The 57671-nt window shown below is 63.5% G+C and carries 50 protein-coding genes (1 of these 50 running past the window's edge); 15 read left to right on the top strand and 35 right to left on the bottom strand.

Annotated elements, in window-relative coordinates; genetic code table 11:
• On the bottom strand, nt 1-609 hold the start of the coding sequence (locus tag ACSQ84_RS34505) for a primary-amine oxidase (protein ID WP_436216220.1). 1368 nt of this gene lie to the left of the window's left edge; only the first 609 of its 1977 coding nucleotides appear in the window; its start codon is at nt 607-609; its stop codon lies off the left edge, out of view.
• A 140-nt stretch (nt 610-749) separates the two neighbouring features.
• Between ACSQ84_RS34505 and ACSQ84_RS34500 the strand changes: the two genes are divergently transcribed.
• Nucleotides 750-1703, top strand: coding sequence for an AraC family transcriptional regulator (locus ACSQ84_RS34500; protein ID WP_436216219.1), 954 nt, complete (start codon nt 750-752; stop codon nt 1701-1703).
• On the opposite strand, the gene ACSQ84_RS34495 is transcribed toward ACSQ84_RS34500, so the two are convergent.
• Genes ACSQ84_RS34495 through ACSQ84_RS34470 form a run of 6 tightly spaced genes read right to left on the bottom strand, consistent with a single transcriptional unit; the run spans nt 1691 to nt 7708 of the window.
• Nucleotides 1691-3142: an aldehyde dehydrogenase gene (locus ACSQ84_RS34495; RefSeq protein WP_436216218.1), complete on the bottom strand. Its 1452-nt coding sequence runs from the start codon at nt 3140-3142 to the stop codon at nt 1691-1693. The two genes, ACSQ84_RS34500 and ACSQ84_RS34495, sit on opposite strands and share 13 nt — an antisense overlap.
• A 38-nt stretch (nt 3143-3180) precedes the next feature.
• Complete coding sequence (locus ACSQ84_RS34490; RefSeq protein WP_436216217.1) at nt 3181-3906, bottom strand: ABC transporter ATP-binding protein; 726 nt, start codon at nt 3904-3906, stop codon at nt 3181-3183.
• Entirely contained in the window at nt 3899-4642 is a 744-nt protein-coding gene (locus ACSQ84_RS34485) for an ABC transporter ATP-binding protein (protein ID WP_436216216.1), read from the bottom strand. Before ACSQ84_RS34485 ends, ACSQ84_RS34490 begins: the two co-directional genes overlap by 8 nt.
• Nucleotides 4639-5586 (bottom strand): branched-chain amino acid ABC transporter permease, encoded by a 948-nt coding sequence (locus ACSQ84_RS34480; protein WP_436216215.1) that lies wholly within the window; start codon nt 5584-5586, stop codon nt 4639-4641. Before ACSQ84_RS34480 ends, ACSQ84_RS34485 begins: the two co-directional genes overlap by 4 nt.
• Nucleotides 5583-6452, bottom strand: coding sequence for a branched-chain amino acid ABC transporter permease (locus ACSQ84_RS34475; RefSeq protein WP_436216214.1), 870 nt, complete (start codon nt 6450-6452; stop codon nt 5583-5585). The genes ACSQ84_RS34480 and ACSQ84_RS34475 overlap by 4 nt, the downstream gene beginning before the upstream one ends.
• Before the next feature lie 29 nt (nt 6453-6481).
• Nucleotides 6482-7708, bottom strand: a complete 1227-nt coding sequence (locus tag ACSQ84_RS34470; protein WP_436216213.1) for an amino acid ABC transporter substrate-binding protein — start codon at nt 7706-7708, stop codon at nt 6482-6484.
• Between the two features lie 166 nt (nt 7709-7874).
• Here ACSQ84_RS34470 and ACSQ84_RS34465 point away from each other — a divergent pair, with 166 nt between their 5' ends.
• Nucleotides 7875-8786 (top strand): helix-turn-helix domain-containing protein, encoded by a 912-nt coding sequence (locus ACSQ84_RS34465; RefSeq protein WP_436216212.1) that lies wholly within the window; start codon nt 7875-7877, stop codon nt 8784-8786.
• A gap of 10 nt (nt 8787-8796) precedes the next feature.
• Here the strand turns inward: ACSQ84_RS34465 and ACSQ84_RS34460 are convergent, their stop codons facing one another.
• The 5 genes from ACSQ84_RS34460 to ACSQ84_RS34440 form a co-directional block, all read right to left on the bottom strand.
• The gene (locus ACSQ84_RS34460) at nt 8797-8949 is read right to left on the bottom strand and encodes a hypothetical protein (protein WP_436216211.1); all 153 of its coding nucleotides are present in this window, start codon (nt 8947-8949) and stop codon (nt 8797-8799) included.
• 213 nt (nt 8950-9162) lie between these two features.
• Nucleotides 9163-10752 carry a sulfite reductase subunit alpha gene (locus ACSQ84_RS34455; RefSeq protein ID WP_436216210.1) on the bottom strand — a complete coding sequence of 530 codons (1590 nt, stop codon included), beginning with the start codon at nt 10750-10752 and terminating at the stop codon, nt 9163-9165.
• Complete coding sequence (locus ACSQ84_RS34450) at nt 10749-12533, bottom strand: NirA family protein (protein WP_436216209.1); 1785 nt, start codon at nt 12531-12533, stop codon at nt 10749-10751. Before ACSQ84_RS34450 ends, ACSQ84_RS34455 begins: the two co-directional genes overlap by 4 nt.
• A gap of 353 nt (nt 12534-12886) precedes the next feature.
• The gene (locus ACSQ84_RS34445) at nt 12887-14053 is read right to left on the bottom strand and encodes a CmpA/NrtA family ABC transporter substrate-binding protein (protein ID WP_436216208.1); all 1167 of its coding nucleotides are present in this window, start codon (nt 14051-14053) and stop codon (nt 12887-12889) included.
• Nucleotides 14050-14640: an ANTAR domain-containing response regulator gene (locus ACSQ84_RS34440; RefSeq protein WP_436216207.1), complete on the bottom strand. Its 591-nt coding sequence runs from the start codon at nt 14638-14640 to the stop codon at nt 14050-14052. The genes ACSQ84_RS34445 and ACSQ84_RS34440 overlap by 4 nt, the downstream gene beginning before the upstream one ends.
• A gap of 113 nt (nt 14641-14753) precedes the next feature.
• Here ACSQ84_RS34440 and rimO point away from each other — a divergent pair, with 113 nt between their 5' ends.
• Nucleotides 14754-16079 (top strand): 30S ribosomal protein S12 methylthiotransferase RimO, encoded by a 1326-nt coding sequence (gene rimO / locus ACSQ84_RS34435; RefSeq protein WP_436216206.1) that lies wholly within the window; start codon nt 14754-14756, stop codon nt 16077-16079.
• A gap of 7 nt (nt 16080-16086) precedes the next feature.
• Here rimO and ACSQ84_RS34430 read toward each other — a convergent pair whose 3' ends face one another.
• Nucleotides 16087-17037 (bottom strand): hypothetical protein, encoded by a 951-nt coding sequence (locus ACSQ84_RS34430; protein ID WP_436216205.1) that lies wholly within the window; start codon nt 17035-17037, stop codon nt 16087-16089.
• A gap of 89 nt (nt 17038-17126) precedes the next feature.
• The gene (locus tag ACSQ84_RS34425) at nt 17127-18086 is read right to left on the bottom strand and encodes a hypothetical protein (protein ID WP_436216204.1); all 960 of its coding nucleotides are present in this window, start codon (nt 18084-18086) and stop codon (nt 17127-17129) included.
• Nucleotides 18087-18234: 148 nt separating this feature from the next.
• On the opposite strand from ACSQ84_RS34425, the gene ACSQ84_RS34420 reads away from it, so the two are divergent.
• Together ACSQ84_RS34420 and ACSQ84_RS34415 are read left to right on the top strand one after the other, a co-directional pair.
• Complete coding sequence (locus tag ACSQ84_RS34420) at nt 18235-19506, top strand: tetratricopeptide repeat protein (protein WP_436216203.1); 1272 nt, start codon at nt 18235-18237, stop codon at nt 19504-19506.
• Between the two features lie 246 nt (nt 19507-19752).
• Nucleotides 19753-20949 carry an acetylornithine transaminase gene (locus ACSQ84_RS34415; protein WP_436216202.1) on the top strand — a complete coding sequence of 399 codons (1197 nt, stop codon included), beginning with the start codon at nt 19753-19755 and terminating at the stop codon, nt 20947-20949.
• A 173-nt stretch (nt 20950-21122) separates the two neighbouring features.
• Here ACSQ84_RS34415 and ACSQ84_RS34410 read toward each other — a convergent pair whose 3' ends face one another.
• The 3 genes from ACSQ84_RS34410 to pcsA all read right to left on the bottom strand — a co-directional run bounded on the left by ACSQ84_RS34410 (nt 21123) and on the right by pcsA (nt 23661).
• Nucleotides 21123-22097 carry a quinone oxidoreductase family protein gene (locus ACSQ84_RS34410; RefSeq protein WP_436216201.1) on the bottom strand — a complete coding sequence of 325 codons (975 nt, stop codon included), beginning with the start codon at nt 22095-22097 and terminating at the stop codon, nt 21123-21125.
• A 98-nt stretch (nt 22098-22195) separates the two neighbouring features.
• On the bottom strand, nt 22196-22930 hold the full coding sequence (locus ACSQ84_RS34405) for a TerC family protein (RefSeq protein ID WP_436216200.1): 735 nt from the start codon (nt 22928-22930) through the stop codon (nt 22196-22198).
• Nucleotides 22927-23661 (bottom strand): phosphatidylcholine synthase, encoded by a 735-nt coding sequence (gene pcsA, locus ACSQ84_RS34400; protein ID WP_436216199.1) that lies wholly within the window; start codon nt 23659-23661, stop codon nt 22927-22929. Before pcsA ends, ACSQ84_RS34405 begins: the two co-directional genes overlap by 4 nt.
• Nucleotides 23662-23795: 134 nt before the next feature.
• Here pcsA and ACSQ84_RS34395 point away from each other — a divergent pair, with 134 nt between their 5' ends.
• The gene (locus tag ACSQ84_RS34395; protein ID WP_436216198.1) at nt 23796-24986 is read left to right on the top strand and encodes a UbiH/UbiF family hydroxylase; all 1191 of its coding nucleotides are present in this window, start codon (nt 23796-23798) and stop codon (nt 24984-24986) included.
• A 52-nt stretch (nt 24987-25038) separates the two neighbouring features.
• On the opposite strand, the gene ACSQ84_RS34390 is transcribed toward ACSQ84_RS34395, so the two are convergent.
• The 3 genes from ACSQ84_RS34390 to ACSQ84_RS34380 are packed head-to-tail and all read right to left on the bottom strand — an operon-like array spanning nt 25039 to nt 29260.
• Complete coding sequence (locus tag ACSQ84_RS34390) at nt 25039-26289, bottom strand: adenylate/guanylate cyclase domain-containing protein (RefSeq protein WP_436216197.1); 1251 nt, start codon at nt 26287-26289, stop codon at nt 25039-25041.
• Nucleotides 26286-26675: a response regulator gene (locus ACSQ84_RS34385; protein WP_436216196.1), complete on the bottom strand. Its 390-nt coding sequence runs from the start codon at nt 26673-26675 to the stop codon at nt 26286-26288. The genes ACSQ84_RS34390 and ACSQ84_RS34385 overlap by 4 nt, the downstream gene beginning before the upstream one ends.
• Nucleotides 26672-29260, bottom strand: a complete 2589-nt coding sequence (locus tag ACSQ84_RS34380; RefSeq protein WP_436216195.1) for an ATP-binding protein — start codon at nt 29258-29260, stop codon at nt 26672-26674. Before ACSQ84_RS34380 ends, ACSQ84_RS34385 begins: the two co-directional genes overlap by 4 nt.
• Before the next feature lie 29 nt (nt 29261-29289).
• On the opposite strand from ACSQ84_RS34380, the gene ACSQ84_RS34375 reads away from it, so the two are divergent.
• Entirely contained in the window at nt 29290-29532 is a 243-nt protein-coding gene (locus ACSQ84_RS34375; protein ID WP_436216194.1) for a hypothetical protein, read from the top strand.
• Here the strand turns inward: ACSQ84_RS34375 and ACSQ84_RS34370 are convergent.
• The 9 genes from ACSQ84_RS34370 to ACSQ84_RS34330 form a co-directional block, all read right to left on the bottom strand.
• Nucleotides 29497-30477, bottom strand: coding sequence for an ABC transporter substrate-binding protein (locus ACSQ84_RS34370; protein ID WP_436216193.1), 981 nt, complete (start codon nt 30475-30477; stop codon nt 29497-29499). The genes ACSQ84_RS34375 and ACSQ84_RS34370 overlap by 36 nt on opposite strands.
• Nucleotides 30478-30565: 88 nt before the next feature.
• Nucleotides 30566-30712, bottom strand: a complete 147-nt coding sequence (locus ACSQ84_RS34365; protein ID WP_436216192.1) for a hypothetical protein — start codon at nt 30710-30712, stop codon at nt 30566-30568.
• A gap of 77 nt (nt 30713-30789) precedes the next feature.
• Nucleotides 30790-31779, bottom strand: a complete 990-nt coding sequence (locus ACSQ84_RS34360) for an ABC transporter substrate-binding protein (protein ID WP_436216191.1) — start codon at nt 31777-31779, stop codon at nt 30790-30792.
• Nucleotides 31780-31825: 46 nt separating this feature from the next.
• On the bottom strand, nt 31826-32899 hold the full coding sequence (locus tag ACSQ84_RS34355; RefSeq protein WP_436216190.1) for an ABC transporter substrate-binding protein: 1074 nt from the start codon (nt 32897-32899) through the stop codon (nt 31826-31828).
• Nucleotides 32899-33600, bottom strand: coding sequence for an ABC transporter substrate-binding protein (locus ACSQ84_RS34350; protein WP_436216189.1), 702 nt, complete (start codon nt 33598-33600; stop codon nt 32899-32901). The genes ACSQ84_RS34355 and ACSQ84_RS34350 overlap by 1 nt, the downstream gene beginning before the upstream one ends.
• Before the next feature lie 197 nt (nt 33601-33797).
• Nucleotides 33798-34775: an ABC transporter substrate-binding protein gene (locus ACSQ84_RS34345; protein WP_436216188.1), complete on the bottom strand. Its 978-nt coding sequence runs from the start codon at nt 34773-34775 to the stop codon at nt 33798-33800.
• Between the two features lie 213 nt (nt 34776-34988).
• The gene (locus ACSQ84_RS34340) at nt 34989-35963 is read right to left on the bottom strand and encodes an ABC transporter substrate-binding protein (RefSeq protein ID WP_436216187.1); all 975 of its coding nucleotides are present in this window, start codon (nt 35961-35963) and stop codon (nt 34989-34991) included.
• A 100-nt stretch (nt 35964-36063) separates the two neighbouring features.
• Nucleotides 36064-36966: an ABC transporter substrate-binding protein gene (locus tag ACSQ84_RS34335; RefSeq protein ID WP_436216186.1), complete on the bottom strand. Its 903-nt coding sequence runs from the start codon at nt 36964-36966 to the stop codon at nt 36064-36066.
• Between the two features lie 274 nt (nt 36967-37240).
• Nucleotides 37241-38194 carry an AEC family transporter gene (locus tag ACSQ84_RS34330; RefSeq protein WP_436216185.1) on the bottom strand — a complete coding sequence of 318 codons (954 nt, stop codon included), beginning with the start codon at nt 38192-38194 and terminating at the stop codon, nt 37241-37243.
• Between the two features lie 123 nt (nt 38195-38317).
• On the opposite strand from ACSQ84_RS34330, the gene hspQ reads away from it, so the two are divergent.
• On the top strand, nt 38318-38650 hold the full coding sequence (gene hspQ / locus ACSQ84_RS34325) for a heat shock protein HspQ (protein ID WP_436216184.1): 333 nt from the start codon (nt 38318-38320) through the stop codon (nt 38648-38650).
• 73 nt (nt 38651-38723) lie between these two features.
• Here the strand turns inward: hspQ and ACSQ84_RS34320 are convergent, their stop codons facing one another.
• Nucleotides 38724-39569 (bottom strand): invasion associated locus B family protein, encoded by an 846-nt coding sequence (locus ACSQ84_RS34320; RefSeq protein WP_436216183.1) that lies wholly within the window; start codon nt 39567-39569, stop codon nt 38724-38726.
• A gap of 280 nt (nt 39570-39849) precedes the next feature.
• Here ACSQ84_RS34320 and ACSQ84_RS34315 point away from each other — a divergent pair, with 280 nt between their 5' ends.
• The 4 genes from ACSQ84_RS34315 (at nt 39850) to ACSQ84_RS34300 (ending at nt 45415) form a co-directional block, all read left to right on the top strand.
• Nucleotides 39850-41682, top strand: coding sequence for an extracellular solute-binding protein (locus tag ACSQ84_RS34315; protein WP_436216182.1), 1833 nt, complete (start codon nt 39850-39852; stop codon nt 41680-41682).
• A 31-nt stretch (nt 41683-41713) separates the two neighbouring features.
• Complete coding sequence (locus ACSQ84_RS34310; RefSeq protein ID WP_436216181.1) at nt 41714-43219, top strand: AMP-binding protein; 1506 nt, start codon at nt 41714-41716, stop codon at nt 43217-43219.
• Nucleotides 43220-43308: 89 nt separating this feature from the next.
• Nucleotides 43309-44535 carry a GGDEF domain-containing protein gene (locus tag ACSQ84_RS34305; protein WP_436216180.1) on the top strand — a complete coding sequence of 409 codons (1227 nt, stop codon included), beginning with the start codon at nt 43309-43311 and terminating at the stop codon, nt 44533-44535.
• 298 nt (nt 44536-44833) lie between these two features.
• Complete coding sequence (locus tag ACSQ84_RS34300) at nt 44834-45415, top strand: hypothetical protein (protein ID WP_436216179.1); 582 nt, start codon at nt 44834-44836, stop codon at nt 45413-45415.
• Nucleotides 45416-45521: 106 nt separating this feature from the next.
• On the opposite strand, the gene mfd is transcribed toward ACSQ84_RS34300, so the two are convergent.
• Nucleotides 45522-49040 carry a transcription-repair coupling factor gene (gene mfd / locus ACSQ84_RS34295; protein WP_436216178.1) on the bottom strand — a complete coding sequence of 1173 codons (3519 nt, stop codon included), beginning with the start codon at nt 49038-49040 and terminating at the stop codon, nt 45522-45524.
• A complete protein-coding gene (locus ACSQ84_RS34290; protein ID WP_436216177.1) occupies nt 49037-49327 on the bottom strand; it encodes a succinate dehydrogenase assembly factor 2 in 291 nt (96 codons plus the stop codon). Before ACSQ84_RS34290 ends, mfd begins: the two co-directional genes overlap by 4 nt.
• A gap of 401 nt (nt 49328-49728) precedes the next feature.
• Between ACSQ84_RS34290 and ACSQ84_RS34285 the strand changes: the two genes are divergently transcribed.
• The 3 genes from ACSQ84_RS34285 (at nt 49729) to recG (ending at nt 53725) form a co-directional block, all read left to right on the top strand.
• Entirely contained in the window at nt 49729-50919 is a 1191-nt protein-coding gene (locus ACSQ84_RS34285) for an RNA ligase RtcB family protein (protein WP_436216176.1), read from the top strand.
• The gene (gene prfH / locus ACSQ84_RS34280; protein ID WP_436216175.1) at nt 50916-51551 is read left to right on the top strand and encodes a peptide chain release factor H; all 636 of its coding nucleotides are present in this window, start codon (nt 50916-50918) and stop codon (nt 51549-51551) included. Before ACSQ84_RS34285 ends, prfH begins: the two co-directional genes overlap by 4 nt.
• A gap of 65 nt (nt 51552-51616) precedes the next feature.
• On the top strand, nt 51617-53725 hold the full coding sequence (gene recG / locus ACSQ84_RS34275; RefSeq protein WP_436216174.1) for an ATP-dependent DNA helicase RecG: 2109 nt from the start codon (nt 51617-51619) through the stop codon (nt 53723-53725).
• A gap of 70 nt (nt 53726-53795) precedes the next feature.
• Here recG and ACSQ84_RS34270 read toward each other — a convergent pair whose 3' ends face one another.
• The 3 genes from ACSQ84_RS34270 to ACSQ84_RS34260 all read right to left on the bottom strand — a co-directional run.
• The gene (locus tag ACSQ84_RS34270) at nt 53796-54581 is read right to left on the bottom strand and encodes a DUF502 domain-containing protein (protein ID WP_436216173.1); all 786 of its coding nucleotides are present in this window, start codon (nt 54579-54581) and stop codon (nt 53796-53798) included.
• A gap of 98 nt (nt 54582-54679) precedes the next feature.
• Nucleotides 54680-56506, bottom strand: coding sequence for a glutamine--fructose-6-phosphate transaminase (isomerizing) (gene glmS, locus ACSQ84_RS34265; RefSeq protein WP_436216172.1), 1827 nt, complete (start codon nt 56504-56506; stop codon nt 54680-54682).
• A gap of 528 nt (nt 56507-57034) precedes the next feature.
• A partial coding sequence (locus ACSQ84_RS34260; protein ID WP_436216171.1) for an autotransporter outer membrane beta-barrel domain-containing protein occupies nt 57035-57671 on the bottom strand: 637 nt, incomplete at its 5' end.

Here is a 57671-nt window from a genome sequence, read left to right as displayed (position 1 = left end):
GAGCTGGACGACCTTGTCCTCGATCAGATCAACCAGGGCGACCACGCCCTCGATCGGGTGGGCATAGCCATTGTCCTTGATATCCCGGCGCCAATAGGAAACCGCGCTGACGAGCCGACGACCCTTCTCGACCTCGCGGTCGAAATAACCGGCGGAGAACGGGTCGACCTGGACCAGTTCGATGTCGGCATCATTGAGCCCGCGCCGCATCATCGCCTGCCGCCATCCGGCATCGCGCTTGACGATATCGCCGACCTTGAACACCTCCTCGATCGTGACCGGCGGCTGGCCGTAGGGATGCGCCCTCGTCGAATACTCCTGCCAGGCCGTCACCTGCCGCGATTTGAGGTCGACGGTCGCGACATGCGTCGCCCCCGTCTTGCAATCGAACAGCGTCACGGCCGCCTGACGAGAAAGCCTCGTGCCGGGCGTCCATCCCAGAATGTCGGCTTTGGCCGGTTCCTCGAGCTGGACGTGGGAAAAGCGGGTATGCGGACCGAGCTGTTTGATGGTCCGTAGCAGATCGCACGCCAGCGCCACCTCAGCCTCGCTGAGCGGGTCGAGGGGATGCGTGACAGTCGTGCCGGCCGGTTCTCTCGTCAGGTCCATATTCGCACCCTGCAACATTGGACCGCACGTTAGGGTACCCAGAGTGCACCGTCTTGAATGAACCTGCCAGCTTTTCGACCTTGCCAGCCGGACCGAATGTGGGCGACGGTGAGCGCTCACTTTGTGGAACCGCATCCGCGATGCCGACCAGCGTCTCGACAGACCAAATCCACCCCGCCGAGCGCCAGGCGTTCTGGACCGAGTCGATCTGCCGATCATTCGCCCATGTCGAAACCAGGCCGATCGGTCCGACGCGGGTCAGCGGTCGCTTCGAGTTCGTGGAAGTCGGCAGGGTCAAGCTCGTGCGTTTCGACAGCAGCCCGCAATGCTACCGCCGCGACGCAAAGCTGGTGAGCAAGGCGGGCTCGGACGAATTCATGTTCGATTTCCAGCGTCGCGGCCGAAGCTCGATGGTGCAGGCCGGTAACGAGGGCACGATCGAGCCGGGATACGGCGTGCTCTATGACGCGCGACGACCGTTCGAGGACCGGCTCGATGGTCCCGAGCAGCGCTCCGAAGTGCTGATCGCAGCGGTCCCCGCCGCGACGCTACTGCGGAAGTTCCCGCAAGCCGAGCGGCTATGCGCGAGACCCGTTCCGCTGTCCGGCGCCATCGCGCGCTCGATCGCCGCGTTCATTCGTGCGGCCATCCAGCTGTCGGACGCGCGGCAAGGCCAGGACGAAACCGATATCGTGGCTTATCTGTCGACCTTGCTTCGTCTCGCATCTGGTGACGATCACGGGCTTACCCGCACCGAGCTGTTCGGCCTGATCGACACCTATCTGAAGGGAAACATCGCGGCGATCCGGCCGGCCCCGGCGATTGCGGCCGCCTTCGGCATTTCGGAACGAACCTTCCATCGCGTATTCGCCGACCACCAGACGACGTTTGAACGCCACGTGCTCCAGCTGCGCGTCGAGCACTTCCGAACCCTGCTCCAGCAACCAACGCTGTCGGAGCTCTCAATTGCCGCACTTGCAATGCAATGTGGATTTGCCGACGCCGCGCACGCCACACGAACGTTTCGGAGCTTCTTTGGCGTCACGCCGCGGGATTTCCGCGGCGCGATCCCCGCCCGGATTCAGATCGGATAATGCTGCGGACCGGTCTCGATGGTGATCCAGCGCAGTTCGGTGAACTCGGCGATGCCGGCCTTGCCGCCGAAACGTCCATAACCGGACGCTTTGGTGCCGCCGAACGGCATTTGTGCTTCGTCGTGTACCGTCGGGCCGTTGACATGACAGATACCCGACTCGATGCGCTTGGCGACGTCCATCGCGCGCGCGATATCGCGCCCGAACACCGCCGCTGACAATCCATACTCGGTGTCGTTCGCGACCCGCACGGCCTCATCCACGCCGTTGACGCGCACGATGCCGACGACCGGACCGAACGATTCCTCGCCGTAGATCCGCATCACCGAGGTGACGTGATCGAGCACGGTGGCCGACATCAGGGTACCTTCCGACCGACCGCCGGCCACGACCCGCGCGCCCTTGCTCACCGCGTCCTTGACGAGGCCCTGGATGCGATCGACGGCATCCGCGCCGATCAGCGATCCCAGCGGCGTGCCGCCCTTGCGCGGATCGCCCGCCACCAGCGAGTCGGCCTTGGTTGCAAGCTTGGCAACGAAGGCGTCGGCGACCTTGTTGTCGAGCACGATCCGTTCCGTCGACATGCAGATCTGTCCCTGGTTCATGAACGCGCCGAAAGCGGCGGCTGCGACCGCGGCATCGATATCCGCGTCGTCGAGCACGATCAGCGGCGCCTTGCCGCCGAGTTCGAGCAGTGCCGGCTTGAGGTATTTTGCCGCCGTCTGGGCGATGATGCGGCCGACTCGGGTGGAACCGGTGAAGTTGATACGGCGCACCGCCGGATGGGCAATCAAGGCTTCGATCAGGTCAGGCGCATCTTCCGGCGCGTTGGTGATGACGTTGACGACGCCGGGCGGCAATCCCGCATCGCGCAGACATTCCGCGATCAAACGGTGGGTGCCGGGGCAAATTTCGGAGGCCTTCAGAATAACGGTATTGCCGCACGCCAGCGGCAGCGCTACCGCGCGCACACCGAGGATGACAGGCGCGTTCCACGGCGCGATGCTGAGCACAACGCCGGCCGGCTGCCGAACCGCCATTGCGATACAGCCCGGCTTGTCCGACGGGATCACCTCGCCTGAAATCTGCGTCGTCATCGCAGCGGCTTCGCGCAGCATCCCCGCGGCAAGCATCACATTGAATCCGGCCCAACCGGCCGTCGCGCCGGTTTCGGTCGCCATCAGTTCGATGAATTGCGCGGTTTTGGCTTCGAGTGCGTCGGCGGCCTTGAGCAATATCTTCCGGCGCAGACCCGGTCCGGTTGACGACCAGGCCGGAAACGCCGCAGCGGCGGCATCGGCGGCGCGCTTGGCATCGGATATCTGCGCGGCCGAAGCGCGGGTCGCGACTTCGCCCGTGATTGGGTTGAGGCGGTCGAACGTGACGCCGTCAACGGCCTGTACGTCCTGGTTTTCGAGCAGCAGACTGATCTGGTTCATGGCGTGATCCTCCGTGTTTCAATTTACGTTTCTGAATTTCAAACCGCGCTTGCGACGATGCCGCCGAGATAGGCACGCTGTACGGCATCGTTGGAGATCAGCTCCGCGCCCGTGCCGCTGCCGGTGATCTTGCCGTTCTCGATGAGATAGCCGCGATCGGTGATAGCGAGGCTTTCGCGCGCGTTCTGTTCGACCAGCAGCAGACCGACGCCGCTCTCGCGGACCTTGCGAAGGCTTGCGAACAGTTCGCGCACCAACAGCGGCGACAACCCGAGCGAAGGCTCATCGAGCAGGAGAATATCTGGATTGGACATCAGCGCGCGGCCAATCGCGACCATCTGCTGCTCGCCGCCGCTCATGGTCCGCACCGTCTGTCCGAGCCGTTCGCCGAGACGCGGAAATAATGACAGCACCCGCTCCCGCCGCGCCGCCTCGCCGTCACGGGCGCGCTTCGGGTTGGCGCCCAGCAACAGGTTTTCGGCGACCGTTAAATCCGCAAAGATGCCGCGGCCTTCCGGCACGAGCGCCAGACCGGCTTCGACGATCCCGTGCGCTGGAAGAGCGGAGATATCGCGTCCCGAAAGTTGGACGCGCTTGCCGGGAAGGCAGGCCACGATGCCCGCGATGGCCTTGAGGAGAGAAGTCTTCCCCGCGCCGTTGGCGCCGAGGATGACGACGATTTCGCCGCGACCCACGCTCAGGCTTGCATCCGTCAGCGCGCGATGCTGGCCGTAGACGACGCTGATGTCCGTGACCTCAAGCATCGGCTGGCGCTCCCAGATAAGCTTCGATGACGGCAGGATCTGACAACACCTTGTCCGGTGTGCCCTCGGCAATCTTGCGGCCGCTGTTCATGACGACGCAGCGATCGCAAAGCGAACGGATCGCGTCCATGACGTGTTCGACCAGCAGGATCGACAAGCCCTCGTCCTTCAAGGAGCGGATCAGCGCGATCCCGATCAACAACTCGGACGGATTGAGGCCGGCCAGCCACTCATCGAGCAGAAGCAGCCGTGGCTGCAGCGCCAGCGCGCGCGCCAGTTCAAGACGCTTGCGGTCGATATAGGTCAGCTCGGTCGCCAAGCGCTGATCAGAATTTTTCAACCCGACCCGCTCCAGCAACCGGATGGCGGCGGCATCCATTTCGCCGCGTGCGAGGCGTGCCGGATGAAAGGCAAGGCCGGCTCGCACATTCTCGGCGCAGTTCATGCCGTCGAGCACGCGGACCAATTGAAAGGTTCGACCGAGGCCAAGGCGCGCAATGCGGTGCGTGGCCATGCCTGCAATGTCGTGCCCGGCAAAATGGATCGCGCCGGAATCCGGACGCAGCACGCCCGAGACGAGGTTGAGCGCGGTCGTCTTGCCCGATCCGTTCGGGCCCAGCAATCCAACGATTTCGCCGGAGGCTACTGTCATATCCAGCGCATTGACGGCAACGAGGCCGCCGAACGCCCGCTTCAAACCCCTGATCTCCAGAATGGTTGAGCCTGCGGCCGTCATGCGTTGGCCCCCCGCTCGACGCGCCGTGGCCGCCATTGCCGCCTGAAATTATCCCACAGACCGACGACGCCGGCGGGCAGCGCGTACACGATCAACAGGAAGATCACGCCCATGATCAGCGTCGAGGCGGTCGGAAACCGCGCCGCCAGAAATTCGAACAGCAACGTCAGCGGTATGGCGCCGAGCGCCGGCCCCCAGAGCCGGTGCGCGCCGCCGAGCAGCGCCATGATCACGACTTCAAAGGAAATCGTGGCGTTGAACGCGATCGACGGCTCGATGTAGGTCCAGCGCGGCGCCATGATCGCGCCGACCAGCGTCATGAAGACCGCGCTGATCGTAAACAGCGTTACCTTGGCGATGGTGACGTTGATCCCGCAATGTTTGGCGACCGTTTCGTCCTCGCCGATGATGCGCAGCGCAAAGCCGAGACGCGAGCGCGCGATCAGCCAGCCGATCACGAACACCGCCACCGCAAGCACGAGGAGCTGCCAGTAGATATCCTTTTGGGTGATATCGACGAACACGTAGCGGCCGAGCACGCGGGACTTGTTGACCTCGTACCAGATCACGAGCTGGCGAATGAGTTCGGCTAATCCAAACGTGAAGATCACGAAATGCAGGCCGCTGAGCCGCAACGTCGAAAGCCCGACGATAACAGCCATCAGCACGCCGATCGCAGTTGCGATCAGCAGAACCAGCGGCCAGGACAGCAGTTCGCCGAGCACGGCGACCGTATAGGCGCCGACGCCGAAAAACGCCGTCGTCGCCAGCGACACATAACGCGTCGGCCCTGAGAACAGGCCCCATGCGGTCGCCAGCACGGTGAATTGCAAAAGACCGATCGCGAGCGAGAGATAATAGGCATCGACGTACATTGGAACCAGCGCCAGCACGGCGAGGCCAGCGCAGGTCGCGAGCGCGGCGGCAAGGCGCATGACGCTCATCGCTGCGCCCTCCCGAACAGTCCCGCCGGCTTGACCAGCAGCACGCCGAGGAACAGCGCGAAATTCACCGCCAGCGTCAGGCCCGGATCGACGTAGGTCGCGACCAGCGATTCACTCAAGCCCAGCGCCAGTCCGGCGACGAGACAGCCGAGCAGATTGCCGACCCCGCCCATGACAACCACGATCAGCGCCTTCATGGTGAAGACCACGCCCGACGCGGCGCTGAAGGTCAGGAACATGCTGATCAGGACGCCGGCCGCCGCTACCAGCGCGCCGCCAAGCGCGAAGGCAAATGCGGATGTCCTGACCACGTCGATCGCCACCAGCTGCGCGGCCATGGGATCGACCGCGACCGCGCGGATCGAGGTACCGAGCCGGGTGCGGGTCAGCGCCAGATATAGCGCAAGCCCGACCGCGACTGCGAGGCCGAACGCGATCAGCCGGTTCAAGGCGAGGATTTCGCCGAACAGGCTGACCGGGATCGCGAGGAAGGAGTAGCTGAAGTAAGCGCCGCCAAACATCGAGAGCATGATGCCCTGGACGATGAACATCATGCCGAAGGTCGCCAAAATGCTGTCGACTTCGAGCGCGTCCCGCGTCCGCGCCCGGCGCACCAGCGGCGTGAGCAGGACGCGGTAAAGCATCAGGCTCACGCCGAAGCCGGCGGGAATGACGAGCGCCAGTCCAAGCAACGGGTTCAACGCCCATCCCGTGAACAGCCAGTAGGACGCAAAGGCTGCCGCGACGAGAAACTCGCCGTAGGACAGGTTCATGATCCGCGCCACGCCATATTGGAGCGTCAACCCCATGGCGATCAGCGCGTACATGCCCCCCAGCATCAGGCCGGTGAAGATGGCGTTCGTCATTACTCAGCGCCGCCTGGACCAAGCGCCGATCACGGCGCCTTCCAAACCGGCTTCGGAACAACAGGCGTGCGCGCGCCTTCGTTGGAGGCCGGACCGACGCCGTAGAATTCGCCGTCCTGCCACTGCCCGACCCACCAGTATTTGGTCGGCAGATTGTTTTCGAATTTAACCTTGCCGATGACCGTATCGAACGTTCCGGTCTGCAGATCCTTGATGACGGCCTCGCGGTCGATCTTGCCGACGCGCTCGATCGCCTGCTGCAGCATCTGCAGGCTGGCATAGGTCACCGCACTGGCCCAGCGATCCGGCTCCGCGCCATTTGCGGAGGCCGCCTTGTGGCGCGCCAGGTAATCCTTGATCGGGGCGCTGTCGCCGCTCCAGCCGCCGATCCCCATCACGCCCTGCGCATTGGGGCCGAACTTCTGCTTGAACAGCGGGAAAGCAGTGCCGACGCCGGTATAGAAGATTTTTGGATTGAAGCTTGCGATCCGCGCCTGCTCGGTGATCCCGAGCGTATCCGGCGGATAGCTGAAGGCGATGAAGACGTCGGGATTGAGCGCCTTCACCTCGTTGACGATCGGGCTGAGATCCTGCGTCCCAACCGGATAGGTCTTGTCATAGGCCAGCTTGAAATTGGCCTTTGCCAGTGCAGGACGCGCGGCGCCCGACAGGTCGATGCCAAAACCGTCGGCGACGCTGACCATGGCAACCGTGTCGCCGATCTTGCCTTCGGTGCGCAGCTTGACCAAGAGATCCACGAGTGTGTTGGCGGCGCCGGCGCTGGTGCCGAGCAGCCAGAAGCTGTTGGGCCAGCGCTTTGCCAGTTCAGGCGCGCGATCGGTCACCGCCGTGGACGCGAGATGCGGGTAGCCGGCCTTGTTCAGGATCGGCCCGACCGCGAGATTGAGGCCGGTGCCCCACGGCGGCAGGATGAAGTCGACCTTGTCCTGGGTGATCAGCCGCTCGAGCGCCCGCGCCGCTTCTTCGGCGCTGGAGCGATCGTCATACTGCACGATCTCGATCGGCACGCGCTTGTCACCGAGCTTCAAGCCGCCCGCGGCGTTCACTTCCTTCACCCACATTTCATAGTTCGGCAGCGTGGTGACGGCCGCACCGCCAGCGTTCGGGCCGGTGCGCGAAAGTGCGTAGCCGATCTTGACCGGGCTTTGTGCCAGCGCCGGTCGGTCGGCTGCGAAAATGGCAGCCGCGGTGACGGCGAGTAATCCCGCTGCGAAGCGGATGACTGATGACCCCATGTTCTCCTCCCAGAGACGTATCCGTCCATCGCCTTGAAGCGGCGTTCGACGGAATGCAGCCTATGGGAGCGCCCGGGGCATAGAATTGGACGCATCCGGGGATTGATTGTACTATTTCGTCAAATTGGGCACGCGACGAGCGGTAGATTGTCACGTGGGGGAAATCATGCAGTTGGGTTCGGGGCTGGAAGCCTTTGCGGAAAAGCCGGTTCCGGCACTCCATGCGGAGCGATTTTCCGCTGGCCTGGCGCCTGCTCAATGGGCCATTCGTCAGCGCGGACTTCGCCGTTCCCACCTCCTGGTAATCGAGGCGCGCCGCGGCGCCGTTGCGCTGCGCGGCACCAACGTGGCGTTCGAGGCGCCGGCGCTGCTGTGGCTGCCAGCCGATCTCGAAGGTGATCTGCAGGTCGAAGCCGGCGCGCAAGGCTATCTGATCGCGATCTCCGAGGACTTTCTCATCAAAACCGTCGCTGCCAGCGCCGAAGCACTTCACCTCCGCCGCACCATCGACCGGCTTGTGCTCTTGAAGGCGGGACAGGTTGGCGAAGTTTTCAACGCCGTGGTCCATGGCTGCGACGCGCTGGTGCGCGAACTACATTCTCCCGGACGCGGTACCGCGACGATGTTGTCATCGCACGTGCTGCTGCTTTGCCTGCATCTATGGCGCTCCGTCATTTCAGGCGAACCGCCCGACGAGGCCGCGCACCGAGGTGACGGCACCCGCCTGGTCGGAAATTTCCTGCAGATGGTCGAATTGCATTACCGCGATGGCTGGCCGGTCGCGCGCTACGCGGCCGCACTGGGCGTTACCGAGGACAAGCTGCACGCCCATTGCAAGCGCGAGAAAGGCGTCAGCCCGCGCGCCATCGTTCATGTCCGGCTGATCGAGGAGGCCTGCACGCGCCTGCAGCAACTCGACCTTCCGGTCGAGCAGATTGGCTACGGTCTTGGGTTTCGGGATCCCGGATATTTCAGCCGGTTCTTTCGCAAGCACCAGGGCATTTCGCCGGGCGCTTACCGGCGTCGTTCCCGGCTGGAGCAAATCCGGCGCGGCGCGTCTTACGCCGCTTGGCCGTAATAAATCAAAATCAGAACGGATGAACCGAGAGCGAGCCGAACACGATGGCGGCGATGAGCGCGAGCGAGCTGTAGAGCGCGGCGGTATGCAGTCCCGTTCCGGTGCGCCGGGTCAGGGAGCGTGCATAGAGGTGCAGGCGGGCCTCCGCCGATAGTTCGCGCATGGTCGATCTCCAACGCAGCATGGGCTGCATATGGAATATCGTTCGCGCCAAGTTGCAAGCAGGCCCGAAAAATAGTGATACGGACCCTTCTGCGGACTCACTTTCCAGTGAAAAATTCTCTCGTCTCAATTGCGGCGAGAATTTTATTCGGGCCGATTTGATCCAACTGGAACCCGGGAGTTACGATTGCAACTCCAAGGTTACGACTCTGCGTTAATAAACGTCCTGCTGGAACCGGCCCTGCTTCTTGAGTTCCGCCACGAACAGGACGGCTTCGTCGGTGGACCGGGCGCCGAACTGGGCGACGATGTCGACCAGCGCGCGTTCGACGTCCTTGGCCATCCGCTTGGCGTCGCCGCAGATGTAGACGTTGGCGCCCTCGGCCAGCCATGTCCACACTTCGCGGCCGACTTCGCGCATGCGGTCCTGCACGTAGAACTTCTTGTCGCCATCGCGCGACCACGCCAGCGACAGCCTTGTGAGCAGCCCCGACGTCTTCATCGCGGTCAGCTCATCTTGGTAGAAGAAATCGCAGTCGCTGCGTTGATGGCCGAAGAACAGCCAGTTCTTGCCCGGCGCGCCGGTGGCGCGGCGATCGTGCAGGAAGGCGCGGAACGGCGCGATGCCGGTGCCCGGCCCGATCATGATGATCGGGATCTTTGGATCCTCCGGCAGCGCGAAGCCATGGGCCTTCTGCACATAAACCTTGACTTCATCGCCGGGCTGGATGCGTTCGGCGAGGAAGGTCGAGGCGAGGCCGAGGCGTTTGCGCTTGTTGATGACGTAGCGCACGCAGTCCACCGTGAGCGACAATTTGCCGGGCGTCGCATTGTGCGACGACGAGATCGAGTAGAGCCGCGGCTGCAACGCTTCCAGCGCTTCCACGAAGGCCTCGGGATGCGGCCGCACGTTGGGAAATTTCTGCAGCACCGCCATCACGTCGAGCGTCGCCGCATCGCCGTCGGGATCCTCGCCCTGCGCCAGCGCCCGCGCCTTTTCGCGCTGGGCGCCGCCGGTGAGGTAGGAGATCAGCTCAAACAGCGAATCCGGCGCCGGCGCCAGCGAGACGTCGTCGAGCAGCACCTCGCGCAAGGTCTTGCCACGGACTTTGGTGGTGTGCGACGCACCGAGCAAGGCGATGATCTGATCGACATTGCCGAGATCGTTGCGGGCGAAGATGCCGAAGGAATCGCCGACGACGTAATCGAGCCCGCAGCCCGACAGGTCGAAGTCGATATGCCAGGTTTCCTTTTCCGACTGGCCCTTGTTGAGCAGATAGCGTCCCAGGAACTTGGCTGGCGCGGGATTGTCGCGTGAGCGACCGGGCTCTCCCACCACCGCCGGCGCGGCAGGCGCTGCGGCCGCCGATGATGGCGCGGCTGGCGCCTTGTCGAGTTCCTCATACAGCGATTTCAGCATCCGGGCAGTTTCCTTGCCGCCGGGGACGCAGAGATTGAGCCGCGCTTCGCTTTTTGCTGCGATCGCGTCCGAATAGTCGTTGCAATTGTAGCCGCACTGGCCGCAATCCTGCTGCGCCATCGCCGCCATCATCTTCCGCCGCAGCGGACGCCCCTCCGCCAGCTTCATGCGGTCGGCGATCGGCATGGTCTGGTCGTGCCACGGCGCTCCGTCATCGACCTCGCCGCCTTCCATCACGGCGGCACCCTGCTCGGCCGACAACGGCGTCGGCCCGTCGGACAACAGCCCGGCAAAGAACCCGTTGAGCCACGAGCGCTGCGCTTCGGAGAACGGCGCGCTGGGGGGAATGATCTCGATCTTGGGTGGCGGCGTGATCTGGTTCATGCGGACACCTCCGCGTCGGCCAGCTCGCGCAGCGTCTCGCCGTCATGGCGGCGCGCAAATGTCAAAAACGCTTCTTCGGGCGAAGCACGATTGGAGACGTAGGCCTTCAGCAGCCGCTCGACATAGACCGGCGCGTCCTCCGCCGTGACATCGTGAAACACCTCCTGCCCGACATCGGCGTCCGGACCGAATCCGCCGCCCGTGAAGATATGAAAGCCATCGACCGTGTCGTCGGTATCGCCGACCGGGATGCGCGCACCGATCATGCCGATATCGCTGATGTAATGTTGCGCGCAGGAATGATGGCAGCCGGTGAGATGGATGTTGATCGGCGTCTCGATCGGCACCTTCGGATCGCACCACTCCGCAATCCTGGCGGCCGTGCGCTTGGTGTCGGCCAGACCGAACTTGCAGCCGGCGCGCCCGGTGCAGGCAATCAGGCCGGCGCGCAGTTCGGAAGTCTTGATCGCAAGGCCGATGGCTTCGATCGCGGCTGTGGCCAGCGCGACCTTGTCGTCAGGCACGCCCGGGATCAAGAGGTTCTGCCAGACGGTCAGGCGGATATCGCCGTCGCCGAGATCCTGTGCGATTTTGGCGAGGCCGCGCATCTGATCGCAAGTTAGCTTGCCGAGCGGCAGTGCGACGCCGATCCAGTTCAGGCCGCCCTGCTTCTGCCTGTGCACGCCGATATGCGCCGTGCGGTCGAACGCCGGACGCGGCGCCATCGCTTCGACGGGTACGCGCGTGAAGGCATGGCCGAGCTTTTCCTCGACCAGGGCGAGGAATTTTTCCGTTCCCATGTTGTCGATGACGTATTTCATCCGCGCCTTGAGCCGGTTGGTGCGGTCGCCGGTGTCGATGAAGACGCGGACGATGGCATCCGACACTTTGGTGGCATCGGCCGGCTTGACGACGATGTCGGAATATTTGGCGAAATCCCGGTGGCCGGTGATGCCGCCGAGACCGAGGCGAAACCAGACACCGGGTTCGGCTCCGAAACCGTCCTTCACTTCGACCGCGGAAAACGCGATGTCGTTGGTGTCTTCCAGCACCGCGATCTTGCCGGCGCCGTCGAAGGCGACGTTGAACTTGCGCGGCAGCCCGGTCAGCGAGCGGTCGTTGAGGACGTGATAGTGCCACTCGCGGGCATATTCGCGGGTGTCCAGAATTTCCTGCGGATCGATCCCCGCCGTCGGCGTTCCCGTGACGTTGCGGATGTTGTCGGCGCCGGAGCCGCGCGAACACAGGCCGAGGTCCTGAATGCCCTCAATGAGTGCCACCGCGTTCTTCGGCGGGATCTCCCTCACCTGCAGATTGGCGCGCGTGGTGACGTTGCAGAACGGGCCGCACAGCGGCTCGATCAGATCGGCAAGCCCGGCAAACTGCCAATGCTTCATGATGCCGTTCGGAATCCGCAACCGGCACATGTAGGAGTCCTGCGCCGGCGCAACATAGAACAGGCCGTAATAGCGCCAGCGGAAATTGTCGGCCGGTGACGGCGGCGCGTTGTCGAGCGCCTGCTGTTTCAGCCGCGGATAGGCATCGAACGGATGCTCCTCGCGCTTGACCTTCTCCATGTCGGCCAGCTTCTTGCCGGCGGCGATCACCCTTTCCTGCGCCTTGATATGGGCCGCCTCGGGTCCGCTCGGCTCGGCATTCGCCTTGCCCGAACCGCCGCCGAGGCCACGGCCGACCCGGCTGATCTGCAGGCCGGTGGTGAAGCCTTCGAGGTAGCGCTTCTGCTCGTCGGTAAAATCGACTGTGAGCGATTCCATTTTCATAGTGCGTGACGAAGCTCCTGCGGCCACGGTTGGTGGCGTCAACGAATTCGGATTGACCGTTGGGAACTCGGCGCAGCGGTGTGCCGGGCTTGCTCCTGTTCGGTCCGACCAGCTTCGTTGCTGCGGAAATCCATCTTGGACGTAGGCCAGCCCGACATCCGCGTCGGTTGGCTGCACTGCAGCATACAAGTTGCGTGCCAGACCGATTCCGCTGGAATCTTAAGTGATTTCAGATGATTAAGAATCCGCCCGTGAACCTCTGGGGCCCGGGTCACAGCGGCTTTAAAGGCAGACTGAACAATTATTAGGCAGTCATAATTTGTGCCTAACTTCGCCTCACGGGACCCGAACAGTCAGGCCTTCCAGCGACCGATCTCGAACGCCGCCAGATGCGCGGCGATGTCCTCGGGATTGAAGGGCGGGCCGGCAAACGCCCCGATCCTGTCAGGGCCGTTAGCAGCCTTCCCCGGCTGCCCCATGGCGGCGTCATAGAGGTCCGGCCGAAACACGCCCATCGCGGTCTTGAGTGCCTCCGGCCGCATTGCCGTCTGTCCCCAGCGCACCATCTGGGCGTACAGCCAGGCTGCCTGCACGGGGTCAGGCCGCGCAGCGCCTTCGCGCGCCACCAGCAAGTAGCGGCTGCTTTCGCGCATGCTGCCGTCGGGCGAAACCTTCAACCGGCCATCCAGCGTCCGGAGGATCACTTGGGCATCCACGCCAAGATATTCCGGCTTCGCCAGAATATGCGCCGTCTCGGTGCGGTTATCCGGCTGCTCGATGAATTGCGCCGCGCGCGAGGCGGCCCTGATCAACGCGGCCAGCGTTTCCGGGTTGTTGTCCGCCCAGCTTTGCCGGACCGCGAGCACCTTCTCCGCGGCACGCACCAGGATGTCGGAGACGAAATGCAGGATGTGACCGATCCCGAGATCGACCGCGACCGAGTTCCAGGGCGCACCGACGCAGAACGCATCGACATGGCCGTTGGCCAGACTGTCCACCATGTAGGGTGGCGGTAGCACCACAAGGTGGACGTCCTCGTCGGGATCGACGCCGCCCGCGGCCATCCAGAACCGCAGCTGGTAATTGTGGGTCGAGAACGGAAAGGTCATGCCGAATGTCAAGGGCTCGGCGCCGGCCTTGCGCCGCGCAGCGACGACGCGAGACAGCGCCATCGCCGTCACCAGCGGATCGCGCGGATCGCCGTCGATTTCGCCCATGATCGCGGCATGCAGCACCGGCGAAATCGTAATCGCATTGCCGTTGAGGCCGAGATTGAACGGCGCCACGATCGGCAGCTTGACGTGGCCCAGTCCGAGACTTGAGGCGATCGCGACCGGCGCCAGCAGGTGCGCCGCGTCGAACCGGCCGATATTGAGCTTGTCGCGGACGTTGGACCACGACACTTCCCGCGTCAGCGTGACGTCGAGCCCCTCGGTAGCGGCAAACCCCTTGTCGACGGCGACGATCAGCGCGGCAGCGTCGACCAGCGGAATGAAGCCGATATGCAGCGGTGTGGTCATTTCAGCAACTCCGACGCGGTCAGGATCGACTGCGCGATCTCGCCGATTTTCTTCTTCTCGCGCATCGCGGTGGACCGCATCAGCACGTAGGCCTCGTCTTCCGTCAGGCCCTTCACTTTCATCAGGATTCCCTTGGCGCGGTCGATGACCTTGCGCTCCTCCAGCGCGGATTTGGTGCGGTCGAGCTCGTCCTGCAGTTTGGAGAAGGCGTTGAAGCGCGAGATGCAGAGGTCGAGGATCGGCTTGATCCGCTCCTTCTTCAGGCCGTCGACGATATAGGCGGAGACGCCGGCATCGACGGAGGCTTGGATCGAGGCGGCGTCGCTCTGGTCCACGAACATCGCGATCGGCCGCCGCACGGCGCGGCTGACCTGGAACATCGCCTCCAGCACGTCGCGGCTGGGGTTTTCCAGATCGATCAGGATGACATCAGGGTCTTCCGAATAGATCCGCGCCAGCAGGCTCTGCATTTCGCGGATATGGACCACGCGGGTAAAGCCCGCCTCCCGCAGCCCCTCTTCGAGAATGGCGGCACGGATCGGGCTTTCGTCGACAATGACGATTTTCGGTGACGACTCAGCGCTCATCGATCAACTCTTAACCCGGCGGGCCCATCCATAGCACGTAAGAAGCCAGCGCAAAGCCTTGTAATTATGGGTAATTGGGACTAGCTCGTGCTGATCAATCAGGCAGAATAGATATGCAAGAGGCCGTCGCGCCCAAGATCAGCTTTGTTTCGTTGGGATGCCCCAAGGCGCTGGTGGATTCCGAGCGTATTATCACGCGGCTGCGCGCGGAAGGCTATGAGCTGGCGCGCAAGCATGACGGCGCCGACATCGTTATCGTTAACACCTGCGGGTTCCTTGACAGCGCCAAGCAGGAGTCGCTCGGCGCCATCGGCGAGGCCATGGCGGCGAACGGCAAGGTCATCGTCACCGGTTGCATGGGTGCGGAACCCGAGCAGATCGAGGCCGCCTATCCAGGCGTGCTGTCGATCACCGGCCCACAGCAATATGAGAGCGTGCTGGACGCGGTGCACCGGGCGCTGCCGCCGGTGCATAATCCGCATCTCGATCTGGTGCCGCCGCAGGGCGTCAAGCTGACGCCGCGGCATTACGCTTATTTGAAGATTTCCGAAGGCTGCAACAATCGCTGCAGCTTCTGCATCATCCCGAAGCTGCGCGGCGACCTGGTGTCGCGGCCGGCCAATGACGTGCTGCGCGAGGCCGAAAAGCTGGTCGCCGCCGGCGTCAAGGAACTGCTCGTAATCTCGCAGGACACGTCAGCCTACGGCGTCGATATCAGATATGCCGAGAGCCCCTGGAAGGACCGCCAGGTCCGCGCCAAGTTCTTCGACCTCGCCCGGGAACTCGGCGAGCTCGGCGCCTGGGTGCGGCTGCAATACGTCTACCCCTACCCGCATGTCGACGAAGTCATCGGCCTGATGACCGAGGGCAAGGTTTTGCCCTATCTCGACATTCCCTTCCAGCACGCAAGCCCGGAAGTGCTCAAGGCCATGAAGCGCCCGGCCGCGCAGGAAAAGACGCTGGCGCGGATCAAGAAGTGGCGCGAGCAATGTCCCGATTTGACCCTGCGCTCGACCTTCATCGTCGGCTTCCCCGGCGAGACCGATTCCGATTTTGCTTATTTGCTCGACTGGCTCGAGGAAGCCGAGATCGATCGCCTCGGCTGTTTCAAGTATGAACCGGTCGCGGGTGCCTCCTCGAATGCGATCGGCAGTCCCGTGCCCGACGAGATCAAGCAGGAGCGCTGGAACGCGCTGATGGCACGGCAGCAGAAAATCTCCGCGCGCAGGCTGAAGCGCAAGGTCGGCACCCGGCAGCAGATCATCATCGACGAGGTCGGCCCGACCGTCTCGAAAGGCCGCTCCAAGGCCGACGCGCCCGAGATCGACGGCGCGGTCTATGTCTCGAGCCGCCGCCCACTGCGTGTCGGCGAAATCGTCACGGCGAAGATCGAGCGCGCGGATCAATACGACCTGCACGGCAGCGTCGCGGGATTCTGAGGCCTGGTTAGTCCAGACTTAGGCGACACACGTTCTCGGCGTCGAAGTGGTAGAGGGAGTTGCCGCGCCCTAACATTTGCCCGCCGGATCGACTTGATCCGTCCGGCATCAACAGGCGTACCCGCCTGGTTTCACCCAAATCTCCCGACCCCAGCGTTCTGAGATACGCAGCATCGGCCGGATCGTTGTACTGGCCGGAAAAGAGAACCTCCGTTTCGGAGATTGCGAATGCGTTGCAGCCTGCCAGCTTTGGCTTCCAAAAGGTCAGCTCAAAGTTGCCGCTGATCTTGCAAAGCGGAAAATCCGCGTAGAAAAAAATCGCAGCATCGGTGCCCGAAACATTGAGCGCGTAACAATCTGAAATCGCATAGATCGGGTTCCCCGGAAATTCCCAGACTTTCTCACCTGAAGCAGAGAAACAAGCGAGCCCAGAGCAGCCGACGGGAGCGGGTCCGTCCCGGCCTCCCCAACCGAAATTGCCGAACACACCCTCATCGAAATAACCGACCCAGATGCGGCCAAGACTGTCGATTTGCATCGAGCTTATTCCGTCTCCCAGCAGTATTTGCGTTGCCGTCCCCGTCTCGGGCTGGATGATGGCACCGTTGAGGTCGAAATCATCGTGGCTTCGCCACGAGCACCTCGGCCCCGCTACAAGGATTCGTCCATCGGGGAAGACGTCGACCTGGGGAAAGGTCAAATCGAGTTCGGGAAGCTCGATGGTATGCGATATCATCGACGTCATCCTCACCAGACAAAGCCGCGTCGCTATCTCCGTGCGAGTTCGCGGAAACACGCCGATGCCCCGCTTGTAGGTCTCGGAGAGAGACTTGGCGGTCGACGTCTCCGCAAACAGGAATAGCAGCGAGCCGTCATTCGCGACAGCGCTCCTGACGAGCGCAAAGCCTGGCAAGATCGGGATCGCGCAGAGGTCTTTGAATTGAATCGATGCTGCCAAACACTTGCTCCCGATAGCGTTGCCTTAGAATACCGGATCGGTGGTCACGGGCAACGGCGACGCGTCCGGGTCGCCTCGCAGCGGCAGGTTCAGGAAGTCGCTAGCCAGGCCGGCACCCAACGCTCCGGCCGGGGTGCGCGCACTAGATCTGCCCTCGCCTCTGCAAGATCAGCCGGAGCGTCGCTGATTGCCGGCCGCGTCTCATAATCGAAGCGGGGCAGGATGCGGCCATCGGCGGTCATCGCAAACGACATCGAATACCAAAGGCCGAGATTGGGCAGCGCGCGCCACATGTCGTCGCGCAGGCCGCGCAGTAAAGGTTCAATCGCGGCGGCTTCATCGATCGGCTGACGGCCGCGATCCAATATGCTTACCTGGTACTGCCGGCCCACGATTGCGACCTCAAAGATCGTTCGGTCCCAGGCATGCTGCCCCGCCGGCCGGTGCGCAACCAATTGCCCTGCAAGCCTTGCCATCGCCGGATCAGCCGCCCAGAACTCCTCGCGATCTCTGCACCATTGCTGCATCCACTGGCCGAAGTCCGGCAGCCCGGTCGGCGGCTCCGTCAATCTCCTCAGGTCTCTCACACGGATACGTTTGACCAGCCACCCGGCGAGTTCGCCGGTCTCATCCTCCGCTTCTTCATGCGGCGTAAAGTCGGTCCATACCTGGTCTTCCTCGAATCGCTGGATCGCGATCTTGGCCAGCAAACCCTCGAGCGAAGCCGCGAAGATTTCGTACTGGCCTTCGGAGCCGAGCACCACGATCGGCGCGTTCGCAGGGCTCGTGCCGGCTCCGTACCAGGCGCCGACGACGGAGCCTTCCGGCAACCGTGCGAACAGCGCGAACTTGTCGCGCAGCTGGCTGCCGTCGACGATCGGCGCGTTGTCGGAAAAGTCCCCAACAAGCTCGTAGCAGCCGGCATTGCCCCAATCGCGGCCTTTGAGCCAGCCAGCGAAATCAATCAGCAATTGCGGCGCCTCGGTGCCGGGCGGAAATGCCCGGCGGATGCTGTCAACGTCGATGGGATAGGAATTATCGTCGGACACTGGGATGACCTGCGGTTGATGGGCTCGCGTTGGTCGGTTCGACCAACGGGCCGGTTCAACGGCGAAGCCGTGGAACATGAACCGACTCGGGCCTTGGCCTCACATAAGCAGGCAAATTGAAAATTGGCTGCATGGGTCGGGATCGACGATGGCGAGTTTCAAGAGAACCGAGATTGGCTTTGACGCCGTAAAGGCCATGGTGTGTCTCGTGACCTTGCTCACGGCAACGCCGGCTTTGGCGAAGACGCCCTCACCCTTGGCAGCGGCCCGCAATTCGTGCCAAAGCGAGGGCAAGCTCACCCCTGATCAACGTATCGCCGCCTGCACCACTGTGATCGCGGCGAAAGGTGCGAGAACAAAAGACCTCGCTGACGCCTACCTCACTCGCGGCGCCGACTACCTCACCAAGGACGACGTCGATCGGGCGATCGCCGATTTCAGCGCACTGATGCGGCTCAAGCCGAAGTTCGCCGGCGCCTACATCAACCGCGGTGAAGCCTGGCGCCGCAAGGGCGAAGTCGTTAAGGCCATCGCCGATCTGGATCGCGCTATTGTCCTCAATCCGAAAGATTCATTCGCATGGTTCAATCGCGGGATCACCTATAGCGACAAAGGCGAACCGGAAAAGGCAATCGCCAATTATGATCAGGCGATCAGGATCAAATCGGACGATCCCTGGTACTACAATAATCGGGGCAACTCCCATGGAGACATTAACGAGTTCGGTCTCGCGATGATCAACTATGATTACGCGATCAAGCTCGACCCGAAATTCGCGCTCGCTTATTTCAACCGCGGCACCGCCTATCGAAACCGCGGCGACGAAGCCCGCGCCCTCGCCGACCTGAACATGTCGATCCAGCTCGACCCGAAATACGCCGCCGCCTACAGCAACCGGGCGCGCCTGTTCAGGGACAAGGGCGACATCGACCGCGCGCTCGCCGACTTCGACCAGTCGCTGCGGCTAGATCCCGATAGCTATCGTGACGCCTATGCCCGCGGCAATCTGCTTTTCGACCGGCACGAGTATGCGCGCGCGTTATCCGACTATGATCAGGCAATCCGCGCCCATCCCGACTACCCCGACGCGCTCAATACGCGGTGCCTGACCAAGGCCGTTCTCGGCCGTCCGCGCGAGGGGCCTGCGGACTGCGAGGCGTCGCTCCGGCTGAAGCCTAACGACGCCTACACCCTCGACAGCCGCGGCCTCTGCTATCTCAAGCTCGGCGAATTCGACATGGCGATCGACGATTTCACGGCGGCCCTGAAGGTCAACCCGAAGATTGCGAACGCACTTTACGGCCGAGGATTGGCGAAGCGGAAGAAGGGCGACGAGAGCGGAGCCGACATCGATCTCGCCGCCGCCCGGGCCGTTTACGCCGGCATCGCCGACGAATTCCGCCACTACGGCATCGACTGATCGCCCTCCGCTGTGACTTGACATCGCCGGCCGTTCGGCTGTATGGCCCTGCCCCATGATCTCGAACCGGACCAACCGCCGCGCAGCTTTCCGTCGTCGCTCTTGCGACGATGATGGGCTGCGCCATGTCCGACGACACCGCTGATCACCTAGTTCAGCAACGTTTTCGAGAAGGCCGCACCCGCAAAGTGCGGCCTTCTTGCGTTTCGGCCTGCCCTTTCACCCAAGACACCTGAGGAGTTCGACATGACCGACGCTACCCAACCGTTCGACGCACTGATGAACATCACCGCGCGGCCCCCCGCCGTGTTCGTCAAGGGCGACGGCGCCTATCTGTGGGACGACAGTGGCAAGCGCTATCTGGATTTCATGCAGGGCTGGGCCGTCAATTGCCTCGGCCATTCACCAGCCATCATCGCCGACGCGCTCGCCGCGCAGGCAAAACTGCTGCTGACGCCGAGTCCTGCGTTCTTCAACGGGCCCAGCCTGAAGCTGGCAAATGCGCTGGTCGCCAACAGCTGCTTCGACCAGGTGTTCTTTGCGAATTCCGGGGCCGAAGCCAATGAGGGCGCGATCAAGCTCGCGCGCAAATTTGGTACGCTGTACAAGGGCGGCGCGCATGAGATCATCACCTTCGCTGGCGGCTTCCACGGCCGCACGCTCGCGACCATGTCGGCGTCGGGCAAGAAGGCGTTTGAGCCGCTGTTCGAGCCCAAGGTCAGCGGTTTCCCCAAGGCGCAGCTCAACGATCTCGATTCCGTCAAGCGGCTGATCTCGAGCAAGACCGTTGCGGTCATGCTAGAGCCGATCCAGGGCGAAGCCGGCGTGTGGCCGGCGACCGATCAATTCCTGCAAGGCTTGCGGGCGCTGACCCAGGAGCGCGGGCTGCTCCTGATCGTCGACGAGATCCAGACCGGCATGGGCCGGACCGGCAAGCTGTTTCATTACGAGCACACCGGGATCGAACCCGACATCATGACGCTCGGCAAAGGCATTGGCGGCGGCGTGCCGCTCGCAGCCTTGCTGGCGACCGAATATGCGTCCTGTTTCGAGCATGGCGACCAGGGCGGCACCTTCAACGGCAATCCCTTGATGTGCGCGGCGGGCCTTGCCGTGCTCGAACACGTCGCAGCGCCCGGCTTCCTGAAGTCGGTGACCGATGCCGGCCTGTTCCTGGAAAGCGAATTGCAAAAACTGTCGGCGCGCCACGGTCTCGGCGACGTGCGCGGCCGGGGGCTGCTGCTGGCGCTCGATCTCAAGCTGCCGATCGGGGCCTCGATCGTCGCGCAGGCGTTTGCGGAAGGCGTGCTGCTTAACGCGCCGCAGCCGGACGCGCTGCGGTTCATGCCGGCGCTTAACGTGACGCGCGAGGAGATATCGATGATGATCGATTGTTTGGACACGGTGCTGACGCGGGCGGGTGCCGCGCGGCGGGTGGCGTAGGTCTATCGACCGTCGTCCCGGCCTTGAGCCGGGACCCATACGCCGCGGCCGTTGTAAGCGCGGGCGGTGTCTGCGGGCTTCTTTCTATCGCTAGATCACGCGGTGGGTCCCCCGATGCGCAATTGCGCATCTGAGCGTTCGCCGCGACGACACCAATTGAAAGAGCTGGGACTTTACGGCCGAAGAATAATCGCCCCGGTCGTCGCCCGGCCCTCCAGATCGATATGCGCCTTGGCGACGTCCTTTAGCGCATAGGCGTGGTTGATCGGCACGTGCAGCTTGCCGTTGATGACGGCGGCGAAAAGCGTGTCGGCGCCCTCGAGCAGTTCATGGCGGGTGCTGACGTAATCGTTGAGTTTCGGTCGCGTCGCAAACAGCGAGCCGTGGTTGTTGAGTTCGGCCAGCGCGAACGGCGGCACCGGGCCCGACGCGTTGCCGAAGCTGACGAACAAGCCGCGCGGCCGCAGGCAGGACAGCGATCCCGGGAACGTGGTCTTGCCGACACCGTCATAGACGACGTCGCAGAGTTCGTTGCGGCTGATCTGTTTGACCCGCGCGACAAAATCCTCCTCGTTGTAGAGGATGACATGGTCGCAGCCATTGGCGAGCGCGAGGTCGGCCTTCGCCTTGGAGCCGACGGTACCGATGACATGCGCGCCGAGCGCTTTCGCCCATTGGCAGGCGAGCAGGCCGATTCCGCCGGCAGCCGCGTGAATCAGCACGCGGTGCCCGGGCTCGACCTTGAAGGTCTTGTGCAGGAGGTACCAGACCGTCAGGCCCTTGAGCATCAGCACCGCGCCCTGCTCGTAGGTGATGTGGTCGGGCAGCTTGACCAGCTTGTCCGCCGGGATCACGCGCTCACTGGCATAGCCGCCGAGAGTGAAATAATAGGCGACGCGGTCGCCGGGGTGGAAATTGGTGACGCCCGGACCGACCGCCACCACCTCGCCCGCGGCTTCGTTGCCGGCGATGAACGGCAGCCCCGGCGCCTTGTAGAGGCCGGTGCGAAAATACACGTCGATGAAGTTCAGGCCGACGGCGTGCTGGCGCATGCGCACCTCGCCCGGCCCCGGCGCCGCCACGTCGACGCCCTCATACACCAGGGCTTCCGGCCCCCCCACCTTGTGCACACGCACGGCCTTGGGCATGACTTTCTCTCCCTCGGTATCTGCTTCAAGCGCCCGTCGCCTGTCGGTCGCTTGCCCGGAGCGAAAGCCATCAAGGCCGTATTGTCAACTCGCGGGGCCTACCCCCGTTGTTTGGCGACTTTTTTGCGATTGCGCCGGGCCAGCACGTTGAACAATTCGACCGCGGCCGCGAACACGATGGCAAAATAGATGTAGCCGCGCGGGATGTGGAATTTGAATCCGTCCGCCACCAGCGCCACGCCGATCAGCACCAGGAATGCCAGCGCCAGCATCTTGGTGGTGGGGTGATCGGCCACGAACTTCGAAACCGGGCCCGACGAGACGTACATGATGAAGCAGGCGATCACGACGGCGGCGACCATGATCTCGATATCCTCGGACATGCCGATCGCGGTGATGATCGAGTCCAGCGAGAACACCATATCGACGACGATGATCTGCATGATCACCCAGAAGAATACGCTGGCGTTCGGCCTGGCCTCGGGCTCGGCCTCGCGCGCCTCCACTTCGGCATGAATTTCATGCGTCGCCTTGGCGATCAGGAACATGCCGCCGCCGATCAGGATGATGTCGCGCCAGGACAGCGCCATGCCCCTTACGGTCAGAATGGGCTCGGTCAGTCCGATCAGCCAGAACAGGACGCTGAGCAGCAGGATGCGGAACACCAGCGCCAGCAGCAAGCCGATCTGACGCGCGCGCTTGGCCTGCTCCGGCGGAAGCCGCGACACGATGACCGACAGGAAGATGACATTGTCAATGCCGAGGACGATTTCGAGCACCGTCAAGGTCAGCAACGCCGCCCACGCCTCCGGGCTGGTCAGCAATTCCATCATGCCTTGAACGATTTCAGCTTCCGGATCACGGCATCGCTGCCGGCGACATAGACGGCGATCGCGCAAAGTCCGACGGTGATGGGAACGCCCACGGCAAAGTCGCGGACAACGGTATAGGCCGCCAGCACGGCCCACGCGGCCAGCAACCACAGCGTCAGCCAGCGCAGCCGCACCACGCGGATCGGATGCAGCACGTGGAACGGCGCGAACGTCAGCGCGATCAGAACCGCGACGCCAAGGGTTGCAAGCTCCGGCGATGGACGCAGCAGAAACAGGTAAAACGCGGCGACGTTCCACAGCGCCGGAAAGCCGCGAAAATGGTTGTCGGCGGCTTTCATGCGGCGGTCAGCGAAATAGAGTGCGCTCGAGGCCACGATGCCGATGCCGAGCAGCGGTGCCGCCACCGGCAGCAGCATGCTGCTCGCGGTGATCGCGTACGCCGGAACGAAGACGTAAGTGACGAAATCGACGACGAGGTCGAGCACGTCACCGGACCAGTTCGGCTGCAGCCGCACCACGTCGAACTTCCGCGCCAGCGGGCCGTCGATCGCGTCGATGATCAGCGCCACGCCGAGCCAGCCGAACATGCTGGCCCAGTGCTCGCGGACCGCTTCCAGCATCGCAATCAGGCCGATGCCCGCTCCGAGCGCCGTGAATACGTGCACGCCGAAGGCGGCCATCCGCATTTGGCTTGTCGTGGGAGGCGATATCGGTGCGGGTGTCTGGTCCATTGCTCCGGCAGTGCTATCAGGAATCGCCCCGATTTGCATATCCGCGCTTGCGGCGTTCCGCCGCGCAAACCGGTGGAAACATTTAAGAAGGTCAATGACTTGAAAATGCCGCCGGGAATGTCAATTGTTCCAATATGAGCGATGCATTGCCAATTTATGACGCCGTTGTGATCGGCGGTGGACCGGCGGGACTGACCGCCGCCATCGCGCTGGCACAGACCGGCGCCAAGACCGCCCTGCTCGCGCGCCGCGCGCCCTATGCCGACAACCGCACCACGGCCCTGCTGGGCGCTTCGACCGGTCTGCTCGAGCGCCTGGATGTGTGGCGCCGCTGCCGGGATCAGGCCGCGGCGTTGCGGACCATGCGGCTCGTGGACGACACCGGCCGCCTGATCCGGGCGCCGGAGGTGCGGTTTTCGTCGGAAGAAATCGGTATCGGGCAATTCGGCTTCAACATCGACAACCGGTCGCTGATGGCCGCGCTGGAAGAACGCGCGGCCGAACTGCCCGGCCTGACGCGGTTTGACGATGAGGCGGCAGCGGTCGATCCGCAAGACACCGTCGTTTCCATCCTTACGGATGCAGGCGGATCGCTGTCGGCCCGGCTCGTAATTGGCGCCGACGGACGGCAGTCAATATCGCGCGAGGCCGCCGGCATCGACGTCAAGCGCCGCGACCTGCATCAGTCGGCATTGACCTTCAACATCAGTCATTCCCGCCCGCACAAGAATATCTCCACCGAATTTCATACGCCGCACGGCCCCTGTGTGTTCGTGCCCCTGCCCGGCAACCGCTGCAGCGTGGTGTGGGTTTCCGCCGCAGGGGAAGCCCGGCGGCTGATGGCGCTCGGCGACGACGAACTGTCCGAGGCCGCGGAGAAGCAATCGCATTCCATTCTCGGCAGCGTCCGGGTCGAGTCAGGACGCAATCTGTTTCCGCTTTCGATCGAGAGCCCCAAACAGTTTGCCAGCCATCGCATCGCGCTGGCCGGCGAAGCCGCCCATGTGCTGCCGCCGATCGGGGCGCAGGGCCTCAACATGGGATTGCGCGATGCCGCCGACATCGCCGATATCGCGGGCCAGGCCATCTCGCTCGGCGAGGATCCGGGCGCGCCGCAGGTGCTGGCGCGCTATCAATCCGCGCGGCGCGCCGATGTCGCCAGCCGGATGTTCGTCATCGACCTCGCCAACCGCTCGCTGCTCAGCGATTTCCTCCCCATGCAGTCGCTGCGCGCGGCGGGCCTGCACCTGATCGGCTCGTTCGGCCCGCTGCGACGACTCGCCATGCGCGAGGGCCTCGCACCGTCATGGAAGCGAGTCGGTTAGGACAAGCCAGATTTGACGCGATGAGACGGCGCAGTCATTTGCGGCCTTTTCACTATTCCAGTTGCAAACGCACACCCTTGCCGCCATTCAGCAGCCGTCGCAAATGAAAGCCGGCCAGTGCGTCGTCGGCATGCTGCCCGACGAGGGCTGCGAAGGCTGGCATCGCTGCCGGGTCGGCGGCCTTCAGTTTGGCGAAGGCTTCGGAATATTGCTTTGTCATCGACGCCTCGAACACCGCCGCCGTCAGCGGCTCAAAGGCGCGCAGCGGTTCGCTGCGTCCGCGCAGCATGACGTCGCCGACCGGCCGCCCCCTGAAGTTCTCGGTCGCATCGGCGACGGCGGCACTGACGCAGATGCGGGTGCCCAGATATTTATTCGCGGCCTCGAGCCGCGCTGCGGTGTTGATGGTGTCACCATAGGCGGTGTAATCGAAGAACCGGCTGCCGCCGAAATTGCCGACCAACGCGGGACCGGCATGGACGCCGATCCGGGTCGCGCCGAAATCCACCCCTTGCGACTTCCAGCGCTCGCGAAACGCCTGCGCCCAGATATCGAGATCGTGCGCGCAATCGATCGCGCGTGTTGCGTAATCGGGCTGATCGCCGGGCGCGTTGAACAGAATCTGGACGGCGTCGCCGATGATCTTTGCCACCGTCCCTTCATGTTCGAACACGACGTCGGTCATGCCGCCGACATACTCGCCGAGCAACGCCCCCAGCACCTCGGGTACGGCGGTTTCCACCAGCGATGTGAAACCGGTGATGTCGGTGAAAATCACCGCGACCTCGCGGCGGTGCACCTCCATGCCGTTACTGTCGCCAACGGCCGCAAGGCGGCTCGCGATCTGCGGCGAAAAGTACCGCGACAGCGAGGCATGCGCCCGCTCGGCTTCGGCCTGGCGGCGGCGGGCGTCGCGCATCATTTCGACATGGCGGATGGTCTTGTCGATGGTCAGTTCGAGATCGCCGAAATCGATCGGCTTGGTCAGAAAATCGAACGCCCCGCGATTCATCGCGGTGCGGATATTACTCATATCGCCATACGCCGACACGATGATGGTCGATTTCTTCTCTTCGGCCTCCTGTAGCTTTTGCAGCAGCGAGAGGCCGTCCATCCTGGGCATGTTGATGTCGGACACCACCATGTCGACATGGGGATGGTCCATGATCGCCTCCAGCGCCTCGATGCCGTCACGGGCGAACACGAATGCGATCCCGCCATCGCGGATCTGCTTGCGGAATTTCTGCAGCACCAGCGCCTCGAGATCGGGCTCGTCGTCGACGACAAGGATGGTCGCGGTCATGCGGCCTGCCCCAGCCTGGTATCGATCTCGTGGCGCAGCAGCGCGAAATCGATCGGCTTGGTCAAAAGACCTACCGCGCCGCGCTCGATCGCCTTGCGCCGTGTTTCCGCATCGCCATAGGCCGTTATCATGATGACGGGAACGTCGGGCCGCTCCGCGCGCACTTTCGGCAACATTTCCAACCCGCTCATGCCGGGCATGTTGACGTCGGACAGGATCAGGATCAGCGATGGGGCGGCGACGCTGGCGGCGCGGGCCAGGGCAGCCTGCGCCGACATGGCGAATTCCATCGTGAAGCGCCCGGACTTGATGTCACGCCGGAATTGCTGGCGGAACAGGGCTTCGACATCGGGCTCGTCATCGACGACAAGGATGTAAACGCTCAATTTGTGCCTCCAATATTGGCTTTCGCGGCCGCTGTTCGCGGCAGCGTGATAATGAATTCGGTAAATACGCCCGACTCGGTAATGACGTCGATCTTGCCACCATGCTGTTTCACCACGATGTCGTGGCTCATCGACAGGCCCAATCCAGTTCCCTCACCGGCTGGCTTGGTGGTGAAGAACGGGTTGAACATCTTCTCCTTCACTTCCAGGGGAATGCCGGTGCCGTTATCGCGGATCCGGATTTCCACCTTGTTGCCGAGGTTTTTCGTCGTCGCGCTCAGGGTCGGCTCGAACGACTCGTCGCCAGCTTCCTTGCGCTTGGTCGCGGCGTAAAATCCGTTGGAAATAAGATTGAGAAAAACACGTGTGATTTCCTGCGGGTAGAGGTCGATCAGGCCGGCGGCGGGATCGAAGTCGCGCTGCAAAGTGATGTTGAAGCCGGACTTTTCCGCGCGCGCGCCGTGATAGGCGAGGTTGAGGCTTTCCTCGACGATGGTGTTGATATCCGCAAGGCGGTGTTCACCGGAGCCTTCGCGCGAATGCAAGAGCATGTTCTTGACGATCGAGTCGGCACGCCTGCCGTGTTGCACTACCTTTTCCAGATTGCCCTTCAGCATATGGGTGAGTTCGTCGATCTCTTCGCGCATCTTGTCGTCGAGCGCCGCCGGCTTCAGCACGTCGTTGAGCTCGTCGATCAGTTCCGCCGACAACGCCGAAAAATTATTGACAAAATTGAGCGGATTCTTGATTTCGTGAGCGATGCCGGCGGTGAGCTGGCCGAGCGAGGCCAGCTTTTCGGTCTGCACCAGGCGGTCCTGCGCCGTGCGCAAATCTTCGAGGGAAAGCGAAAGCTCCCTGGTTCGCTCCTGAACTTCGTCGAATAGTCGGACGTTCTCAATCGCAATCAGTGCCTGGTCTGCGAATGTGGTCGCAAGCTCTATCTGCTTGGCGCTAAACGGCCGCACCATGTGGCGGGTCAATACAAATACGCCGATTGGCGCACCCTCTCGCAGTAGCGGCACGCCCAGCATCGTTCGTACGTTGGAACTCCTGCGGGCTGCGGACGGCGCATATTCCGGATCCGCCTGGACGTCAGGAACGTGGATCGTTTTGCCGTCCAGCAGGGTACGTCCGACCACGCTTCCTCGTTCCGGCACGGTCGAGAATGTCACGAGATGATTTTTTTGCTCCGTACCAAGTCCGTGGCTTGCCGCCAAAACATAGCTGCCGTCCACCGGACGAAAGATCGTCCCCTCATCCGCGTCGCACAGACGGGCCGCCGATCCCACGAGGGTGTCGAGCACGGTTTGCAGGTCAAACGCCGAACGGCTGATGACTTTCAGCACGTCTGCGGTTGCGGTCTGCTGCTGCAGAGAATCCCGCAGCTCAGCCGTCCGCAACTCGACCTTGTTCTCGAGATCGGCGTAGGATTCCTGCAGCCGCGCGCCCATGTCGTTGAACTGGTTGGCGAGGCCCTCGAGTTCGTCGCCGGTCCGAATCGAAATGCGCTGGTTGAAGTCACCGCTGCCGAAACGTTCGGCGCCGGCGCGCAACGACTTAATCGGGCCGACCATGCGTCCAGCGAGGAACATTCCGGCCAGCACGGCGAACACCAGGGCGGCCAGCAGCACCAGCGCCAGCCGCTGTAGTGCCGCGTACAGCGAGGCATAGGCTTCCGTGACCGGAAGCTCGACGAACATCCTCCAGCCGAGCGGCGCAATCGGCGCGGAGGCGGTCAGCACCTCCTGGCCCTGGATATTCAGGGCGCCTTGCAGCGAATCCGGCCCGGCGTCGGTGCCGCCGGCCTGCGCGGTCTGCACCTGCGTCAGCTTCGACATGTCGGTGTTGCGCAGCACCAGGCTGATGTCGGGATGCGCGATCAGGCGCCCCTGCTTGCCAACCACATAGGCGTTGCCGCGCTCGCCGACCTTGATCTGCGACACCACGTCCCAGATCAGCTTGAGATTGACCTCGGCGATGCTGACGCCGGCGTCCTTGCGGGTCCCGGCCAGCGACAGCGTCATATAGGGCTCGGACTCCCGGCGGAAATAGATCGGCCCGTAATAGACCTTGTTGGCGACGGCCTCGGTGAACTTCGGCTCTTTGGAGAGGTCGAGCCCGCTGTCCAGGACATCCATGACGAGGCGCGACACCCTCAGGCGTTCCTTGCCGGACGAATCCACCTGCGCCAGTTCGGTGATGGCCGGCACCTGCCGCAACAGCCGCAAGGCGTCGAACCGGCGCTGCTCGATCGAAACCGCCGACCAGGGCAGCTGGGTGGTCCAGCCGAGCTGGCTTTCGATCTCCTTGATGAACTGGCTGATCTTCGCCGCCGCGGCCTCGGCCTGCTCGTGCTGAATGCGGATCAGCGCCGCCTTGTGCTCGCGGTAATAGAAGAAGACCTCGAAGATGCCGTTGGACAGCAGCGCGACGCCGACCACCGCGACGAACAGCGTGACGTATTTGGTGAACAGCCGGCTGCGGCGCTTTGAACCGGGCGATCCCCCGGCAGGCGCCACGCCGGACGCCGGCGTTACTGCCAGGGTCGGGTCTTGGGGCGCGTCGGGATGGAGGGAAATGCTCATTACGCTCAGGCTAGCAAGAAGCCCTCGCCTTGTCTCCTGCTGCGCGAAAGGACTTATTCGATCACCTGATCGGCGCGCAGGAGCAACGACGGCGGCAACGCAAGATCGATCGCGTTGGCCTCTGCGCCGTCTTTTTTCATGGCAGCAAAAAGGTCTCCATTCACATCCTCAACACGCTGCACGCCAGCAAAGTGAGCGCGCAACGCAGTTGTCTCACATTTTTCACTCCCATCGCTTTATTCGACGACCTCTTCGGCGCGGGCGATCAATGAAGCCGAAAGATCGAGCCCAAGTGTCCTCGCAGTCTTCAAATTCAGGATCAAATCGAATTTGGTAGGCTGCTGAACCGGCAGGTCGCTCGGTTTGGCACCGCGCAAGATCTTGTCCACGATGTCGCCGGTCCGCCGAAACAGATCAGTGAGATTGGCGCCGTACGATATCAAACTCCCCGCTTCGACATACTCCCGGGTGCCGGAAATCGTCGGCACCCTGGCGTCAAGCGCCAGGGCCGTGATCCGCGACCGATGGGTGTTGAAGATCGGATCGGTTTGAACATAGAGCGCATCAGTACCCGCCTTCGGCACCGCCAGGGCCGAGGCAATATCCTCCGCGCGCCATATTTTCTCGAAAACGACGTCGAGACCCAGCGTTTGAGCTGCTGATTGAATCTCGCGGATTTCCAGCGCCGCATTCGGGCTGTCGGCGTTGGTGAGCACGACCACCCGCCGCAACCCGGGAATGATCTCGCGCAGGATTTCGAGTCGCTTGCCGGCGAGCTCGGCTGACTGCAGCGAGAGGCCCGTCACATTGCCGCCCGGGCGTGACAGACTGGCGACGACGCCGATGCCAACCGGGTCTCCGACCGCTGCGAATACGATGGGAATCGTCGAGGTGGCCCGTTTTGCCGCGATGACGTTGAGCGGCGCGTGGGTAACGATGACGTCGACCGGCAGCTCGACGAATTCGGCCATTAGCTTGGGAGAGCGCTCCGAACTTCCCTCTGCCCAGCGATACTCGATCGCTATGTTGCGACCTTCATTCCAGCCCAGTTCCCGCAAACGCTGGATCAGCGCCTCGGTCGAGCGGCTCTGAGCCGCCAGCGTGTTGGCGCCGAGAAACCCGATGACCGGAAGCTTTGCCGGCTGCTGCGCCTGCGCAGTAAGCGGGAAACCCAGGATCGAAACTCCGGCAGCCTTGATGAATTCGCGCCGTTTCAAACCACTGCCTCCAGCAAGCGCCGGCGCCGGCGAAGCGCCCGCGAAGACGTCACATCAGCCTTCTCGTATGCCGAAACAAATCGCGAGTTCATTCGAGAACCTCGTCAGCGCGCGGCAACTCGCCCGGCTGTTCGCCCTTGAGGATACGGTCGACATATCCGGCGACTTGCCGGAAAATTTCCGAGAAATTCGGGCTGTCCGCGAGCAGAACGAGCGCGCAACGCAGTTGTCTCACATTTCCACTCCCATCAGATAACACGATACCATCGTAACACAGGAACGCGGCGTCCGGCTTAAGTCCCAAGCAAACGTTTATTCGATCACCTCGTCGGCGCGAGCCAGCAACGTTGGCGACACTTCCAGGCCGATGGCTTTCGCGGCCTTGAGATTCACGCTCAGCGCAAATCGGTCGCTGGCTTGCACCGGGAGATCGGCGGTGGCTGCTCCCCGCAGCAACCGATCGACATAAGAGGCCGCGCCCCCGTACTGATCGAACACGCTGCCGTAGGCCAGCACGCTGCCGCTCCTTGCGCTCGAACTGAGCGAAGGCAATTTATGCCGCTCGGCAAGGCCTACAATCAATTTGAGATGAACCGAGGTCGTTGCGTCAGGCAGGATCATGATTCCGCCATGCGGGTCCTTCGCGAAGCCTTCGATGGCCTGCTCGATCTCCGCGGCATCGTGGACACCGGCTCGAACCGGCTCGATCCCGAGCGAGACAGCAACAGCGTCGATCACGCCGAAATAGCCATCCCAGCGCCTGCGGTTGTCCGGATTGATCAGCACCAGCGCCCGCTTGACGGCTGGCGCGGCCACCTTGAGCAATTCCAGCCATTTGCCGCTGATGGCATATTCGAAATCCGTAAAGCCAGTCATGTTGCCGTCCGGACGCGCGAGGTTGGTCACGAAGCCGCCGCCCACGGGATCCTGAACCTGAACGAAGACGGCCGGCACGGATTTGGTCGCGCGTCGCAGCGCCTCCGCCCCGACGACGCCCTGCACCACCACAACATCCGGCTTGAGGCCAAGTAACTCCTCTATATAGATACGAATCCTTTCGGCATCGCTGCCGCCGAAGCGATAGTCGATGCGAATGGTCTTGCCGTCGATCCATCCGTGACTTCCAAGCCGCTTCTCCAGCGCCGCAATGCGGGCTGGATTGTCGGGGTTATCCTTGGCTACGACAAACAACACACCAAGGCGCCGCGGATTTTTTGAGTCCTGTTGAGCGCCGGCTGACCATGCGGGGATGCCGGCCGCGGCGGCGCTCGCAAGCAAGGTGATGAAATTGCGTCGTCTCACTGATCTCTCCGGCACGGCGGCGTATGGGCCGCGGCAAATCGCAAATTCATTCGAACACCTCATCGGCGCGGGTGAGCAACATGGGCGACGGGGTTATGCCCAGCGCCTTGGCGGCTTTGACGTTGATGATGAGTTCGAATTTGGTGGGGGCCTGTATAGGCAGCTCGCCGGGCTTTTCGCCCTTGAGGATGCGGTCGACATATCCCGCGGCTTGCCGAAAAATCTCCGAGAAATTCGGGCCGTAGGAGATCAGTCCACCTTCGTCCGTAAAGGCGCGGAACGGATACATCGCGGGCATGAGATGCCTGGAAGCTGCCTCGGCGATGCGGGCCCGGCTGATCACAAGCAGGCTGTCAGGCAGTACCAGTATCGCGCCATTCGGCTGCTGGCCGGCGGCCGCGATCGCAGGGGCGATCTCCTCCGCGGTGCGCAACTGGGCGGTGGTGACATCGAGGCCAAACTTGTCGCCCTGACTTTCGATGTATTTGGAAAACTGAACGTTGTTGGGATTATCCAGGTTGGAAAGTTGCACGACATGCTTGAGCGACGGCTGCAGCTCCTTCAGCAGTTCGAGCCACTTGCTGCCGATCGAAAACTCGAAATTGGTGAAGCCAGTCACATTGCCGCCGGGGCGCCGCAGGTTATCCACGATGCCGAGCTTGACCGGATCGGGCACCATGGTGAAGACGACCGGAACCGTTTTGGTCTCCTTTCGGACCACCGTGAGCATGCCGGTACCTTGCGTGACGATCACTTCCGGGTTCATGGCTATCAAGGAGCGAACCTGATCCACGCCATAAGCGCCGCTCGCATAGCGGACTTCCAGCTTGATATTTTCTCCTATGATCCAGCCATGAACCCGGAGCTGTGCCCGCATGGCCTCCAGTAAAGGCTTCATCTCCTGCTCGTTGAAGCCTGCCGCCAGTCCGATCAACCGGGTTTTGCCGGGCTGCTGCGCCAGGGCCGCCAGCGGCGTCGCTGCTGCGCCCACGCCCCCCAGCAAGGTAATGAAATCGCGTCGTCTCATTGATCCTCCTCTGCTGTTTGCATCCAGGCGCGTGTAGATCGGATAGTTGCCGATCTGGCGATACACGTCCCCGAGGTTCGGGCCATAGCTCATCAGGCCGCCCTCGGCGGCGAATTCGCGCCAGGTGTAGATCGCCGGGACCGCCAGCCGGGCCGCCAGCGCCAGAAGTTGCGCGCGCCGGCTATGGAGAACGGGTCGGCCTGGATAACGACCGCACCGGCGCCCTCGTTGACCATTGTAGCGAAGGCCCCGTCGATCTCGCCTTCGGTAGCGGCCTTGACGACCAGCAGCTGCACGCCAAGGAGCTTGGCCGCATCCTGCGTGTCGCGCACGTTGCGCTCGCTGTTGGGGTTCTTCGGATTGACCAGCAACGCGATCCGCTTGGCTCGAGGAACCGCCTGCACCAACAGGTCGAGCCGCTTGGAACCAAGGTCGGCCACCAGATAGCTCACGCCGGTGAGATTGGCACCGGGACGGGGCACGCTGGTGACGAGGCCGAGAGCCACCGGATCGCCGCCGGTCCCGAAGGCGATCGGGATCATCGCACCGGCGGCCTCCCGCGCGGCGTTCACCGTCGTCACGCTGCCGATCGTGGCGATTACATCGACCTTGCGATTGACAAGGTCGGCCGCCAGGGCGGGCACCCGATCGTATTGATCGTCTGCCCAGCGATACTCGACCGCCACGTTCTGGCCTTCGACATAGCCCGTCTCGCCGAGCCCGCGGCGGAAGGCGGCGAGATAAGGCGTGGTCGCTCCGAACCCGCCGGCGTTGAGCCAGCCGACCACGGGCATTGAACGTTGCTGGGCGCCCACGGAAAACGGCCATGCCGTTATCGCGACGCCCACAAGACCGATAAACGTCCGCCGCCTCATTGCGCCCCCGCAGGTCAAGCATCGCAACAAATCAGGATACCACCCTATCAGAGCCGGTCAAAACCGGACCTCGGAACACGTGCTGGGGCTGTCCGCTGTGGGCTAAAACCGGAGTCTCATTCGATCACTTCGTCAGTGAGCGCGAGCAGCGTGGGCGGAATATCAATTCCCAGCGCCTTTGTAGTTCGGAGATTGAGCACAAACTCGAACTTGCTGGACCGCATCACCGGCAGATCGGCGGCTTTCTCGCCCTTGAGAATGCGTCCCGCATAGATCCCGGCTTGCCGATACGCGTCGGCGACGCTGGCTCCATAGCTCATCATGCCACCGTCGAGAGCTCCCTCCCGATGCGGATATACTGCAGGTAATGCGTGGCGAGCCGCTAACGCGATGATACGGGCCCGATTGGTAGTCAACAAGGTGCCGGACCCGATCAGCAGCGCGCGCGCCCCGCTTCGAATGAAGGTCACAAATGCCGTATCAAATTCGTCTTCGCCGTTGACGTCGACGACAGTGAGTTGTTGCCCGAGCGCCAGCGCCGCGGCCTCAATGTCACCTCGCTCTGCCTCGACGTTCGGACTGGTGCGGCTTGTCAGCACCCCAATCATTGCCGCGTTGGGCACAGCCCGCCGCAGCAATTCTAATCGCTTTGCCCCCAATAAGGTTGCGAAAAATACTACGCCTGTGACGTTGCCCCCCGGTCGATTGAGACTGGTTACCAGGCCGGCCGCGACCGGATCGCCTCCGCTGGCGAAAATGAGTGGCACGGTGGTTGCCGCAGCCTTGATCTGTATGGCTGCAATTGTATCCGCTACGATGACAGCTAACGGTCGGGCAAGCAGATCAGTCGCCAAGTTCCTAAGGCGCTCTTTCTCGTCCTCCGCGTAGCGGTACTCGATCTGGACATTCTGGCCCTCGACGAAGCCCTGCTCCTTCAATCCCTCCCGGAGAGCCGTGGCAAGGAACTGGGAAGGCGCCGAGGATGAGCTACGCAGAAAACCGATTGCGGGCATTCGCGTCTGTTGTGCTCGGGCCGCCAATGGCCAACTGGCCGCCGCCCCGCCCAGCAGACCGATGAATTTACGCCGCTTCATGCCTGACACTTTCAGCGATTGACGCCCTTATCGCCGAGAACCGCCTCTTTGGAAAGTGATCTCCAAGGTACGTGTGACGCCTGGCTAGTCGCCTTCGGGTCAATCGCGTCGGTTTGGCCCTCCGCCGATGACTTCCGGTCTTCCCCGCAAGCGGACACCGTCACGGCCGCTCGGCATGTTTCAAAAGTGTGCCAGGGGCGGACCTTGATGCTCTTACTCGATGATCTCGTCGGCGCGTGCGAGTAGCGCAAGCGGCAGGCTGATGCCGAGCGCCTTGGCGATCTTGAGGTTTATGATCAATTCCACCTTTGTCACTTGTTGGACCGGCAGGTTGGCCAGCTTCTCTCCCCTCAGAATCCGCCCTGCGTAGATGCCGGCCTGCTTGTGTGCCTCCGAGGCATCGCCACCGTAGCTCATCAGGCCACCAACGGCGGGGTACGATTTGGCCCCATAGATTGAGGGCAGCCTGTTGCGAAGCGCCAGTGCTGCGATCTTCTCGATCTGCGAATTGATGAACGGGTCCCCGCTGAGGACGAGGCCACCTGTACCGAGCCTGGCCAAATTCTCGAAGGCGGTGTTGAGCTCACCGGGGTTGCTGGCCAGCATCACGTGCAACTCGATCCCGAGCGTGCGGGCTGCAGCTTGAAAGACTCCTCGCTGAGTCTCGCCCGTAGGGTTGGTTGGATTGATGAGCAGAACCATCGACGTGGCCGCTGGAATTGTTTCGCGCATCAGTTCCAGCATTTTAGGTGCGAGCTGCAGATTCAGATAGGTCGTGCCTGTCGTGTTGCCATCAGGTCGGCTCAGACTCGTGACCAGGCCGGCCTGCACCGGATCGCTGATTGTGGTGAAGACAATCGGAGTTGTGGTCGTCGCGGCTTTTGCGGCAAGCGCCGCAGGCGTGCTGAAGGCGACAAGTACCGACACGGAACGCCGGGCCAGGTCATCAGCCATTTGGGCCAGCCGCTCGTATTGCCCTTCGGCCCAGCGATATTCGACCGCGACGTTTCTGCCTTCGGTGTAGCCAGCTTCGCCCAGACCTTGATGGAACGCCGCCGTCATCCCGGCCCATGCCTGAGCTGTCCCAGTTCCCAGCAATCCAATCACCGGCATCTGTTGCGCGCGCGCAATGACCGGCCACGTCATCGCAGCGCTGCCACAAAGCTTGATGAACTCGCGCCGCTTCATACTCGTCCCGGGTTTCCGAAAGGCACCCTAGCGGCTGCAGCAGGAATACTGAAGGGCTCTACGATGTCTGCTTTGAGGTCAATAGCCGACATTGACCGCGCTATTCGATCACCTCATCTGCGGTGGCAAGCAGCGTCGGAGGCACCGCAAGGCCGAGCGTCTTAGCAATTTTGAGGTTGATGACGAGTTGGAATTTTGTCGGTTGCGCGACGGGCAAATCGGCCGGTTTCTCGCCTTTGAGAATGCGGGCGACATAGTTGCCGGCCTGCCCCCACACACTCGGAAGGTCCGTTCCGTAGCTTATCAGGCCGCCACTGACGGCAAATTCGCGGTCATAGTAGATCGCCGGCACGGCGTGGCGCGCCGCCAGCGCGGTAATCTGGGCGCGGCGGATGAAGAAGAAGGGATCAGCGTTCACCAGCAAGGCGCCGCCGGACTTTGAGGTGAGGGTCGTGAAGGCTGCATCGATCTCGCGATCGGTGCCAGCGTAGAGAAGTTGGAGTTGCACCCCGAGCGTGCTTGCTCGCGCCTGCAGGTCTCTCGACATCGCCTCAGCGCTGGGATCGGCCGGGTTGAAAAGCACGAAGATGGGAGCGGCCTTGGGTACGAGCTCCCGTAGCAGGCCGAACCGCTTTGCCGCAAGCTCATCATTCAGGGTGCCAATTCCGGTGGCGTTGCCGCCCGGCCGATTGAGGCTGGCGACCAGCCCTGCGGCAACCGGGTCGCCGGGCCAGCTAAAGACAATCGGTATGGTCGTGGTCGCGGCTTTGGCTGCGAGTGTCGCCGGCTGGCTGGATACGGCAACGATCACCGCCACCTTCCGCCGGACCAGGTCGGCCGCCAATTCCGGCAGCCGGCCGTTTTGCCCATCCGCCCAGCGGTATTCGATCGTCAGGTTCTGGTTTTCGACAAAGCCAGTGTCACTCAGGCCCTTGCGGAATCCCACCAAACGGTTGGCGTTCTGCTCCAGTGTTCCGGAGTGCAGAAATCCGATCAACGGCATTGCTTGCTGCGCTTGTGCGGAAAGCGGCCTAGCAGCCACCGCGCCTCCAAGAATTCCGAGGAAATCCCGCCGCCTCATGTCCGCCCCCTTGGCTCAAGCAACCGCATCGTAACGGAGCACCCAGTGCCTTGGTAGGACCAGATGCGCAGATGAATCTTGCGGCAAGTTTGCCAATGTCAGCTTTGGGATCATTTGGCATGTCCGGTTAGTGGGCAATCTCATGCAGGTTGTCTAGTTCTGTTGTCTAGCTCTAACGAGTCCCCCCTGGTTGTCCTCAAGGAAACACCAGCCTTCCGCTCTGGATGAACCACATCACGCTGGTCAGCGTGACGACGGAGGCAAATGTTCCGATCAGGACGGCGACCGAGGCCGGCTCGATCCAGGTGTTGTTCTGCCGCGCGATGACGAACACGTTGAGCGCCGGCGGCAGTGACGCCATCAGAACCGCGGTGGCCGCCCAGGGCTGCGCGAACGGTCCGAACAGCAGCATCAGACCGAATACGATCAGCGGATGGATCATGAGTTTGACCGCGATCACGCCGGGCACTTCCCAGGGCACGCGATCGAACGGACGCAATGCGACGGTGACGCCGAGCACGAACAGCGCCGTCGGTGCCGCGGCGTTCTGCAAGAACACCAGCGTGTTGTCGATTGCGACCGGCGGACGAAAGTGCAGCGCTGCGGCGAGAGCGCCCGCGCACGCCGACATGATCAGCGGATTGAGCACGATCTGCCGTGTCACGATGCCGAGCGTGTGCAGCAGCGAGTGGTGCTTGCGGTCGGTGAACGCGATCAGGAGCGGCACGATCGAAAACAGGAAAATGCTGTCGCAGCAGAAAATCAGCGCGGTTGGCGCCGCCGCCTTGGTCCCGAGCACGGCCAGCGCCAGTCCCGGGCCCATGTAGCCGATATTGCCATAGGCGCCGGCGAGCCCCGCCATGCTCGCCTTGCGCAGCGAAAGCTCGCCAATGACGCGGCCGGTCACCATGGCAAGGATGAAGGCCGCAATGGTCCCCAGTGTGGTCGCGATCAGGAATGGCGGGTTGTTGAGTTCCGAGAACGGCGTCCTGGACATGATGCCGAACAGCAGGGCCGGCAGCGAGACGTAGAGCAGGAAGAAGTTCATCCAGGCGAGCCCCGCCTCCGGCAGCCGTTTGGACTTGCCGCAGGCAAAACCGATGAAGATCAGGCTGAAATAGGGAATCGCCAGATTGAGGATATCGGCCATGCCGTGGAGGTCTTTTCTTCAACGTTTTCCGGGTGCTGGCGCCCGATGTGCCAGCCGGACCCGGGGGCTAATTCAACCTTTTGCCCCTAGCATCGGCCACAATCATGGTCTATTCGACAAGGTATGATTAAAGCGCGCACGGCCAAATTTCAGATCGGTCAGATCGTCCGGCACCGGGTGTTTTCGTTCCGGGGCGTGATTTTCGACATCGATCCGGAATTCAACAATACCGAGGAATGGTGGTTGTCGATCCCCGAGAACGTCCGGCCGCACAAGGATCAGCCGTTCTACCACTTGCTCGCGGAGAATTCCGACTCCGAATACGTCGCCTATGTTTCCGAGCAGAATCTGCTGCCCGACGAGTCCGGCGAGCCGATCCGGCATTCGCAGGTCGCCGAGATCTTCGTCAAGGACAAGTCCGGCGGCTATCGTCCGCGCAATCCCTCGTTGAACTAGCTTTTGGTCATCGACGTTCCCAACGAAAAAGGCGCCCGGACCGGGCGCCTTTTGTTTGTCGATCGAAGCGGCGTTACTTGGCCGCCGGATTGGCATTGCCCGGCGCGCCGCCAGCCGGCGGGTTGGCCTCGAGCTTCTTGCGTTGTTCTTCAGCCCGCTTCTGCAGCTCTTCCTGCAGTTTCTTCTGGGTTTCCTCGAACGCCTTCGGATCGGTCGGCGGGCCGTCATAGGCCTTGGCGAATTCGGCCAGCGGCAGCGGCAGCGTCAGCGGCGCGCCGTTGGAGTTGATCGCCTGGACCACCAGATTCTGGCCCTTCTTCAAATTGGCCAGCAGTTCCGCGGTCACTTCGTAGTCCGACATGCAACCGTTCTGGAAGCAGATCACATAGGGGCTCTGCGCCGGAGGATTGGCATCGACGATGACGCGGGTGCCGTGCACGAGCTGCATGCCGAGCGGCAGCGTCACACGCAGGATCTTCTTCGGCTCGCCTTCCGGCTCGATGATGACGGCCGCGATGACCGGCTGGCCGGACTCGATGCGCCCGTCCTTGCCGGTGAAGCAGACCTGCTTGGCGCCGGCATCCTGGCCCTTGAGGCAGAACTTGGTCCAGGGCGCATAGATCAGCTGGACCTGCTGGTCCTGGGATTGACCACCCGCGGGGGGAGCGCCGCCGGCAGCCGCCGGTGGCGGGGCCTGCTGCGCGTTCGGAGCGGCGGGCGCTTGAGCCTTGGGGGCAGCCTTCGGGGCAGCCTTGGGAGCAGCCTTCGGGGCCTCCTTGGGCGCGGCGGGGGCACCGGGGGCCGGAGCCGGGGTTTGGGCCTGCGCGCCGGCGACGAGCAACGTCGCGGACAATGCCGTCGCCGCCAACAAGGCGGAAACCCGCCCATGCGGCCGGACGGCCAAAATACGGAAATTCATTGCGGAAAACCCTTTCTGAACGGGAGCGCCCGAAACCGCTGCAGGCACCGACACCTAGCCGTTTGGGCGGCTGTCTCCAAGTCAATTGAGGCGGATACGTGACAGGCGCAACCGCCCTGGTCAATTGCACGCCTTCAATACAGCGGCGGACGAAAAGATCAATGCCGACAAGCGTGTTTGGCTGCGGTTGCGGCGGATGAAAGGGACTTAAAGCGGGGATGTTCAGGCCTATGGTAAAGCTTCACTTGTGTGTCACCCCGAATCAAATCCGCGCGTGCAGATGGCAGCCCTTGGACGTATCCGGCTTGGTATTCTGGCCAGCGTTGCGCTCGCGCTCGGCCTGTTGCCGATGGCCCTTTCGGGCACAGCCCGCGCCGCTGAAAGTTACGCAATCTCGATGCACGGCGCGCCGGCCCTGCCGGCCGATTTTGCCCACATGCCCTATGCCAAACCGGACGCGCCGAAGGGCGGCCGGCTGGTCTGGGGTCTGCTTGGCACCTTCGACAGCCTCAACCCGTTCGTCGTCCGCGGCCTCGCCCTGCAACAGATCAGGGGCTTCGTCGTCGAGAGCCTGATGACACGGGGCAATGACGAGGCGTTCACGCTCTACGGGCTGCTCGCCCGGAGCGTCGAGACCGACGACATCAGAAGCTATGTCACGTTCCGTCTCGATCCCCGGGCGCGCTTCTCGGACGGCACGCCGGTTACGGCCGACGACGTGGTGTTTTCATGGGCGCTGCTGCGCGACCGCGGCCGCCCCAACCACCGCCAGTATTACGCCAAGGTCGCGAAGGCCGAAGCGCCCGACCCGCTCACCATCAGGTTCGATTTCGGCGGCGCGCCCGACCGCGAGCTGCCGCTGATCCTCGCCCTGATGCCGGTATTGCCGCGGCATGCGGTCGATCCCGAAACCTTCGAGGAAACCACGATGACCGGCCCGGTCGGTTCCGGCCCCTACCGCATCGGCGCGGTGCGCCCCGGCGCCAGCGTCACGCTGACGCGCAATCCCGATTATTGGGGCCGCGACCTGCCGGCGAACCGGGGCCTGTGGAACTTCGACGAGATCCGGTTCGATTACTACCGCGAGTCCAACGGCCAGTTCGAAGCCTTTAAGCGCGGCCTCTATGATTTCCGCAACGAATCCGAGCCGCTGCGCTGGCACGACGGCTATGATTTCCCGGCCGCCCGCAACGGCGAGCTGATCCGCGACATCATCAAGCCGGGGATGCCGCAGCCGTCGGAATATCTGGTGTTCAACACCCGCCGTCCGCTGTTTTCCGACGTCCGGGTGCGGCAGGCGCTGACCCTGCTGTTCGATTTCGAATGGATCAACCGCAATTATTTCTTCGGGCTCTATACGCGCGCTGGAGGTTTCTTCGCCGGCTCGGAATTATCCGCCTATGGCCGCGCCGCCGACGCGCGCGAGCGCGAACTTTTGAAACCATACCTTGCGCATATTCCCCCTGACATACTCGACGGCAGCTTCCGCCTGCCCGTCACCGACGGTTCGGGCCGCGACCGCGCGACGCTGCGGGCCGCGCTCACCTTGCTGTCACAGGCCGGCTACGTTCTCGACGGCACGGTGCTGCGGCAGCGCACGACCAAGGCGCCCTTCACCTTCGAAATCCTAGTCACGACCCGCGATCAGGAACGGATCGCGCTGGCTTACCAACGCGACCTCAAGCGCGCCGGCATCGAGGCCAGCGTGCGCGCGGTCGATCCGGTGCAATTCGACCAGCGCCGGCTCGGCTACGAATTTGACATGCTGCAGAACCGCTGGGACCAGTCGCTGTCGCCCGGCAACGAGCAGTCGTTCTATTGGGGCAGCCAGGCCGCCGATATCCCCGGCACCAGGAACTACATGGGCGCCAAGGATCCGGCGATCGACGCCCTGATCGCGGCACTGCTGGAGGCGCGCGAGCGGCCGGACTTCGTCTCGGCGGTGCGGGCGCTGGACCGCACCCTGATGTCGGGATTCTACGCTATCCCGTTGTTTAACGTCGCCGAGCAATGGATCGCGCGATGGAATCGGATAGAACGGCCTTCTACCATCGCCTTGACGGGCTACCTGCCGGAGACGTGGTGGCACAGACCGGACGCGCAAGCCAAATGACGCAACCAAATTCTGCCATCGAAGTGACGCCGTGACCCAGCCCGCCGTTTCACCCACGCTCGATACGTTGTTCAAGCGGTCGCTGGCGCGGCAACCGGATGCGACGGCGCTGGTCGATCCGCCGAACAAGCTGCGCGTCACCGGACAGACGCCGAAGCGGCTGACCTACGCCCAAGCCGACCGGGTCATTTCCTCGCTGGCCGCGCACTTCATCGAATCCGGATTGCCGGCCAACTCCGTCATCGCCGTGCAGCTGCCGAACACCATCGAATTCGCGCTGACGATTTTGGCCGCCTACCGCGCCGGACTGGTGGTCGCCGTGCTGCCGCTGCTGTGGCGGCAGGCGGAACTGACCATGGCGCTCAACCGCAGCGCGGCGCGGGCAATCGTGACCACGAGCAAGGTCGACGGTATCGTCTATGCGGATCTGGCCATGAACGCCGCGGCCGAAGCGTTCTCGATCCGCCATGTCTGCGGCTTCGGCACTGACCTGCCGGAAGGCATGGCATCCCTCGACAACGCGATCCTTCGCGAATCCACCACGGCGCGCGCGGTCATCCAGGACGGCCGCAAGGCGGCGCTGATCTCGTTCGATCTGACGTCGGACGGTTTCCGGCCGGTGCCGCGCGCCCATCTCGGCCTGATCGCCGGAGGCCTGTCGGTTTCACTCGAAAGCGACGTGCCGCAGGGTGCCACGATCCTGTCGGCGTTTTCGCCGATGTCGTTTGCCGGCCTCGCCTCCTCACTGGCGGTCTGGCTGTTGTCGGGCGGAACCCTGGTGCTGCACCATCCCTTCGACGAAGCGGTGCTGGAGCAGCAGATCAACGAGTGTGCCTGCGACACGCTGATTGCGCCGGCCCAACTGGCGCTGCGGCTGGACGAGCTCGACCTCGCGGGCAGCCTGCCCTCCCTGCGCAACGTCATCGGGTTGTGGCGCGCGCCGGAACAGGTGATGTCGAGCGCGTCCTGGTCGGCCCAGCAGGCGACGCTGACCGACGTCTACCTGTTCGGCGAAGTCGGTTTGTTCGGTGCGCGGCGGCTTGCGGACGATGGTTCACCGGCCCAGATCAAACCCGGGCCGCATGGCGCGCCGCGCGAACTGCCGGGCTCCTCGATCGCGGGCGATATCGTGCTGACGCCGCGGGGTACCCTGGGACTGCGCGGACCGATGATCCCGGTCGCCGCCTATGCGCCACCACCGCCGCCAAGCGACTCGCTGATCGCGGCCCCGCCGCGCGATTACGTCGATACGGATTACTCGGCCCGGCTCGACCGTTCGACCGGCGCCATCAACATCACCGCACCGCCGTCCGGCATCATGGCGGTTGGCGGCTATCGCTTCCTGGCGCAGGACCTGCAGGAATGGGCGCGGCGGCTCGGACAGGGCGCGCTGCTCACGGCATTGCCGGATCGCCTCAGCGGCCACCGGCTCGCCGGCCGGGCGCAAGACAACGCCCGCGCCCGCGACGCGCTGACGGAACTTGGACTTAACCCCTTGATGGTCGAAGCATTTCGCGACCGGGCCAACACCAATTGAACGCCATCCCGCGGGTCGCGTTGACGCCACATTAAGTCCGGCAAACTAGGATCGCGCTCCCGTAAGGCACGCTTGATCCGAGTTGTCAGATGTCCCAGCAAGGCCCGATCCTCGTCGTATCGACCGCAAGACGGCCGCCGTTTGCTGCGGCGCTCGATGCCGCAAAACTGTTCCCGCTCGTCGAGGCCGGATGGGCGGATGCGGCGCGCGCGGTCGAACAGGTGCAGCCGGCTGCGGTGCTCGCAGCAGCATCCGACGTCGACCAGGCCACGCTTGCCGCACTGGCCGCGCCGATCGCGGCACAGCAGCCCTACCTGCCGCTCATCGCCGTCGATCCGCAGACAACCCTTCCCGACAACGCCATTCCGTTTTTCCAGAGCCAGGGGGACAGCAGCCGCCTCGTGGCACGGCTGCGCGCCGCGCTGCGGATCCGCTCGCTGCATGCGACTGTCATGCGCCGGCTGGTACCGGCCACCCGGATCGCGCTGTCGGACATCGACACTTTCAGAGACGCCACCGTCCTGCTGGTCGGCCGCGGCGGCGCCTACCCCACGCTCTCGGTTTCGCTCGGCGAGCAAACCGCCGTGGTCGGCGCACTCAGCATCGAGGCGGCGGCGAAGCATCTCAACGCCCGCGACGTCGACGGCATCGTGCTCGCCGAAGGCTTCAGCCCGCGCGTGGTCGACGCTTTCCTGACCGTGCTGGCGGAAGACGCCCGCTTCCGCCATCTGCCGGTCGTGGTGACGTCAGGCGATCTGTTGCCGGTCTATGACCTGCCGAACCTTGAAATCCTCACCGGCGAGCCTGCGCAGATGGTGGCGACCGCGCTGCCACTGATCCGCCAGCATGCCTTCGAAGTGCATTTGAGCCGCACGCTGCGCTCGATCGACGCCGAAGGCCTGATCGACGCGCGAACCGGCCTGCTCACGTCAGACGCGTTCGCGCGCGACTTCGCCAGCGCGGTCTATCAGACCCAGCAACGCGGCGGCGGCTTGTCGGTCGCGCGTTTTGCGTTTGACCCCGCGCACCCCCGGGCCCAGTTCGATGGTGCGCGCATCATCAGCCGCCTGATGCGGCAAATGGATTTCGGCGCCGTGTTCGATGATGGATCGGTTGTCGTCGCCTTCGCCGAAACCGACCTGAAGACCGCGCATACGATTGCGCGGCGGCTGTCCAGCGTGATGCGCCACACCAGCCACGGCAAGCGCGACGCCGGCACAGAGCCAACCGTGACGGTCGCAACCCTGGAGCCGAACGATTCCGCGAAGGCGTTGCTGACGCGACTGGACGCAGAAGCGCATCGCGCCGCGTCGTAGGGCATTCCGTTCCCCGGGCGCAATGCAGCGCGGAGCGGTGCGTTGCAGAACCGGGGTCCACCTCGAGGAGAGCACCGGCCAATGTGGGTCCCGGCTCTGCGGAGCAGCGCTACGCTACGCGCCGCACCGCGTCCGGGACACGAGAGTAGCGCCCAAAGCCTGCCGTGGCCATGGCGAGACGCCCCCCTGTTATCGTCGATGAACCCCCAGGGCCGTTGGAGCGACACAGGATCGTTGTGCTCGCCGCCTAAGCCGACGCGCGCGGGCCGCTTTGCACCCACCCTGTCGAGGACCGGCAATGTTGACGAACAACACGCAGCCACCCTGGAAAGCTCGGAACATCGCCTTGCTTGCGATGGTCCTTGCTGTTGCGGGAGGGCTATCGCTGTTCAACAAGGCAACCGGCCACACAGAGCCTGTCACCGCCGGCACGACCAACTGCATTGAATTCGAGGCTAATGCCCGCAAGCTGTTCGACCAGGACGGCGACACCGCAACGCTGCGTGGCACATTCGCGCCCGGCGACCATGTGCACGTGGTGATCGATTTCAACGGCGTCGACTATTCGTGGCAATCGACTGGTGTGTTGGGAACAATGCCGAAAGTGAGCGGCTCCCGCTGGTTCAGCTGGCTTAGCGGGTACAAGTACAAAATGCACACCAAGGCCACATACTCGCCCGAGCACACGCTGATATCCTCCGTGTCCGACGGCAAGGTCACTGGATTCGCCAAGTTTGAGGTGAAGCTCGATGTAGCCACCGCCGGAGATGGCGCGATAACCCTCAAAAAGACCGGCAGCGGGCTATTGCCGAAAGTCGTGATCGCGAGCTGCAAGCCCGCGAAACCGACGCCCACGATCACAAGGGGATTGTCGAGCTGATATGTTCGTAGTTCGTAGGGTGGGCAAGGCGAAGCGTGCCCACCATCTTCTGCGTACATAACCCTGGTGGGCACGGCGCAAGCGCGCCTTTGCCCCCTACAAAGCCCTACGCCGCCTTCTTGTTCTCCGCGAGGTTGGCAAGCTGGCGCAAAATCTCTGTCGTCCCCATCAGCCGCTCTTCCGGCGTCTTCCATACCTGCAGGAACACCACCTTCATGTCCGGGCGAACTTTCGCGGCCTGGCCGTGCTGGCGGATGAAGAACACGAGGCGGTCCGGCTGCGCGAACTTGTTGTCGCGGAACGTGATGACGGCGCCCTTCGGCCCGGCATCGACCTTCTCGACATTGGCCCGGCGGCAATAGGCCTTGATCGCAGCGACCTTGAACAAATAGCGCACCTCGTCCGGCAGCACGCCGAAACGGTCGCGCATCTCGGCAGCAAAATTGTCGATCTCGTCGTCGGTCTCGAGATCGGCGAGCCGGCGATACAGCGACAGCCGCACCGCGAGATCGCTGACGTAGTCCTCCGGGATCAGCACCGGCATGCCGATGGTGATCTGCGGCGACCAGCGGTCGGCGGCGGGCTCGACCACGCCGGCCTTGAGATTGAGGATCGCCTCTTCCAGCATCGACTGGTAAAGTTCGAAGCCGACTTCCTTGATGTGGCCGGATTGTTCCTCGCCGAGCAGATTGCCGGCGCCGCGGATGTCGAGGTCGTGGGAAGCAAGCTGGAAGCCAGCACCCAGCGTCTCCAGCGATTGCAGCACCTTGAGCCGCCGTTCGGCCTGCGCGGTGATCTTCTGCTGGGCCGGCAGCGTGAACAGCGCATAGGCTCTAAGTTTGGAGCGCCCCACCCGGCCGCGCAGCTGATAGAGCTGCGCGAGGCCAAACATGTCGGCGCGGTGCACGATCAGCGTGTTGGCCGAGGGAATGTCGAGCCCGGATTCGACGATCGTGGTCGAGAGCAACACGTCGTACTTGCCGTCGTAGAACGCCGACATGATGTCTTCCATCACGGTCGGCGCCATCTGGCCATGCGCGACCGCGACTTTCATCTCAGGCACGTTCTTGTCGAGGAAATCCTTGACGCCGGCGAGGTCTTCGATGCGCGGCACCACATAGAACGCCTGCCCGCCACGGTAGCGTTCGCGCAGCAGCGCCTCGCGGATCATCAGCGGATCGTGCGGCGCCACGAAGGTGCGGACCGCGAGCCGATCGACCGGTGGCGAAGCAATGATCGACAGATCGCGCACGCCGGTCAGCGCCAGTTGCAACGTGCGCGGGATCGGCGTCGCGCTCAGCGTCAGCACATGGACCTGCGCCCGCAGCTGTTTCAGCCGTTCCTTGTGGCTGACGCCAAAATGCTGCTCCTCGTCGACGATCAGGAGGCCCAAATCCCTGAACTTGATCGCCTTGCCGAGCAGCGCGTGGGTGCCGACGACGATGTCGACATTGCCTTCCGAAATCCCCTTCTTGACCTGCGTCAGTTCCTTCGCCGCCACCAGCCGCGAAGCCTGCGCGACGTTGACAGGGAAACCACGGAAACGCTCCGCAAAGGTCTTGCTGTGCTGGCGCGCCAGGAGCGTGGTCGGCACCACCACGGCGACCTGCTTGCCGTCGAGCGCGACCGCAAACGCGGCGCGTAGCGCCACCTCGGTCTTGCCGAAGCCGACGTCGCCGCAGATCAGCCGGTCCATCGGGCGGCCGCTTTCGAGGTCCTTCAGTGTGGACGTGATGGCGCCAAGCTGGTCCTCGGTCTCTTCATAAGGGAAGCGCGCGCAGAACTCGTCATAGACGTGCGGCTGCACCGGCATCTTCGGTGCTTCATGCAAATGCCGCTCGGCCGCGATCTTGATCAATTCGCCCGCGATCTCGCGGATGCGGTTCTTCAGTTTTGCCTTGCGCGCCTGCCAGCCGCCGCCGCCCAGCCGGTCCAGTTCGACATTGGCGTGGTCGGAGCCGTAGCGCGACAGCAGTTCGATGTTCTCGACGGGGAGGAACAGTTTGGTCTCGGCGGCGTAATGCAGTTCGAGACAGTCGTGCGGCGCGCCGGACACTTCCAGCGTCTGCAGCCCGATGAAACGGCCGATGCCGTGCTCGACATGCACGACCAGATCGCCGGCGGCGAGACTCGTGACCTCCGAAATGAAGTTGTCGAGCTTGCGGCTCGCCTTGCGCGGCCGCACCAGGCGGTCGCCCAGAATATCCTGCTCGCTGATGACGGCAACGTCGTCGGTCTCGAAACCGGATTCCATGCCGACCACCGCCAGCATGGCCTCGTTGCGCGGGGTTGCCTGCACCGTCCGCCAGGTGTTGACGCTGGTGAGGTTATGCAGCTTGTGGTCGCGAAGCATGCTGCCCATGCGGTCGCGCGAGCCTTCGCTCCACAGCGTGATCACCACTTTCTTACGCTGCGCCTGCAAGGCCTGCACATGCGCCACGACGGCTTCGAACACGTTGACCGACGTGTCGGCGCGCTCCGGCGCGAAACTGCGGCCCTGCCGCGCGCCGGCGTCGAACACATCAGTGCCGCCCTCAGGCATGGCGAACGGCGTCAGCCGCGCCAGCGCAGCTTCTTCCAAACGCGTCGTCCATTCCGCTTCGCTCAGATAAAGCCGGTCGGGCGGCAACGGCTTGTAGATCGCGCCAGTTCCGGGATGCTCCATCGCCTCGCGTCGCGCGTCGTAGTAGTCGATGATCTGCTTGAAGCGTTCCCGCGCCGCGTCCTCGCCTTGCGGTTCGATCGCGACCGGCGCGCCGTCGAGATAATCGAACAGCGTGTCCATCCGCTCCTGGAACAGCGGCAGCCAGTGCTCCATGCCGGGATGGCGCCGGCCCTCGCTAACAGCTTCATAGAGCAGATCGTCGCGCTGCGGCGCGCCGAATGTCGCAACATAGCCCATGCGAAAGCGGCGGATGGTTTCGGTGACCAGCTGAAATTCCGAGACCGGCACGAGATCGAGCGCGCGCATGTCGAGCAGCGTGCGCTGGGTTTCGGCGTCGAACGTGCGGATCGATTCCAGACTGTCGCCAAAGAAATCGAACCGCACCGGCTGGTCGAGCCCGGCCGGGAAGAGATCGAGGATACCGCCGCGCACGGCATATTCACCGGGCTCGCGCACCGTCGAGGAGCGGTTGTAGCCATTGTGTTCGAGCCAGGCGACGATCGAATCCATCGGCACCACGTGACCGGGCGCGACCGACAGCGCCTGCGCCGCCACCACCTCGCGCGCCGGCACGCGCTGGACGATGGCATTGACCGTGGTCAGCACGATCAGCGGCTTGTCGCTGCCGGTGAGGCGCGACAACCGCGCCAGCGTGGTCAGGCGCTGCGCCAGGATACCGCCATGCGGCGACACCCGGTCATAGGGCTGACAGTCCCAGGCCGGGAACTGCATGACCGGCAAATCGGGCGCAAAGAATTCCAGCGCCCGCGCCAGTTGCTGCATGCGGGGGCCGTCACGGCACACCACCGCCAGGCTCACCGCCGGCGGCTTCGGCTTGGCGGCGACGGCGCGCGCGAGATCAGCGACAACCAGCCCTTCCGCGCCTTCGGCGACATTGGCAAAAGTCAGCGCGCGGCCGGGGGCCAGCAGCGCGGCGGGCGATTTCACGGGCGACTTCATGCGTCGTGATCCACGGCGCGAATTGCCTTGATGCGATCGAACAGCGCGCTGGCGTATTCCGGCGCGAGCGGCTTGTCGCCGGTCAACGCGGCATAGAGATCGGGATCGGGCACCTCGAGCAGGCGCTCCAGTTCGGCCATGTCGCTATCCGAAAGGTCGACGATCTCGGCATCGGCGAAGCGCCCAAGGATGAGATCCATCTCGCGGGTGCCGCGATGCCAGCAGCGAAACAAAAGCCGCTTGCGGCGGTCGTCGAGCCCGCCGCTCGATCGTGTCGAACCCGTCATTGTCCCATTCCCATCCGAACGCCAAAAGCCCGGACGTGGCCGGGCGGGGTTGATATAGCCTTCGCATCGGGAAATGTCAGTAGCGTTTTCGCGCGCAAATCCATGTGAACCCGATGGCTGGAACGTGCGACTATAGCCCTGCACCTGCAACGCTCACCAACCATCGTCGTGGCGGGACTTGCGACTATTTCATTTCGCCGGTATGTGTCTGCGCGATCGGGGCCGATTTTGGCACGATCAACAGGGAGAAGGCTCGATGACGCTGATGTCTCGCCGCCCCGTCGAGGGCATCGCCTGAGGGCGCGTGCGTTAGCTGCGCCGCTTGGGAAATCACGCGCTTAAGCTCAGCGATAGCCGGGCTGTGCGCGTCGACGATTTCAAATCTCCTGAAAGCTTTTTAAATGGGCACTTCTCCCAAGATGGACGGCCGCGCGCCGATCCATGTCTTCGCCTCGTCCAAATCCTGGATCGAAGGCAGCGCCACGCTTCAGCTCGAACAGGTCGCCGGATTGCCCGGCGTCCAGGCGGTCGCCGCCATGCCGGATCTGCATCCCGGCAAATACGGCCCCGTCGGCTGCGCCATTCTGGCCGACCGGATTCATCCACAGCTGGTTGGCTCCGACATCGGCTGCGGCATGGGGCTGTTCGCGCTCGATATCGCGGCGCGCAAGCTGCGGCTCGACCAGCTGGCCGAGCGCTTGAGTTCGCTCGATCAACCCTGGGACGGTGACGTGGCTGCCGTCATGACCGGCACCGGTCTTGACGCCACGACATCAGATGCTTCGCTCGGCAGCATCGGCGGCGGCAACCATTTCTGCGAGATACAGGCGATCGAGGAAATCCTCGCGCCGGAGACGGCCGCGCAGGCGGGACTGGACCGGGACAACGCCTATGTCTTGGTTCATTCCGGCTCTCGCGGTCTCGGTTACTCGATCCTCGAGCGGATCCTGCGGGATGGGCAGCCGGCGCTTGATCCCGCGAGCGACGAAGGCAGATCCTACATGGACGCGCATGATCACGCCGTGCAGTGGGCCAAACTCAATCGTCGCATCATCGCAGAGCGGGCCGCGACGGCAGCACGTGCGGACCTGCGTCCGGTAAACGATCTCGCGCACAACATGGTGGAGCGTCAGATCAGCGCCGGCGGTGTGATGGCGCTGCACCGGAAAGGCGCGGCGGCTTCCGATCGCGGGCTGGTGCCGGTGCCGGGATCGCGCGGAACGCTGTCCTATCTGGTGGAGCCGCTGGCCCCGATGCAGGCTGAGGCGCTCGCCTCTCTCGCGCATGGTGCGGGCCGCAAGTACGACCGCGCCTCCATGCACGGCCGCGTGCGCGGCAAGAAGTCCGACGTGGCACGGCTGGAGCGCAATCCGTATGGCGGCATCGTCGTCTGCGGGGATCGCGGCCTGCTCGTCGAAGAGGCGCCGGAGGCCTACAAGAACATCGACCGCGTCATCGCCGATCTCGTCGAGTTCGGCCTGGCGCGCGTGGTGGCGACGTTCCGGCCGCTGGTGACGTTCAAGAAGGCGCAATCCAGCGTCGCAGCGCGCGGCGGCAACCGCGAAAAGTCCTGGAAGGAGGACCGTCGATGATCCGGCTTCTGTTCACCAGCGGACGCGGTCCGGCGGAATGCCGGATTGCGCTCGCCAAGGCGGTCGCGTTGCTCGCGGCAGAAGCGACCGCGCTCGGCCTCGATACCGATTGCGTGAATGGACCGAATCCGGACGGACATGGTCCGGCGTCGGCGATAACAGTGATCCATGGCGAGGCCGCCGCGGCGTTCGCACGGCCGTGGATCGGTTCGATCCAATGGGTGGCGCAGAGCCCGCTGCGGCCACATCACAAGCGCAAGAACTGGTTCATTGGTGTTTTCGAACTTCCGGCCCTGCCCGATGCGCCGAAAGCGCTGGCCGTCCACGACGTTCGTTTTGAAGCGTTCCGGGCCGGTGGCCCCGGCGGTCAGCATCAGAACAAGACCGAGAGCGCCGTGCGTGCTGTCCACATTGCGACCGGCCTTTCCGTCGTGGCGCGCGAGGAGCGCTCGCAACATCGCAACAAGGCGCTGGCCCTGGAGCGGATTGCGGCGCTGCTCAAGTTGCAGGGCGAACTGGAGGCGATCACGGCCCGCAATGATGCGCATGCGGCGCATGATCGTCTTGAGCGCGGCAGCCCGGTGAAGCAGTTCAAGGGCAAGGCCTTCCAGGCATCGCAGTCTGACGCCTAAAAAAGCCGTGGACGTTTCGCACAAAGCCGGGCATTCCGGGCCGGAACGGACTTAGGTTTCCTGAAATGCGCCCTGCACTGCTCAATCCCTTGTTTGCGCCGGTCACGACGCTTGCCGGCGTCGGACCGAAGCAGGACAAATTGCTGCGCTATCTGCTCGGCCGCAGCGAGACGCCGCGGCTGGTGGATTTGCTGCTGCATCTGCCGGCCAGCGTGATCGATCGCCGGGCTCGTCCGAAAATCCGTGACGCTGTTCAGGGAACCGTGGTGACGCTGGAAGTCACGATCGATCGTCACCGCCCGCCGCCGCCGCGCAATTCGCGCGCACCCTACCTCGTCTATGCCAGCGACGACACCGGCGACGTGGTGCTGACGTTTTTCCGCGCCAAGCCCGGCTATGTCGAAAAGCTGCTGCCGGTCGGCGAGAAGCGCTACGTCTCCGGCACCTTGCAAATGTACGACGGGATTCCGCAGATCGTGCATCCCGACCGCGTCGTGGATGAAGAAGGGTTTTCGAAACTATCCGGCATCGATCCGGTCTATCCGCTGACCGAAGGCCTCGCCCTCGGTTCATTGCGCCGCGCGATCGCGCAGGCGCTGCCGAAGCTGCCGGAACTGACCGAGTGGATCAGCCCGGAAGTGATCCGGCGTTGCCACTTCCCGCCGATCCGGGAGGCGCTGAATCGCGTTCATGTCCCGGTCGAACTCACGGATATCCTGCCCGATGGCCCGTTCTGGTCGCGCCTCGCGTTCGATGAGTTGCTGGCCGGCCAACTGGCGCTGGCGCTGGTGCGCGCGCAGTTGCGACGCCCGGCCGGCGATCGCCATGCTGGCGACGGCCACCTGCGTAGCAAGATCATCGACGCGTTGCCTTATGCGCTGACCACTTCGCAACGCGATGCGGTGGCCGCCATCACCGGGGATTTGCGCCAGCCGGTGCGGATGCTGCGGCTGCTGCAAGGCGACGTCGGATCCGGCAAGACAGTGGTGGCGCTGCTCGCGGCGGCCGCCGTGACCGAAGCCGGCAAGCAGGCCGCGCTGATGGCGCCGACCGAAATCCTGGCACGCCAGCACATCAAGACCATCGCGCCGCTGGCCGAACGCGCCGGCATGCGGGTAGCCATCCTCACCGGGCGCGAAAAGGGCAAGGAGCGCCGCGAAATCCTTGCCCAACTGGAAGCCGGCGAGATCGATCTGCTGGTCGGCACCCACGCGCTGATCCAGGACGACGTCGTCTACAAGGCGCTGGCGCTCGCGGTCGTCGACGAGCAGCACCGCTTTGGCGTCCGCGAGCGGCTCGCGCTCACCAACAAGGGCGAAGCCGTCGATGTGCTGGTGCTGAGCGCGACCCCGATCCCGCGCACGCTGGTGCTGACGTACTTCGGCGATATGGACGTCTCGGAATTGCGCGAGAAACCGGCCGGCCGGCAGCCGATCGACACCCGCACCGTTCCCAACAGCCGGCTCGACGCGGTCATCGACGGCGTCGGCCGCGCCCTCAAGGCGGGAAAACTGGTCTACTGGATCTGTCCGCTGGTGGAGGAATCCGAAGCCGAGGGCATCGAGCACCTCACCAACGCCACCGAAAGGTTCGAGCGGCTGCAACAGCGCTTTGGTGAGCGCGTCGGTCTGGTGCACGGCCAGATGAAGGGCACGGAAAAGGATCGTGTGATGGCGCAGTTCGCCGCGCACGAAATCGGCGTCTTGGTCGCCACCACCGTGGTCGAAGTCGGCGTCGACGTTCCCGCCGCGTCGATCATGGTGATCGAGAACGCCGAACGGTTTGGGCTGGCGCAATTGCATCAATTGCGCGGCCGCATCGGCCGTGGCGCGGAAGCCTCCACCTGCCTCTTGCTCTACAAGGAGCCGCTCAACGAGATGTCGACGGCGCGGCTGAAGGTGATCCGGGAAACATCAGACGGATTCCGGATTGCCGAGGAAGACCTGAAACTGCGCGGCGAAGGCGACGTGCTCGGCATCCGGCAAAGCGGCCTGCCCGGCTACCGCATCGCGCGCTCCGAAGTCCACGGCCAGCTGATCACGCAGGCGCGCGACGAAACACTGCGTATCATGAAGGACAATCCGAAACTGAAGGGCGAGCGCGGCGAAGCGCTGCGGTGTTTGCTCTATCTGTATGAGCGGGACGAAGCGATCCCGCTGATTGGCGCGGGGTAACGGCTTTCTTTGCCGTGAGATGGATTGCTTCGCTTCGCTAGCAAGGACGGGGAAAGAGACGGTGCTCTCTTCACTCCACCTTCGCCGGCTGCAGCGTGGGCGCGTTCGCCGCCTTCGCTGCATTTGCCGCACGCGCGGCGTTGGCGGTGGCGGCCAGTGCGGCGATCTTCTTTTGCGGATCGGAGCCGGGCTGCACCACGCCGGCTGACATGATCAGGGTTGCGGCGTCTTCGGCGCTCATGTCGATCTCGACGATCTTGTTCTTCGGCACGTAGAAGAAGAAGCCCGTGGTCGGGTTCGGCGCGCAGGGCAAGAACACCGAGATGTGCTCGTCTTCGACCGGAAGCTTGTTGGCGATCTCGACGCTCGGCGGCTGCGAGATCAGCACGATCGACCACATGCCCGGCGAGGGAAACTCGACAAGGCCGACCCGGCGGAAGCTCGATCCCGTTCCCGAGAACAGCGTTTCGAACACCTGCTTCAGGCCGCGATAGATCGCGCGCACGGCTGGAATACGGCCGAGCAGCCGTTCGCCGAGATCGACCAGGGTCCGGCCGATCAAATTTGCGGTGAGGAACCCGAGCAGCGTCAGCGCGATCACGGCGACGATCAGCCCGGAGCCCGGCAGCCCGAACGGCAGATAGGTTTCCGGCCGGTAGGCTGTCGGCACGAAGGGGCGGACCAGATTGTCGACCCAGGTGACGAACCACCAGGTCAAATAGAAGGTGATGGCGATCGGCCCGGCGACCACGAGGCCGGTGAGGAAATAGTTGCGGAAACGGGCCATCAGGTGGCCGGTATGGGGTTCCGGCGGGACTTCGGCCGGGGTGGACGGTGGCAGATCTTCGGGATTCATTGCGGTTCCAGGTGGCGCGGCGGGCCGGTCTTATTGCCAGCTAAGCCATCCTAGCAGATTTTGGAAGGCTTGAGGTGACGAAGCGGGCGCACCTGCGGCTATTCGACCGTGACCGATTTCGCAAGATTTCGCGGCTGATCGACGTCGGTCCCCATCACCACGGCGGTATGATAGGCCAAAAGCTGCACCGGAACGGCATAGACCATGGGCGTAAAGGCCGCCGCCATGTCGGGCAGCACGATCGTCACCAGGGATTCGATGGTCGCCTCCGCCGCGCCCTTGGCGTCGGTCATCAGGATGATCTTGCCGCCGCGCGCGGCGACCTCCTGCATGTTGGAGACGGTCTTTTCGAACACCCGGTCATGCGGCGCGATCACCACGACAGGCATATTTTCGTCGATCAGCGCGATCGGGCCGTGCTTGAGTTCGCCGGCGGCGTAGCCCTCGGCGTGGATGTAGGAGATTTCCTTCAGCTTCAGCGCGCCTTCCAGCGCCAGCGGATAGCTGGTGCCGCGGCCGAGATAGAGCACGTCGCGGCATTTGGCGATGTCGCGCGCCAGCTTTTCGATCTGCGGCTCCGAAGTCAGCGCCGCCGCCATCAGGCGCGGAATTTCGACGAGGCCATGGACCAGCCTGGTCTCGTCCTCGTCGGACAATTCGCGCCTCGCCTTGCCGGCGGCTACCGCGAGCGCGGCCAGAACCATCAGCTGGCAGGTGAACGCCTTGGTTGAGGCGACGCCGATCTCGGGCCCGGCCAGCGTCTGCAGCACGGTCTCGCTCTCGCGCGCAATCGTGGAAGTCGCCACGTTGACCACGGAAAGCGTATGGGCGCCTTGCGACTTGGCATAGCGCAGCGCCGCCAGCGTGTCGGCGGTCTCCCCAGACTGCGAAATGAAGATCGCCAGATCGCCCTTGCGCAAGGGCGCCTCGCGGTAACGGAATTCCGAGGCGACGTCGACTTCGACCGGCACGCGGCCGAGCCGCTCGAACCAGTATTTGGCGACATAGCCGGCATAGCTCGCGGTGCCGCAGGCGACGATCGCGATCCGCTGAACATCGGCAAAATCGAACGGCAGCTTCACCGGCAGCATTACGCGGTCGGTGGCCATGTCGACATATCTGGCAAGCGTGTGCCCGACCACTTCCGGCTGTTCGTGGATTTCCTTGGCCATGAAGTGGCGGTAGTTGGCCTTGTCGACCAGCGAACTCGAGCCCGTGTGCTTGATCGCGTCGCGATGAACGATCGCATTGTCCTTGTCGTAGATGGTGGCGCCCTTGCGCGTCAGCACCACCCAGTCGCCGTCTTCGAGATAGCTGACGGTGTCGGTCAGAGGCCCCAGCGCAATCGCATCCGACCCCAGATACATTTCGCCGTCGCCATGCCCGATCGCGAGCGGCGGGCCGTTGCGGGCGCCGATCATCAGGTCATTGTCACCGGCGAAGATGAAGCCGAGCGCGAATGCCCCGCGCAGCTGCGACAGCGCCGCCTTCACCGCTTCGACGGGACCTATGCCCTCGCCGAGCAGACTGTCGACCAGATGCAGCACGATCTCGGTATCGGTTTCGGTCTTGAAGACCGCGCCCTTTTTCTCCAGCGCTTCGCGCAGTTCGCGAAAATTCTCGATGATGCCGTTATGGACCACGGCGACGCGGTCGGTCGCATGCGGATGCGCGTTGTTCTCGGTCGGCCGGCCGTGGGTGGCCCAGCGGGTGTGTCCGATCCCGGTATGGCCGGCGAGCGGTTCGGCATCGAGCCGCTTCTCGAGGTTCTTCAGTTTGCCCTCGGCGCGGCGGCGCGTGATGTGGTCGCCTTCCAGCGTGGCGACGCCTGCGGAATCGTAGCCGCGGTATTCCAGGCGTTTGAGCGAATCCACCAACTGCTCCGCGACCGGAGCGCGTCCGAGAATGCCGACAATGCCGCACATGCGGTTTTATATCCCCAAATCGTCGAAAATTTGCCGAAGCAGCGCCACGTTCCCTTAACGGGAAACGCCGCCGCCTACCTACTCAATAATTGTTGCGCATTGAGACAGTCTTAAGCGGAAAGCTTAACGGGGCGTGCTGGAAGCGCCCTCGTCCCGCGACTCGGTCAACGGCGCACACCAAGCTCGGCAACATGAAATTGTCGAGCATCGATATGGAAATCTGGAAGTCGCCCGTCCGCAACGCTGTTCAAAACAGATAGAAGCTCCCGATCAGCAGGCCCGCCGAAAAGGACCAAAGCCCCAAGGTGCAGGCTGACACGACGCGCACGAGGTTGCGAACCTGTATCTCGAACTCCTCATCCGTTGTTTCATGGAATCGAGCTGCCATTGGCGCTGCCCTGCCCTGCACGGGTTAGCCGGATGTATGCACGAATCATGGTGAAGGTGGGGCATTTGCACCCCGCAGCGATCACGATGATGAGCAGGCTTCAGGGTCCCGAGCGGACATTCGGCCGGACTACCCGCCGCTCACCAGGCGTAGCGCACCACGCCCTTGCCGGCATAGCTCTCGGTCACGTTCGAGAATTCGCCTTCGAAGGTGCCGGCGACCGACCAGCCGTTGATCCATTTCATTTCGGCCGAACCGGTCACCAGTGCGGCATCAGCCGCTTGCCGCGCGCCATTGACGACAAATGAGGCGCCCGGCAACGTCTGGAACGTGGCGCCGATCGCGCGGTCCGGATTGAAGTCATGCGCCCAGGCGGCACGGCCGCGCAGTGTGAAGATGCCGTTTTGCACGGCGAATGATTTGTCGGTGCGCAGGCCGAGTTCGCTGCGGGTGCTGGTCACGCTCTTGGCGTTGTAGGCGAGCGCAAATGTGTTTGCGCCGACGGTGGCCTGCTCTGCGTACGCGGGCAGTTCGAACGTCGTGAACTGGCCGGCGGCGTATGGCGACCAGCCGAAGCCGTGGGACACCAAGCGATAGCCGCCCTCGACGCGGCCCGACCAGGCATTGGCGTTGAACTGTGCGCGCAACTGGTCGACGCCCGCAACCGTCACCGTACGATCGGTCGTGATGTCCTGCCAGCCATAGGCCAGCGCACCGCTGATGTAGGCCGGGCCGACATTGTGCCGGATGAACGCGCCGGCCTGGAACAGGTCGGAG

Origin of the sequence: Bradyrhizobium sp. LjRoot220, assembly GCF_964252915.1 — a bacterium.
Classification (GTDB): Bacteria; Pseudomonadota; Alphaproteobacteria; order Rhizobiales; family Xanthobacteraceae; genus Bradyrhizobium.
The sequence above is the reverse complement of the archived record's forward strand: the minus strand, read 5'-3'. Positions and strand labels throughout refer to the sequence as shown.

Excerpts from the sequence above, each read along its gene's own strand:
- ACSQ84_RS34500 (WP_436216219.1), top strand. The coding sequence starts at position 750 with ATGCCGACCAGCGTCTCGACAGACCAAATCCACCCCGCCGAGCGCCAG.
- ACSQ84_RS34495 (WP_436216218.1), bottom strand. The coding sequence starts at position 3,142 with ATGAACCAGATCAGTCTGCTGCTCGAAAACCAGGACGTACAGGCCGTT.
- ACSQ84_RS34490 (WP_436216217.1), bottom strand. The coding sequence starts at position 3,906 with ATGCTTGAGGTCACGGACATCAGCGTCGTCTACGGCCAGCATCGCGCG.
- ACSQ84_RS34485 (WP_436216216.1), bottom strand. The coding sequence starts at position 4,642 with ATGACGGCCGCAGGCTCAACCATTCTGGAGATCAGGGGTTTGAAGCGG.
- ACSQ84_RS34480 (WP_436216215.1), bottom strand. The coding sequence starts at position 5,586 with ATGAGCGTCATGCGCCTTGCCGCCGCGCTCGCGACCTGCGCTGGCCTC.
- ACSQ84_RS34475 (WP_436216214.1), bottom strand. The coding sequence starts at position 6,452 with ATGACGAACGCCATCTTCACCGGCCTGATGCTGGGGGGCATGTACGCG.
- ACSQ84_RS34470 (WP_436216213.1), bottom strand. The coding sequence starts at position 7,708 with ATGGGGTCATCAGTCATCCGCTTCGCAGCGGGATTACTCGCCGTCACC.
- ACSQ84_RS34465 (WP_436216212.1), top strand. The coding sequence starts at position 7,875 with ATGCAGTTGGGTTCGGGGCTGGAAGCCTTTGCGGAAAAGCCGGTTCCG.
- ACSQ84_RS34460 (WP_436216211.1), bottom strand. The coding sequence starts at position 8,949 with ATGCGCGAACTATCGGCGGAGGCCCGCCTGCACCTCTATGCACGCTCC.
- ACSQ84_RS34455 (WP_436216210.1), bottom strand. The coding sequence starts at position 10,752 with ATGAACCAGATCACGCCGCCACCCAAGATCGAGATCATTCCCCCCAGC.
- ACSQ84_RS34450 (WP_436216209.1), bottom strand. The coding sequence starts at position 12,533 with ATGAAAATGGAATCGCTCACAGTCGATTTTACCGACGAGCAGAAGCGC.
- ACSQ84_RS34445 (WP_436216208.1), bottom strand. The coding sequence starts at position 14,053 with ATGACCACACCGCTGCATATCGGCTTCATTCCGCTGGTCGACGCTGCC.
- ACSQ84_RS34440 (WP_436216207.1), bottom strand. The coding sequence starts at position 14,640 with ATGAGCGCTGAGTCGTCACCGAAAATCGTCATTGTCGACGAAAGCCCG.
- rimO (WP_436216206.1), top strand. The coding sequence starts at position 14,754 with ATGCAAGAGGCCGTCGCGCCCAAGATCAGCTTTGTTTCGTTGGGATGC.
- ACSQ84_RS34420 (WP_436216203.1), top strand. The coding sequence starts at position 18,235 with ATGGCGAGTTTCAAGAGAACCGAGATTGGCTTTGACGCCGTAAAGGCC.
- ACSQ84_RS34415 (WP_436216202.1), top strand. The coding sequence starts at position 19,753 with ATGACCGACGCTACCCAACCGTTCGACGCACTGATGAACATCACCGCG.
- ACSQ84_RS34410 (WP_436216201.1), bottom strand. The coding sequence starts at position 22,097 with ATGCCCAAGGCCGTGCGTGTGCACAAGGTGGGGGGGCCGGAAGCCCTG.
- ACSQ84_RS34405 (WP_436216200.1), bottom strand. The coding sequence starts at position 22,930 with ATGATGGAATTGCTGACCAGCCCGGAGGCGTGGGCGGCGTTGCTGACC.
- pcsA (WP_436216199.1), bottom strand. The coding sequence starts at position 23,661 with ATGGACCAGACACCCGCACCGATATCGCCTCCCACGACAAGCCAAATG.
- ACSQ84_RS34395 (WP_436216198.1), top strand. The coding sequence starts at position 23,796 with ATGAGCGATGCATTGCCAATTTATGACGCCGTTGTGATCGGCGGTGGA.
- ACSQ84_RS34390 (WP_436216197.1), bottom strand. The coding sequence starts at position 26,289 with ATGACCGCGACCATCCTTGTCGTCGACGACGAGCCCGATCTCGAGGCG.
- ACSQ84_RS34380 (WP_436216195.1), bottom strand. The coding sequence starts at position 29,260 with ATGAGCATTTCCCTCCATCCCGACGCGCCCCAAGACCCGACCCTGGCA.
- ACSQ84_RS34355 (WP_436216190.1), bottom strand. The coding sequence starts at position 32,899 with ATGAGCTATGGCCCGAACCTCGGGGACGTGTATCGCCAGATCGGCAAC.
- ACSQ84_RS34350 (WP_436216189.1), bottom strand. The coding sequence starts at position 33,600 with ATGCCCGTGGTCGGCTGGCTCAACGCCGGCGGGTTCGGAGCGACCACG.
- ACSQ84_RS34345 (WP_436216188.1), bottom strand. The coding sequence starts at position 34,775 with ATGAAGCGGCGTAAATTCATCGGTCTGCTGGGCGGGGCGGCGGCCAGT.
- ACSQ84_RS34340 (WP_436216187.1), bottom strand. The coding sequence starts at position 35,963 with ATGAAGCGGCGCGAGTTCATCAAGCTTTGTGGCAGCGCTGCGATGACG.
- ACSQ84_RS34335 (WP_436216186.1), bottom strand. The coding sequence starts at position 36,966 with ATGCCGTTGATCGGATTTCTGCACTCCGGAACACTGGAGCAGAACGCC.
- ACSQ84_RS34330 (WP_436216185.1), bottom strand. The coding sequence starts at position 38,194 with ATGGCCGATATCCTCAATCTGGCGATTCCCTATTTCAGCCTGATCTTC.
- hspQ (WP_436216184.1), top strand. The coding sequence starts at position 38,318 with ATGATTAAAGCGCGCACGGCCAAATTTCAGATCGGTCAGATCGTCCGG.
- ACSQ84_RS34320 (WP_436216183.1), bottom strand. The coding sequence starts at position 39,569 with ATGAATTTCCGTATTTTGGCCGTCCGGCCGCATGGGCGGGTTTCCGCC.
- ACSQ84_RS34315 (WP_436216182.1), top strand. The coding sequence starts at position 39,850 with ATGGCAGCCCTTGGACGTATCCGGCTTGGTATTCTGGCCAGCGTTGCG.
- ACSQ84_RS34305 (WP_436216180.1), top strand. The coding sequence starts at position 43,309 with ATGTCCCAGCAAGGCCCGATCCTCGTCGTATCGACCGCAAGACGGCCG.
- ACSQ84_RS34300 (WP_436216179.1), top strand. The coding sequence starts at position 44,834 with ATGTTGACGAACAACACGCAGCCACCCTGGAAAGCTCGGAACATCGCC.
- mfd (WP_436216178.1), bottom strand. The coding sequence starts at position 49,040 with ATGAAGTCGCCCGTGAAATCGCCCGCCGCGCTGCTGGCCCCCGGCCGC.
- ACSQ84_RS34290 (WP_436216177.1), bottom strand. The coding sequence starts at position 49,327 with ATGACGGGTTCGACACGATCGAGCGGCGGGCTCGACGACCGCCGCAAG.
- ACSQ84_RS34285 (WP_436216176.1), top strand. The coding sequence starts at position 49,729 with ATGGGCACTTCTCCCAAGATGGACGGCCGCGCGCCGATCCATGTCTTC.
- prfH (WP_436216175.1), top strand. The coding sequence starts at position 50,916 with ATGATCCGGCTTCTGTTCACCAGCGGACGCGGTCCGGCGGAATGCCGG.
- recG (WP_436216174.1), top strand. The coding sequence starts at position 51,617 with ATGCGCCCTGCACTGCTCAATCCCTTGTTTGCGCCGGTCACGACGCTT.
- ACSQ84_RS34270 (WP_436216173.1), bottom strand. The coding sequence starts at position 54,581 with ATGAATCCCGAAGATCTGCCACCGTCCACCCCGGCCGAAGTCCCGCCG.
- glmS (WP_436216172.1), bottom strand. The coding sequence starts at position 56,506 with ATGTGCGGCATTGTCGGCATTCTCGGACGCGCTCCGGTCGCGGAGCAG.